The following is a 56,737-nucleotide window of genomic DNA, read 5'->3' as shown; positions in this document are numbered from 1 at the left end:
TTGTCTGGTTCTGCATGAAGTATGTATGGCCGCCTTTAATGGCTGCCATCGAAAAACGTCAGAAAGAAATTGCTGACGGTCTGGCTTCTGCAGAACGCGCTAAGAAAGATTTGGACCTTGCACAGGCCAACGCGACAGACCAGCTGAAAAAAGCGAAAGCTGAAGCTCAGGTTATCATCGAACAGGCTAACAAACGCCGTTCGCAGATCCTGGACGAAGCCAAAGCTGAAGCAGAACAGGAACGTACTAAGATCGTGACACAAGCTCAGGCTGAAATTGATGCCGAGCGTAAACGTGCTCGCGAAGAACTGCGTAAGCAGGTTGCGATTCTGGCTGTTGCTGGCGCCGAGAAGATCATCGAACGTTCCGTGGATGAAGCTGCTAACAGCGACATCGTGGACAAACTTGTCGCTGAACTGTAAGGAGGGAGGGGCTGATGTCTGAATTTGTTACGGTAGCTCGCCCCTACGCCAAAGCAGCTTTTGACTTTGCTGTCGAACACCAAAATGTCGATCGCTGGCAGGATATGCTGGCGTTTGCCGCTGAGGTGACGAAAAACGAACAAATGGCCGAGTTGCTGTCTGGTGCTTTAGCGCCTGATACCCTCGCCGCGTCGTTTATCGCCGTGTGCGGAGAGCAACTGGATGCCAATGGCCAGAACCTGATTAAGGTGATGGCAGAAAATGGTCGTCTCCGTGTGCTCCCGGATGTTCTCGAGCAGTTTGAGCACTTACGTGCGCTGAGTGAAGCTACTGCCGAAGTCGAAGTGACTTCTGCGACTGAACTGAGTAATGAACAGCTTGCGAAAATCACCGCCGCGATGGAAAAACGTCTGTCACGCAAAGTTAAGCTGAATTGCAAAATCGATAAGTCTGTAATGGCAGGCGTAATCATCCGTTCGGGTGATATGGTCATTGATGGTAGCGTACGCGGCCGTCTTGAACGCCTTGCAGACGTCTTGCAGTCTTAAGGGGACTGGAGCATGCAACTGAATTCCACCGAAATCAGCGAACTGATCAAGCAGCGCATTGCTCAGTTCAATGTTGTGAGTGAAGCTCACAATGAAGGTACTATTGTTTCTGTAAGTGACGGTGTTATCCGCATCCACGGCCTGGCCGATTGTATGCAGGGTGAGATGATTTCCCTGCCGGGTAACCGTTACGCTATCGCACTGAACCTGGAGCGCGACTCCGTAGGTGCAGTTGTGATGGGTCCATACGCTGACCTCGCCGAAGGCATGAAGGTTAAGTGTACTGGCCGTATTCTGGAAGTGCCGGTTGGCCGTGGCCTGCTGGGTCGCGTTGTTAACACCCTGGGTGCGCCAATCGACGGCAAAGGTCCGGTTGAGCACGATGGCTTCTCCCCAATCGAAGTTATCGCACCAGGCGTTATCGACCGTCAGTCCGTAGATCAGCCTGTTCAGACAGGTTATAAGTCCGTTGATGCCATGATCCCAATCGGTCGTGGTCAGCGTGAACTGATCATCGGTGACCGTCAGACCGGTAAAACCGCAATGGCTATCGACGCCATCATCAACCAGCGTGACTCCGGTATTAAATGCGTGTACGTGGCCATCGGCCAGAAAGCGTCCACCATTTCTAACGTGGTTCGTAAACTGGAAGAGCACGGTGCACTGTCTAACACCATCGTTGTGGTAGCTACTGCTTCTGAATCTGCTGCACTGCAATACCTGGCGCCATACGCGGGTTGCGCAATGGGCGAATACTTCCGTGACCGCGGTGAAGATGCGCTGATCGTATACGATGACCTGTCTAAACAGGCTGTTGCTTATCGTCAGGTTTCCCTGCTGCTCCGTCGTCCACCTGGACGTGAAGCGTTCCCTGGCGACGTATTCTACCTCCACTCTCGTCTGCTGGAGCGTGCTTCCCGCGTTAACGCGGAATACGTCGAGAACTTCACCAAAGGTGAAGTGAAGGGTAAAACGGGCTCTCTGACCGCTCTGCCGATCATTGAAACCCAGGCGGGTGACGTTTCTGCGTTCGTTCCGACCAACGTAATCTCCATTACCGATGGTCAGATCTTCCTGGAAACCAACCTGTTTAACTCCGGTATTCGTCCGGCAGTTAACCCGGGTATCTCCGTATCCCGTGTTGGTGGTGCTGCTCAGACCAAGATCATCAAGAAACTGTCCGGTGGTATCCGTACCGCGCTGGCACAGTATCGTGAACTGGCTGCGTTCTCTCAGTTCGCATCCGATCTGGATGAAGCAACCCGTAAACAGCTGAGCCACGGTCAGAAAGTGACCGAGCTGCTGAAGCAGAAACAGTACGCTCCAATGTCTGTTGCTCAGCAGGGCCTGGTACTGTTCGCGGCTGAACGCGGTTACCTCGAAGATGTGGAACTGGCGAAAATCGGTAGCTTCGAAGCCGCTCTGCTGGCTTACGTCGACCGTGATCACGCTCCGCTGATGCAAGAGATCAACCAGACCGGTGGCTATAACGACGAAATCGAAGGCAAGCTGAAAGCTATCCTCGATTCCTTCAAAGCAACCCAATCCTGGTAATCGTCCGGCGGCTTGTCTCAGGACAAGCCGCCTGGCATTGAGGAGAAGCTCATGGCCGGCGCAAAAGAGATACGTAGTAAGATCGCAAGCGTCCAGAACACGCAAAAGATCACTAAAGCGATGGAGATGGTCGCCGCTTCCAAAATGCGTAAATCGCAGGATCGCATGGCGGCCAGCCGTCCTTATGCAGAAACCATGCGCAAAGTGATTGGTCACCTTGCAAACGGTAATCTGGAATATAAGCACCCTTACCTGGAAGAACGCGACGTTAAGCGCGTGGGCTACCTGGTGGTGTCGACTGACCGTGGTCTGTGTGGCGGCTTGAACATTAACCTGTTCAAAAAACTGCTGGCGGATATGAAAGCATGGTCCGAGAAAGGCGTTCAGTGCGATATCGCAATGATCGGCTCTAAGGGCGTGTCTTTCTTTAACTCCGTGGGTGGCAATATTGTCGCTCAGGTGACCGGTATGGGTGATAACCCGTCCCTGTCCGAACTGATCGGCCCGGTTAAAGTGATGTTGCAGGCCTATGATGAAGGCCGTCTGGACAGACTGTACGTTGTCAGCAACAAATTCATTAACACCATGTCTCAGGTTCCTACGCTCACTCAGATGCTGCCGTTACCGGCATCAGAAGATGACGAGCTGAAACAAAAAGCCTGGGATTACCTGTATGAACCCGATCCGAAACCGCTGCTGGATACCCTGCTGCGTCGTTACGTTGAATCTCAGGTTTATCAGGGCGTTGTAGAAAACCTGGCCAGCGAGCAGGCCGCACGAATGGTGGCGATGAAAGCCGCGACCGATAATGGCGGCAGCCTGATTAAAGAGCTGCAGTTGGTTTACAACAAAGCTCGTCAGGCCAGCATTACTCAGGAACTCACCGAGATCGTCTCGGGGGCCGCCGCGGTTTAACCAGGTTTACGAATTACGTAGAGGATTCAAGATGGCTACTGGAAAGATTGTCCAGGTAATCGGCGCCGTGGTGGACGTCGAGTTCCCTCAGGACGCCGTACCACGCGTGTACGACGCGCTTGAGGTACAGAATGGTAACGAGAGCCTGGTGCTGGAAGTTCAGCAGCAGCTCGGCGGCGGTATCGTGCGTACCATCGCGATGGGTTCTTCCGACGGTCTGCGTCGTGGTCTGGAAGTAAAAGACCTTGAGCACCCGATCGAAGTCCCGGTAGGTAAAGCAACACTGGGTCGTATCATGAACGTATTGGGTCAACCAATCGACATGAAAGGCGACATTGGTGAAGAAGAGCGTTGGGCTATCCACCGCGCAGCACCTTCCTACGAAGAGCTGTCCAGCTCTCAGGAACTGCTGGAAACCGGTATCAAAGTTATCGACCTGATGTGTCCGTTTGCGAAGGGCGGTAAAGTTGGTCTGTTCGGTGGTGCGGGTGTAGGTAAAACCGTAAACATGATGGAGCTGATCCGTAACATCGCGATCGAGCACTCCGGTTACTCCGTGTTTGCGGGCGTAGGTGAACGTACTCGTGAGGGTAACGACTTCTACCACGAAATGACTGACTCCAACGTTCTGGACAAAGTATCCCTGGTTTACGGTCAGATGAACGAGCCACCAGGAAACCGTCTGCGCGTTGCGCTGACCGGCCTGACTATGGCTGAGAAGTTCCGTGATGAAGGCCGTGACGTTCTGCTGTTCGTCGATAACATCTATCGTTACACCCTGGCCGGTACGGAAGTATCAGCACTGCTGGGTCGTATGCCTTCAGCGGTAGGTTATCAGCCTACGCTGGCGGAAGAGATGGGTGTTCTTCAGGAACGTATCACCTCTACCAAAACCGGTTCTATCACCTCCGTTCAGGCGGTATACGTACCTGCGGATGACTTGACTGACCCATCACCAGCCACCACCTTTGCGCACTTAGATGCGACCGTGGTACTGAGCCGTCAGATCGCGTCTCTGGGTATCTACCCGGCCGTTGACCCGCTGGACTCCACCAGCCGTCAGCTGGATCCACTGGTTGTTGGTCAGGAACACTACGACACCGCGCGTGGCGTACAGTCCCTGCTGCAGCGTTACCAGGAACTGAAAGACATCATCGCCATCCTGGGTATGGATGAACTGTCTGAAGAAGATAAACTGGTGGTAGCACGTGCGCGTAAGATCCAGCGCTTCCTGTCCCAGCCGTTCTTCGTTGCGGAAGTATTCACCGGTTCTCCGGGTAAATACGTTTCCCTGAAAGACACCATCCGTGGCTTTAAAGGCATCATGGAAGGCGAATACGATCACCTGCCAGAGCAGGCGTTCTACATGGTTGGTTCCATCGACGAAGCCGTGGAAAAAGCCAAAAAACTTTAACGCCTTAATCGGAGGGTGATATGGCAATGACTTACCACCTGGACGTCGTCAGCGCAGAGCAACAAATGTTCTCTGGTCTGGTCGAGAAAATCCAGGTAACGGGTAGTGAAGGTGAACTGGGTATTTTCCCGGGTCACGCACCGCTGCTCACCGCCATTAAGCCTGGTATGATCCGCATCGTTAAACAGTTCGGTCACGAAGAGTTTATCTATCTGTCCGGCGGCATTCTTGAAGTGCAGCCTGGCAGTGTGACCGTTCTGGCCGATACCGCTATTCGTGGCCAGGATCTCGACGAAGCGCGAGCCCTGGAATCGAAGCGTAAGGCTGAAGAGCACATTAGCAGCTCTCATGGTGACGTGGATTACGCTCAGGCGTCTGCGGAGCTGGCCAAAGCGATCGCGAAACTGCGCGTTATCGAGTTGACCAAAAAAGCGATGTAACACCGGCTTGAAAAGCACAAAAGCCAGTCTGGATCCCAGGCTGGCTTTTTTTTTGGCGCTTAATTCATGATGAAAAAGATGTAGAATTTTAGGCATCAAACGTTTTTACTTCTCACTCAAATTACAGTCAGGACGCGTATGTTGAACAATACGATGAGCGTGGTCATCCTTGCCGCTGGTAAAGGCACCCGCATGTATTCCGATCTTCCTAAGGTGCTGCACACCCTGGCAGGAAAGCCGATGGTGCAGCATGTCATTGATGCCGCTAATGAGCTGGGCGCCCGTCAGGTACATTTGGTTTACGGCCACGGCGGCGATCTGCTTAAAAAGACGCTGAGTGATGACAACCTCAACTGGGTGCTTCAGGCTGAACAGCTGGGCACCGGGCATGCGATGCAGCAGGCTGCCCCGTTCTTTGCCGATGACGAAGATATCCTGATGCTCTACGGCGACGTCCCGCTGATTTCCGTGGAAACGCTGACCCGCCTGCGTGAAGCCAAACCGCAGGGCGGCATCGGTTTGTTAACCGTCGTGCTGGACGATCCCAGTGGGTATGGCCGCATTACGCGTGAAAACGGCAAGGTAACCGGGATTGTTGAGCATAAAGATGCCAGCGATGAACAGCGTCAGATTCCGGAGATCAACACCGGTATCCTGATTGCTAACGGCGCAGACATGAAGCGCTGGCTGTCGAAGCTCAACAACAACAACGCGCAGGGTGAATACTACATCACCGATATCATTGCGATGGCGCATCACGAAGGTCGTGAAATTGTCGCCGTTCATCCGGCACGCATCAGCGAAACGGATGGCGTCAATAACCGTCTGCAGCTCTCCCGTCTCGAGCGCATTTACCAGTCCGAGCAGGCAGAAAAACTGCTGCTGGCGGGCGTGATGCTGCGCGATCCGGCGCGATTCGACCTGCGTGGCTCGTTATCTCACGGGCGTGACGTTGAAATTGATACTAACGTTATCGTTGAAGGGAACGTGACGTTAGGGAACCGCGTCAAAATTGGTACCGGCTGCGTGATTAAAAACAGCATCATCGGTGACGATTGCGAAATCAGCCCGTACAGCGTGGTCGAAGATGCCCGCCTGGACGCGGCTTGTACCATCGGCCCGTTTGCGCGTCTGCGTCCTGGCGCTGAGCTGCTGGAAGGCGCTCACGTGGGCAACTTCGTTGAGATGAAAAAAGCGCGTCTGGGTAAAGGTTCCAAAGCGGGCCATTTAACCTATCTGGGCGATGCGGAAATTGGCGACAACGTGAACATTGGTGCAGGAACCATCACCTGTAACTATGACGGCGCAAATAAGTTTAAAACCATCATCGGTGATGATGTGTTCGTCGGTTCCGACACTCAGCTGGTGGCGCCTGTTACCGTGGGTAACGGCGTTACGATTGCTGCCGGGACGACGGTGACGCGTGACGTAGCGGATAACGAGCTGGTGTTAAGCCGCGTGCCGCAGGTGCACAAACAGGGCTGGAAACGCCCGGTGAAGAAAAAGTAACGGATTTACCCCTCACCCTAACCCTCTCCCCAAAGGGAGAGGGGATCGTTCGGTGCGGTGTTTTTCTCCCTCGCCCCTTTGGGGAGAGGGCCGGGGTGAGGGGATAATATAATCCTCCCCCCAAAAGCAGTACCCATAACAATAACCCCACTCTCTACAAGGCTCGGGGTGCCCGGAAAGGGCAAATACAGGTCAGCGACAACGCAGGCATCATGCCTAAATTCGGAATCTAAAACTATGTGTGGAATTGTTGGCGCAGTTGCGCAGCGTGATATTGCTGAAATCCTTCTCGAAGGTTTACGTCGTCTGGAATACCGTGGTTACGACTCTGCCGGTCTGGCCGTCGTCGATGCAGAAGGTCATATGACCCGCCTGCGCCGTCTCGGTAAAGTGCAGATGCTGGCCCAGGCCGCGGAAGAACATCCGCTGCATGGTGGTACCGGTATTGCGCACACCCGCTGGGCGACGCACGGCGAACCGTCTGAAGGCAACGCGCACCCGCATGTGTCTGAACACATCGTGGTGGTGCATAACGGCATTATCGAAAACCACGAACCGCTGCGCGAAGAACTGAAAGCGCGCGGCTACACCTTCGTCTCTGAAACTGACACCGAAGTGATTGCTCACTTGGTGCACTGGGAGCTGGAGCAGGGCGGCACGCTGCGTGACGCCGTGCTGCGCGCTATCCCTCAGCTGCGCGGTGCGTACGGTACGGTGATCATGGACTCACGCGATCCGTCCACGCTGCTGGCCGCGCGTTCCGGTAGCCCAATGGTTATCGGTCTGGGCATGGGTGAAAACTTTATCGCTTCTGACCAGCTGGCGCTCCTGCCGGTGACCCGTCGCTTTATCTTCCTGGAAGAGGGAGATATCGCGGAAGTGACTCGCCGCAGCGTGACCGTATTCGATACCAAAGGCGAGCAGGTGAAGCGCCAGGAGATCGAATCTAACCTGCAGTACGACGCGGGCGACAAAGGCGCTTACCGTCACTACATGCAGAAAGAGATTTACGAGCAGCCAAACGCCATCAAAAACACCCTTACCGGGCGCATTAGCCACGGTGAAGTGGATCTGAGTGAGCTGGGCGCAAACGCCAACGAACTGCTCGGCAAGGTTGAGCATATTCAGATCGTGGCCTGCGGCACCTCCTACAACTCCGGTATGGTCTCTCGCTACTGGTTTGAATCCCTGGCGGGCGTGCCGTGCGACGTTGAAATCGCGTCTGAATTCCGCTATCGCAAATCCGCGGTACGTCGTAACAGCCTGATGATCACCCTTTCCCAGTCTGGTGAAACGGCGGATACCCTGGCCGCGCTGCGCCTCTCAAAAGAGCTGGGTTACCTGGGCTCTCTGGCCATCTGTAACGTCCCGGGCTCCTCGCTGGTGCGTGAATCCGATCTGGCGCTGATGACCAAAGCGGGTACCGAAATCGGCGTGGCCTCCACGAAAGCCTTTACCACTCAGCTGACCGTTCTGCTGATGCTGGTGGCGAAACTGGCGCGTCTGAAAGGTGAAGACGCCTCTGTTGAGCATGACATCGTTCATGGTCTGCAGGCGCTGCCGAGCCGTATTGAGCAGATGCTGTCTCAGGACAAACGCATTGAAGCGCTGGCGGAAGATTTCTCCGACAAGCATCACGCCCTGTTCCTGGGTCGTGGCGATCAGTATCCAATTGCGCTGGAAGGCGCGCTGAAGCTGAAAGAGATCTCCTACATTCACGCAGAAGCCTACGCGGCAGGTGAGCTGAAGCACGGCCCGCTGGCGCTGATCGATGCAGATATGCCGGTCATCGTTGTGGCTCCTAACAACGAACTGCTGGAAAAACTGAAATCTAACATCGAAGAAGTGCGCGCCCGCGGCGGTGTCCTGTATGTCTTCGCCGATAAAGATGCCGGTTTTGTCAGCAACGACAACATGCACATCATCGAGATGCCGCATGTGGAAGAGGTGATTGCGCCAATCTTCTACACCGTTCCGCTGCAGCTGCTGGCCTATCACGTGGCGCTGATTAAAGGCACCGACGTTGACCAGCCGCGTAACCTGGCGAAGTCTGTCACCGTAGAATAATCCCTTCAGGCTCCACCTTCGGGTGGAGCTTTTTTACCCCGCCCGGTTTGTTTTTAATCAATCCCTTCACGTTTTTATTGATGACAATTTGTCATCTTCAGCTATTTTTTCAGTGTCACATAAAGAAAATATTTCTGAAAACGCCCTGTCATAAAACTGGCTAACTCGATGAAAATTAAACATTGTTTTGCGAGTTTTTAAGTTAAATTTCAGTTGTCATAAAACTGTCATAATTCGTACATTTATCTGTCACCTGTTTGTCCTATTTTGCTCATCGTAGCCACTAAACAACGATTTACGAAAATCTTGCAGGAGACATTATGAAAGTTATGCGTACCACTGTCGCAACTGTTGTCGCCGCGACCTTATCTCTGAGCGCGTTCTCTGTTTTTGCAGAAGCAAGCCTGACTGGCGCTGGTGCAACCTTCCCTGCGCCGGTGTATGCCAAATGGGCGGATACCTACCAGAAAGAAACCGGCAACAAGGTTAACTATCAGGGTATCGGCTCCTCCGGTGGCGTTAAACAAATTACCGCGAACACGGTTGATTTCGGCGCGTCAGATGCCCCTCTGTCTGATGAAAAACTGAATCAGGAAGGCCTGTTCCAGTTCCCGACCGTGATCGGCGGCGTTGTGCTGGCCGTTAACATCCCTGGCCTGAAGTCAGGTGAGCTGGTGCTGGACGGCAAAACGCTGGGCGACATCTACCTGGGTAAAATCAAAAAATGGGATGACGAAGCGATCGCTAAACTCAACCCAGGCCTGAAGCTGCCTTCTCAGAACATCGCTGTGGTTCGCCGCGCGGATGGTTCCGGTACCTCTTTCGTGTTCACCAGCTACCTGGCGAAAGTGAACGAAGAGTGGAAATCTAAAGTGGGTTCCGGCTCTACCGTTAACTGGCCAACCGGTCTGGGCGGTAAAGGTAACGACGGTATCGCTGCGTTCGTACAGCGTCTGCCGGGCTCAATTGGCTACGTAGAGTATGCGTACGCTAAGCAGAACAACCTGTCCTACACCAAACTGGTTTCTGCCGATGGCAAACCGGTTAGCCCGACCGAAGAGAACTTTGCTAACGCCGCGAAAGGCGCTGACTGGAGCAAATCCTTCGCGCAGGACCTGACTAACCAGAAGGGCGAAGGTGCATGGCCAATCACCTCTACCACCTTCATCCTGGTTCACAAAGAGCAGAAAAAACCTGAGCAGGGCGCTGAAGTGCTGAAGTTCTTCGACTGGGCGTATAAAAACGGCGGCAAACAGGCTAACGCCCTGGATTACGCCACCCTGCCGGACAACGTGGTTGAGCAGATTCGTGCTGCATGGAAAACCAACGTGAAAGACAGCAGCGGTAAAGCGCTGTACTAACAGGATATTTTTGACGAAGATGGCGGGTGGCGCTGATGCTTACCCGCCCTACGGTTCATCCTGTAGGCCCGGTAAGCGCCAGCGCCACCGGGCATATTCGTAAGACGTCTCATAAAGAAGAGTAATTTATGGCTGCAACCAAGCCTGCATTTAACCCTCCGGGTAAAAAAGGTGACATGATTTTCAGCGCGCTGGTAAAACTGGCTGCGCTGATTGTGCTATTGCTGCTGGGCGGCATTATCGTGTCTCTGATTTTCTCCTCCTGGCCGAGCATTCAGAAATTCGGTTTCTCTTTCCTGTGGACCAAAGAGTGGGATGCGCCGAACGATATCTACGGTGCGCTGGTGCCGATTTACGGCACGCTGGTGACCTCGTTTATCGCCCTGCTGATTGCGGTTCCGGTAAGCTTTGGTATTGCCCTGTTCCTGACGGAGCTGGCGCCGGGCTGGCTTCGTCGTCCGCTGGGGATCGCCATCGAACTGCTGGCGGCCATTCCGAGTATCGTATACGGCATGTGGGGCCTGTTTATCTTTGCACCGCTGTTCGCAACGTACTTCCAGGAGCCGGTGGGTAATGTCCTCTCCGCCATTCCGTTTGTGGGGGCCCTGTTTTCTGGCCCGGCGTTCGGTATCGGTATTCTGGCGGCTGGTGTGATCCTCGCCATCATGATTATTCCGTACATTGCGGCGGTCATGCGCGATGTCTTCGAACAGACCCCGGTGATGATGAAAGAGTCAGCCTACGGCATCGGCTGCACCACCTGGGAAGTTATCTGGCGCATTGTCCTTCCGTTCACCAAAAATGGGGTGATCGGAGGCGTGATGCTGGGATTAGGCCGTGCGCTGGGTGAAACCATGGCGGTGACCTTTATTATCGGCAACACCTATCAGCTCGACAGCGCATCGCTCTACATGCCGGGTAACAGTATTACCTCTGCGCTGGCGAATGAATTTGCGGAAGCAGAATCGGGCCTGCACGTCGCGGCACTGATGGAGCTGGGACTGATTCTGTTCGTTATCACCTTCATCGTTCTGGCGATCTCCAAGCTAATGATTATGCGCCTTGCTAAAAATGAGGGGGCACGCTAATGGCAACTCTCGAAATGCAAGCTACCGCTGAGCTGGCGGAATCCCGCCGCAAAATGCAGGCCAGACGCCGCATGAAAAACCGCATTGCGCTGACGCTCTCAATGGCGACGATGGCGTTCGGTCTGTTCTGGCTGGTCTGGATCCTGTTCTCAACCGTCGTGCGCGGGATTGACGGGATGTCGCTGGCGCTCTTCACCGAAATGACGCCGCCGCCGAACACGGCGGGTGGTGGCCTGGCGAATGCCCTGGCGGGCAGCGGGTTGCTGATCCTGTGGGCGACGGTCTTCGGTACGCCGCTGGGCATCATGGCGGGTATCTACCTGGCGGAATACGGTCGTAAATCCTGGCTGGCGGAAGTTATACGTTTCATCAACGACATTCTGCTCTCGGCCCCGTCTATCGTGGTGGGTCTGTTTGTTTACACCGTGGTGGTGGCGCAAATGGAACACTTCTCCGGCTGGGCGGGTGTGATTGCACTTGCGCTGCTGCAGGTGCCGATTGTTATTCGTACCACCGAGAACATGCTGAAACTGGTGCCGGACAGCCTGCGTGAAGCGGCTTACGCGCTGGGTACGCCGAAGTGGAAGATGATCTCTGCGATTACGCTCAAAGCGTCCATCTCCGGGATCATGACCGGTATCCTGCTGGCGGTTGCCCGTATCGCAGGTGAAACGGCGCCGCTGCTGTTTACGTCCCTCTCCAACCAGTTCTGGAGCACGGACATGATGCAGCCGATCGCTAACCTGCCGGTGACGATCTTTAAGTTTGCGATGAGCCCCTTCGCGGAATGGCAGCAGCTGGCCTGGGCCGGGGTGCTGATCATTACCCTTTGCGTACTGTTGCTGAACATTCTGGCGCGCGTCATTTTCGCGAAGAAGAAACACGGTTAATTTTTTACGGCGCGGCAGCTCGCGGCGCCGAATGAGGAAATGAGTCAATGAGTATGGTTGATACTGCCCCGGGTAAGATTCAGGTTCGTGATTTGAACTTCTACTACGGCAAATTCCATGCCCTGAAGAACATCAACCTGGATATCGCTAAGAACCAGGTCACGGCATTTATCGGTCCGTCCGGCTGTGGTAAATCCACGCTGCTGCGTACCTTTAACAAAATGTATTCGCTCTATCCGGAGCAGCGTGCTGAAGGTGAAATCATCCTGGACGGCGAAAATATTCTGACCCAGGCTCAGGATATCGCCCTGCTGCGCGCCAAAGTGGGGATGGTGTTCCAGAAACCGACGCCGTTCCCGATGTCCATTTATGACAACATTGCGTTTGGCGTGCGCCTGTTTGAAAAGCTCTCCCGTGCCGATATGGACGAGCGCGTGCAGTGGGCTTTGACCAAGGCCGCATTATGGAACGAAACCAAAGATAAGTTACACCAGAGCGGTTACTCTCTCTCCGGTGGTCAGCAGCAGCGTCTGTGCATTGCGCGCGGTATCGCCATTCGCCCGGAAGTGTTGCTGCTGGATGAGCCGTGTTCAGCGCTGGACCCGATTTCAACCGGTCGTATTGAAGAACTGATCACCGAGCTGAAGCAGGATTACACCGTCGTTATCGTGACCCATAACATGCAGCAGGCTGCGCGTTGTTCCGATCACACGGCGTTTATGTACCTGGGTGAATTGATTGAGTTCAGCAACACGGACGATCTGTTCACTAAGCCCGCGAAGAAACAAACCGAAGATTATATTACTGGCCGCTACGGTTGATTTGCCTTAGTGCATGTGGAGAAACCATGGACAACCTCAATCTTAATAAACACATTTCCGGCCAGTTCAACGCAGAGCTGGAAAGCATTCGCACCCAGGTGATGACCATGGGCGGCATGGTCGAGCAGCAGCTTTCTGATGCGATTACGGCAATGCACAACCAGGACAGCGAGCTGGCGAAGCGCGTCATTGAAGGCGACAAAAACGTCAACATGATGGAAGTGGCTATTGACGAAGCCTGCGTGCGCATTATCGCGAAACGTCAGCCGACGGCGAGCGACCTGCGTCTGGTGATGGCAATCATCAAAACCATCGCCGAGCTGGAACGTATTGGTGACGTTGCGGATAAAATCTGCCGCACCGCGCTGGAGAAGTTTTCTCAGCAGCACCAGCCGCTGCTGGTGAGCCTCGAGTCGTTGGGCCGTCACACCGTGCAGATGCTGCACGACGTGCTGGATGCCTTTGCGCGTATGGATCTTGACGAAGCGGTGCGTATCTACCGTGAAGACAAGAAGGTCGACCAGGAGTATGAAGGCATCGTGCGCCAGCTGATGACCTACATGATGGAAGATTCACGTACGATCCCAAGCGTGCTGACGGCCCTGTTCTGCGCGCGCTCTATCGAGCGTATCGGTGACCGCTGCCAGAACATTTGCGAATACATTTTCTACTTCGTGAAAGGTCAGGACTTCCGTCACGTGGGCGGCGACGAGCTGGACAAGCTGCTGGCGGGTAAAGATCCGAAAGAGTAATCCTGTCATCTGATAATAATGCCGGTACTCACCGGCGTTATTATTTCTATCGAAATCACACTCTTCTCCTCCATCCGTTGCCTGACGTCCGAAACGCGCTAACGTGAGACGAAAACAGCAAAGGATGGTATATGAAAAAATCATTAGCGTGCCTGGCAGTGGCCATCAGCATTGGGATCGCAACTGGGGCAAACGTTATTGCCGCACCGTTGCCGGTGACACCTGACTCGACTATTCCGGTCAGCCACTATGTGACAGAGGTCAATGCGGATAAAAGCATTACTTTTCGCCTGTTTGCATCCGGCGCAAAGCGGGTTTCCGTGGTGACGGGTTCGATGCCCGAAAGCCAGATTTCCCATGATATGACGAAAGATAACCACGGCGTCTGGTCATGGAAAAGCGAGCCGATGGCCCCGAATCTCTACGAATATTATTACGACATTGATGGTTTTCGCTCGGTCAACACGGGCAGCCGCTATCAAAAACCTCAGCGACAGGTGAACACCAGCCTGATTCTGGTCCCCGGCAGTATTCTTGACGATCGTCCGGTACCGCACGGCGATCTGACGACGTTGACCTGGCACTCGCCATCGCTTAATTCAGAGCGCCGCGTCTATGTCTGGTCACCTCCAGGCTATAACGGCACGGGAGAACCCTTACCGGTGCTCTACTTCTACCATGGTTTTGGTGATACCGGACTCTCGGCAATCGACCAGGGCCGTCTGCCGCAAATTATGGATAACCTGATGGCTGAGGGAAAAATCAAACCGATGCTGGTGGTCGTACCCGACACGGAGACGGAGAGCGCTGAGGCCATTCCAGAGAGCTTCCCGCCCGCAGAACGACGGAAATCCTTCTATCCACTCAATGCGAAAGCCGCAGACCGTGAGCTGACGAGCGAAATTATTCCGCTGGTGGATACGCGCTTCAACGTGCGTAAAGATGCTGACGGTAGGGCGCTGGCGGGATTGTCACAGGGCGGCTATCAGGCGCTGGTGTCCGGTATGAACCATCCGGAAAGCTTCGGCTGGCTGGGAACGTTCAGCGGCGTCACCACGACAACCGTGCCTGACGCTGGCGTGGCTGCACGATTCACGCAGCCGGAGACGATTAACCGCCAGCTGCATAACTTTACCGTTGTCGTGGGAGAGCGAGATTCGGTGACCGGCAAAGATATCGCCGGCCTGAAGGCGGAGCTGGAAAAACAGGGCATCAAATTTGACTATAAAATGTACCCTGGCCTGAATCACGAAATGGACGTCTGGCGTCCGGCCTATGCTGAGTTTGTGCAAAAACTTTTCAGGTAAGCTTTCACCCTCCCCGCCCGGGGAGGGATCGGTTTAACGCGTAATATCCCAGCCCCGCGCTTTCCACAACGCTGGCAATTGCGCCAGATCGGTGAAGGTCGTCACTTTAGGATGATCGATCGGCTTGTTGTGCGGGTCGGCACAAAAGTAAAACACCTCCATCCCCGCATCAATCCCCGACTGCGCGCCCGCAGAGGAGTCGTCCACCAGAATGCAGTTTTCTACATTAACGTTCATCGCTTTTGCCGCATGGAACATCAGCGCCGGATCGGGCTTCCAGCGCTGGATATCGTAGCCGCTGAACAGCTTTTCCGGGAAATGGTGCAACATCTCGAGCTTGCCCAGCGAGTGCTGCATTTTGCTGACCGGACCGTTGGAGACCACGCAGACAGGCACCGCCATCGCATCCAGCAGCGCATTTGCGCCCGGAATGACCTCCAGCTCCGAATCGAACAGGCGTGCGACCTCGGCGCGGTACACCGGCTCCAGATCCGCTTTCGCCAGACTGACACCGTGTTCTTCGTTAATGATGTCTATGATCTCGTAGAGCTTTACGCCCTTAAAGCGTTTAAACACCTCTTCGAGTTCCAGCGTAATGCCAAATTCCTGGAACATGGTGACATACGCGCGGGAACAAATGACCTCACTGTCGACAAGCGTACCGTCGCAGTCGAAAAATACCGCTTCAATTTCGGACATGCCTTTCCCTTTTAACAAGTTTAACGTTTACGTACGGCTGTTTACCGGTACGCAATCGTTGCCGTATAAGCAAAATCAATGAAAAAAGTATCACGTAACCGCCACTATTGTCGCATTTTGGTATAGGATAGCGACGAATTTTCCCTCCTTGTTCGGAAATTGATGATGAGTCAACAACACACTACCCAGACATCTGGTCAGGGTTTGCTTGAGCGCGTGTTTAAACTGCGCGAGCACGGCACAACGGCACGCACCGAAGTGATCGCCGGTTTCACCACCTTCCTGACGATGGTCTATATCGTTTTTGTTAACCCACAAATTCTGGGCGTTGCTGGCATGGATACCAGCGCCGTCTTCGTGACCACCTGTCTGATTGCTGCGCTGGGCAGCATCCTGATGGGCGTGTTCGCTAACCTGCCGGTCGCCCTGGCCCCGGCAATGGGTCTGAACGCGTTCTTTGCGTTCGTGGTTGTTCAGGCGATGGGCCTGCCGTGGCAGGTTGGCATGGGCGCGATCTTCTGGGGCGCGGTTGGTCTGCTGCTGCTGACCATTTTCCGCGTGCGTTACTGGATGATTGCTAACATTCCTGTCAGCCTGCGCGTGGGCATCACCAGCGGTATTGGTCTGTTCATCGGTATGATGGGGCTGAAAAACGCCGGCGTCATCGTGGCGAACCCGGATACGCTGGTGAGCATCGGTCACCTGACCTCTCATAACGTGCTGCTGGGCGTGCTGGGCTTCTTTATTATCGCGATCCTGGCTTCCCGCAATATTCACGCGGCGGTGCTGGTGTCTATCGTGGTCACCACGCTGCTGGGCTGGATGTTGGGCGACGTTCACTATAACGGTATCGTCTCTGCGCCACCGAGCGTCTCTACCGTGATTGGTCACGTCGATCTGGCGGGTTCCCTGAACCTGGGCCTGGCGGGCGTGATTTTCTCCTTCATGCTGGTCAACCTGTTTGACTCCTCCGGTACGCTGATTGGCGTGACCGACAAAGCGGGTCTGGCAGATGAGAAAGGGAAATTCCCGCGCATGAAGCAGGCGCTGTTTGTGGACAGTATTTCTTCGGTTACCGGGGCTTTTATCGGGACCTCGTCTGTTACCGCTTACATTGAATCCTCTTCCGGCGTGTCCGTAGGTGGCCGCACCGGTCTGACGGCGGTGGTGGTGGGGATTCTTTTCCTGCTGGTCATTTTCCTCTCTCCGCTGGCGGGCATGGTGCCACCGTATGCGGCTGCGGGCGCGCTGATCTACGTGGGGGTGCTGATGACCTCCAGCCTGTCGCGCGTGAAGTGGGATGACTTAACCGAAGCGGTGCCGGCATTTATTACCGCCGTGATGATGCCATTCAGCTTCTCGATTACCGAAGGTATCGCGCTGGGCTTTATTTCCTACTGCGTAATGAAGATTGGCACCGGTCGCTTCCGTGACCTCAGCCCGTGCGTCATCATTGTGGCGCTGCTGTTTGTGCTGAAGATTGTGTTCATCGACGCGAAATAAACAGCAAGCCCTTTTCGAAGAAAAGGGCTTTAGTGTTTGTACCCTCTCCCCGTGGGAGAGGGCCAGGGTGAGGGCATCAGCCCGCACTTCACCTTACGCCTTCACCCGCTTGATATAATCCCCAAACGCCGTCAGCTGGCCAGAGAGATGGTCGCGTGTGCTCTGATCCACCACTTCACCCGTCTGCGGGTCGACCTTGTTCTGAATCACTCCGCCCATAAATTCCGGCTTGTTCATCACCATCGCATCCAGGAAGACCAGGATTTGACGCAGGTGATACTGGCAGCGCGCGCCGCCAATGGCGCCCATAGAACTGGTCTGGATCAGCACCGGTTTACCCGCGAGCGGTTGCTCCGGGATACGGGACAGCCAGTCAATGGCGTTTTTCAGGCCACCCGGAACCGAGTAGTTGTACTCCGGCGTGACGATGACCACGCCGTCGGCCTGGCGAATCTGCTCTGCCAGCGTCTCGACGCTCTGCGGGAAACCCTCTTCCTGCTGCACGTCTGCATCGTAGAGCGGAATATCGCCAATAGACGGCAGGGCGCTAATTTCCATACCTGCCGGTGCCAGCTGCGGCAGCGTGCGGGCAACCATCCCGTTAAACGAACCTTTGCGCAGGCTTCCCAGTAACGTAACTACTTTCAACGTATCAGACATGATTACTCCTGTTTCATCATGATGACCCTGATTGGATCAGCTAAGGGTATATGCTTTTTCTGCCGGTAAACTGGTTAAACGCATCAGGCGTGCGGCGGGCTCGTTGGCGCGCTCGGGCACATCAGGAAGGCTACGCCATCCCTGTTGACTGTCAAATTCCCAGATTTTCATGCGTTCGATGGCGGGGGTAACCGCAATGGACCAAATGAGCACATCCTCTGCGTCACTGAGCGCCTCTACCAGCGTAGCTTTGGCGGCACGCAGGCGTCCGGAGCCTGGCAGCAGCTGCAGCAGACTGGCGTCGTCTGACGCGCAGCCGCAGAGCTTGCGAATGCTCTGGCGCAGGGTGATGAGCTGGGCTCTGGCCTCGATGGGATCGTTCTGGTTGCGCACCCACAGTTTTTCGTTGCTTGAGAGCGGGTAGTCATCGTGCGGGTTTGCGCCGTGGAAGCCTCGCGTCGCGCGCTGAAGTTCCATATCCAGCCCGCAATCCCCTTCGGTGGCCAGCGCGACGCCAATGATATTGCCCGTGTAGGCAATGGAAAATCGCGGGAGCTCCGGGTCGGCAAAGACCGGGCGGCCTTCTGGTTGGGTAATGATGTCCGGCAGTTCGGTGGTGCCGTACAGCATAAACAGCAGTTCCGCGAGCAGCGCCCGGGACGCTAAAAAGCGCGTCCTGCGGTGTTCCGGGAGAGTGAGTGCTTCACTGTGGCAGGATGAAGATAGTCTGGCCGATACGAGACGTCCTTCCGTAAGTATCCCTCTTGCAAAGTGCGTAGCCATTGTTCGCTCCTTGATAATGGTCGTAATCGGTTAAACGGTTACATGATTATCGCTTAACTTGACTCCTGTTTTAATCAGTAAATCGGAGTAAGAGAAGCCTTAGGACCGAACTTTACATTTTCTTAGGCAAAAATTGGATCGCTCGCACCGTACAGCGCCTTGATGGTCTCCCGCAACCAGAGGATTTTCGGGTTATGGCTGTTCCGTTTATGCCAGATTAGCGTGAAGGGAACGGTGAGCTTTTCAGCCTGCGCTTCGTCAATGGGAATGGGCAGCGCGATCAGCTTCCGCTGGTGGAGCTGATTGTAGTGGTGGCAGTAGTGCGGAGCCGTGGCGATATAGTTATGCCCGGGCTGGGCTGCCATAAACATCGACTGCTCAAAGCCCGGCACGCACATAGCAATATTTCTCTCTCGACCCATCTCCTTTAGCACTTCGTCCAGCGCCCAGGTGTCGCTGCGTTCCCAGAAGATACTGATATGCGGATAGCGCAGGAAGGTTTCGAGGTTCCATTCATCCTGAAGCGCGGGGTGATCCTCACGCAGATACACGCACGGACGGTCGCTGAACAGGATCTCGTAGTCGATAAACCACGGCAACAGCTTCAGCAGCTCGCGGGAACGCGGATGCGTTTCGCGTCCGGTGAAGCCCAGATCCACCTCTCCACGCGTAATGGCGTCCAGCGAGTCGTAATCCCAGTGGCGCATCTTCACCGTAGCCTGTGGATAGCGCTGATTCACCTGCTCCAGCAGGGCATTAAAGCGGATCAGCATCAGCGGCGTTTCGGCGGCGAGCACGAACGTCAGCCCGCCAGGGGAGTCATGGTGGAATTTATCGAGGATCTGGTTGCCGATTTGCATCCAGTCGGCCAGATCCTGCTCCAGGCTTACCGTCAGCGGCGTCGGCAGCAGCCCTAACGGCGTTTTGACAAACAGCGGGTCGTCGAACCAGTCACGCAGTTTAGCCAGTGATTTACTCACTGCCGACGGCGTCACGTTCATCCGCTTCGCCGCTTTGGTGACGCTGCGCTCCTGCAGCAAAAGCTGCAGGCAAAGCAACAGGTTAAGATCGAGACTGCTGATGGGCTTCTTCATAATGCGCCGCGGGCTGGATGGCCATGAGTAAGATGATGCAGAGTATGCTACAGCCAATCAGAATCCCGATCAGCATATTGAGGGCGTTAAGTCCGATAACTGCCGCCAGCCATATCCACAGGGACGAGCCGCAGACCTGCGCGATACCCAGCGCCGAGCTTGCCACGCCTGCCCGCAGTGAAAACGGACCGAGCGCCTGACTCATCGCCACGCCAAAGCCAACCGAGAACCCGGCACAAATGAGGGTAATCCCCACCAGCATTACCGCATGTGAGCTGGTGGTCGCCAGGATAACGCCTGCGGTGAGGAATAAAACCTGTGAGGTCAGCATCAGCGTGCGCTGGCGAAAGACGTTCAGCGCAAAAGGCGTAGAAAACGAGACTGCCATACTCACCATTGCGGTTAACGCCATCACGGTAGAATACTCGCCGCGGTCGAAGCCCATAGTCTCCATCAGTAAAACCGGGGAAACGTTTACATAGGTCAGGATCACCGCCACGCTTAACGTCGTCACGGCCAGACGGCTGAGGAAGAAGCGGTTAAGCAGCTTCTCGGCGGGGTGGATTGTTGGGGTATGACCGGTATTCTGCGATCCGGGATGGGTCTCTTTCAGCACGGCGATCGACAGGACAAACACCAGCGCGCCCATGGCCGTCATGGTCCAAAACAGGCTCTGCCACGGGAATTTCAGCATGATCAGATAACCCACGACCGGAGCCAGCACCGGGATGATGCAGGTAATGCCGTTCAGCATCGATAGCACCTTAGCGCGACGCTGGGCGCTTAAGGTATCGCGCAAAATCGCAAAGGCGACGACGTAGCAACCGCCCGCGCCAGTCCCCTGGATAAATCGTCCTGTCAGGAACAGGGTGCTGTTCTCTGCCTGCGAGCAGAGAAGCGATGCCAGGGCAAAAATGATGGCGCCCGCTATGGCGACAGGCTGACGGCCTGCCTTGTCCGCTATCTTTCCGGCAAAAACCATCGACGACGCCATCCCCGCGAGGTAGGCCGAAAACGCGATGTGCAGCTGCGCTTCGCTGGCACCCAGATCGCGGGCGATGTGCGGTAATCCCACCAGATACATATCAATGCCAGATGGATAAAGCAGAACCAGCGCAAAACTACAAAACAGAAAACGAGCCATAAACCCCCCATAGATGCAGGCAAGCAGGATAGGGGGTGACAGGGAATTAGGCGAGTTGCCATTTGGACAATGGTGATTTCCCAGGAGGAAATCACCATTAATCAGCGGTAGTTATTTACCAATGCAGAAGCTTGAGAAGATCCTTCCCAGCAGATCGTCCGACGTAAACTCCCCGGTAATCTCGCTCAGATTCTGCTGCGCCAGACGCAGCTCTTCCGCCAGCAGTTCACCCGCCCACGCGCCAATCAGCTGCGCTTTACCCTGAACAAGGTGGTTTGCCGCCTCTTCCAGCGCCTGCAGGTGACGACGACGCGCCAGGAAGCCGCCTTCCATGCTGGTGTCAAAACCCATGCTCTGTTTGAGGTGGTTACGCAGGTCGTCCACGCCCTCACCGGTACGCGCCGACAGGCGAATAAGTGAATGACCATTCACATCGCTGATGCCCAGCTTTTCGCCCGTCACGTCTGCCTTGTTACGCACCACGGTGATTGGCAGCTTAGCCGGCAGTCGGGCGATAAAGTCCGGCCAGATCTCCGCCGGGTCAACGGCGTCGGTGGTGGTGCCGTCCACCATAAACAGCACGCGGTCGGCCTGCTCTATCTCCTGCCAGGCGCGCTCGATACCGATGCGCTCAACCTCGTCGCTGGCATCGCGCAGACCGGCGGTATCAATGATGTGCAGCGGCATCCCGTCGATATGGATATGCTCGCGCAGCACGTCGCGGGTGGTTCCGGCAATGTCTGTTACGATCGCCGCTTCACGGCCCGCCAGGGCGTTCAGCAGGCTTGATTTACCGGCGTTAGGGCGACCGGCAATCACTACCTTCATCCCTTCACGCAGCAGACTGCCCTGACGTGCTTCGGCACGCACGGCGTCGAGATCGTTCATCACCTGGTTGAGCTGGGCTTCGATTTTACCGTCAGAGAGGAAGTCGATCTCCTCATCCGGGAAGTCGATAGCCGCTTCGACGTAGATTCGAAGGTGAGTAAGTGCTTCCACAAGATGATTCACGCGCGCGGAGAATGCCCCCTGCAGCGAGTTCAGGGCGGAGCGGGCCGCCTGTTCAGAGCTGGCGTCGATCAGGTCAGCAATCGCCTCGGCCTGCGCCAGGTCGAGCTTGTCGTTGAGGAAGGCACGCTCGGAGAACTCGCCAGGCTTCGCAATACGCAGGCCTGGCAGGGTCAGAATACGTTTTAACAGCAGGTCGAGGATGACCGGGCCGCCGTGGCCCTGCAGCTCGAGCACGTCTTCGCCGGTAAAGGAGTTCGGGCCGGGGAACCACAGCGCAATGCCCTGGTCCAGCGGCGTGCCGTCGGTATCTTTAAACGGCAGGTAATCAGCGTAGCGCGGCTTTGGCAGCTTACCCAGTACCGCTTCAGCGACCTCGCGCGCCTTCAGGCCGGAGATACGCAGAATGCCTACACCACCGCGTCCCGGTGGGGTTGCCTGGGCGACGATAGTGTCGTTATGGCTCATGGTTGGTCTCGTTCAATACAAATAAAAAAGGCGGTCAATCGACCGCCCTTATTTTAGCGTTAACTTAACGGATCAGGACTTTTTCTTTTCGCGGCTATGCAGGCCACGTTTTTCCAGACCACGGTAAATCAGCTGCTGCTGGATGATGGTCACCAGGTTGCTGACGATATAGTACAGCACCAGACCTGACGGGAACCACAGGAAGAACACGGTGAAGATGACCGGCATAAAGGTCATGATCTTCTGCTGCATCGGGTCGGTCACGGTAGTCGGCGACATCTTCTGGATGAAGAACATCGTCACGCCCATCAGGATCGGCAGGATGTAGTACGGGTCCTGTGCAGACAGGTCATGGATCCACAGTGCGAACGGCGCGTGGCGCAGCTCAACGGAGCCCATCAGCATGTAGTACAGCGCAAGGAAGATTGGCATCTGAATCAGCAGCGGGAAGCAGCCACCCAGTGGGTTCACTTTCTCTGCCTTATACAGGGCCATCATTTCCTGGCTCTGACGCTGTTTGTCATCGCCCAGACGCTCACGCATAGCCTGAATCTTCGGCTGCAGCATACGCATCTTCGCCATGGAGGTGTACTGCGCTTTAGTCAGCGGGTACATGATGCCACGAACGATGAAGGTGATAACGATAATGGAGAAGCCCCAGTTACCCAGGAAGCTGTGGATGAACTTCAGCAGCTTAAACAGCGGCTGAGAGATGAACCACAACCAGCCGTAATCGACGGTCAGATCCAGGTGCGGCGCAACAGCAGCCATTTTGTCCTGAATTTCCGGGCCGACCCACAGGGTGCTTGCCATCTTACCGGTTTGACCCGGCTGAACCAGAACTGGCTGAGACTTGTAGCCGATGGCGGCAATACCGTTGCCCAGGTTCGCGGTGTAGAAGTTATTCGTACCGTCGTTATTCGGGATCCACGCGGTCGCGAAATACTGCTGCAGCATGGCCACCCAACCGCCTTTGGAGCTGACGTTCAGGTTTTCGTTATCGGCAATGGTGTCGAATTTGTATTTCTCGTACTTCGCATCAGGCGTGGAGTACGCCGCACCGCGGAAGGTATGCAGCGCAAAGTTGCTGCTTCCGGTATCACGGTGGGACGGCAGATTGATGGACTGCTTCAGCTGACCAAAGGTCGAGATTTCCAGCGGTTTCTCACCGGCGTTCTGTACGCTGTAGCCCACGTTCACCGCATATTCACCGCGTTTCAGGGTGAAGGTTTTGGTGAAGGTGTTGCCTGCGGCGTCGGTGTAAGTCATCGGAATAACGAGTTCGTTCTGACCATCAGCCAGCACAAACGTGTCGTTCTCGACGTTATACAGCGGACGCGCACCGTTAGCCGGGTTATCCGGGCCATCACGACCGGTCAGGCCGCTTTGCGCCTGGTAGATAAACTCTGGCGTGGTTTCCAGTAACTGGAACGGTTCGGAAGACTTCAGCTCTTTCGGGTAGGTCAACAGCAGCGCCTGCTCAACATCACCACCACGGGTGTTGATTGTCAGCTCAAGCACATCGGTCTTAACCGTAATCTGTTTCCCCTGGCCACTGGCCGGTACGCCCTGGTCGGCGGCGCTACCCGCTGCGGTGGTCGTAGTCTGCGTGGTCTGCTGCTGGGGTTGAGGATTTTTATCCTGCTCCCATGCCTGCCAGATCATGAAAGACACGAACAACAAAGCGATGATAAGAAGATTGCGTTGCGAATCCATCGTTAGTGTTCTCTGGTATCAAAGGGTCCTGGGGGGACGGGGTCGTCTCCACCGGGGTGTAAAGGGTGGCATTTTAATACGCGTTTCACCGTCAACCAACTGCCTTTTATCACTCCAAACCTGCGCAATGCCTCAATTCCGTAGCTTGAGCATGTTGGTGTGAAACGGCAGTGCGGCCCGAGTAGCGGACTAATCAGGCGTTGATAGACCCGAATGAGGGCTATCAGGACCCGTGAGCCAGGCGACAGTGGCGGCGCCATAATTTTTCCAACGCTTCCGAGAGAGCACGGTTATCGAGGTCGGCAACCCCTTTTTTAGCCACCACCACGAAATCCATAGAAGGCAGTTCGTGCTGACGTAAACGGAAGCTTTCACGCGTCAGACGTTTAATCCGATTGCGTTCATGCGCACGCTTAACATTTTTCTTGGCGACTGTGAGACCGATGCGGGGATGCCCCAGCGAATTTTGGCGGCCGAGGATGGTGATTTGCGGCGTGCCAGCCCGTAATGGCTGCTGGAAGACGAAAGTGAAATGAGCGGGAGTTAACAAACGTAACTCCCTGGGAAATGCTAGCTTAACCACTCAGGGGTTAGCTTTATTACTTGGAAACGGTCAGACGAGCGCGGCCTTTAGCACGACGACGTGCCAGAACCTGACGACCATTTTTAGTAGCCATACGAGCACGGAAGCCGTGAGAACGGTTGCGCTTCAGTACAGACGGTTGAAAAGTGCGTTTCATGGCGATTTCTACCTAAACTTGAATAAATTCACTGACTTTTGCGTATACCCGAACGAGTTTCGAACGACTAACGCCTCAGCGTGGGTGATTAAAGAGGCCGGATTGTAATAATTGTACACTCCGGAGTCAATTCTCTTTCCTTATTTCCCGCGTATTTCCGCACGTTTTCGCGTGGAAAATGAGCAACGGACGACGCAGGAAGATGAGCATCACGCGCCGGGTCGAGGATTATACGGCCTCGCCAACAAAGCGCAAGGATCGTCCTGGATCTTCGTTAGATCATTTAAGCAATAAATTGTCTGTGCTCATTAATTTTTCCAATATGCGGACTAAATCGCGGGGCACTCGCGCCAGGATCGTTTACACTTACCCGGTTCCGGATCTTCCTGTGGATAAATCGGGAAGAATCTGTGAGAAACAGAAGATCTCTGGCTCAGTTTAGGCTATGATCCGCGGTCCCGATCGGGATCCAGCGATCCAGGCCGGGCATAAACACAACATCGTTCAGATTGTATCAACGATGGCGTGTATAACCGCAGATAGCGGTTCGCACATCCCCCTCTTTGGGTCATGTCGATGTGCGCCAACAATCATGAATATTCAATAGTTTTCTTTTATTGTTCGAGTGGAGTCCGCCGTGTCACTTTCGCTTTGGCAGCAGTGTCTTGCCCGATTGCAGGATGAGTTACCAGCCACAGAATTCAGTATGTGGATCCGCCCGTTGCAGGCGGAACTGAGCGATAACACGCTGGCTTTGTATGCGCCAAACCGTTTTGTGCTCGATTGGGTAAGGGACAAGTACCTTAATAACATCAATGGACTGCTGAACGATTTCTGCGGGTCAGACGCCCCGCAGCTGCGCTTTGAAGTGGGCACAAAGCCGGTCACCCAAACCGTACGTGAAACCGTGAACGTGGCTGCGCCTGCTCAGGCCGCACCCGCGCCGGCCCCTCGCGTCGCACCCGCTCGTCAGGGCTGGGATAATGTCCCTGCACCGGCTGAGCCAACCTACCGCTCTAACGTTAACGTGAAACACACGTTCGATAACTTCGTTGAAGGTAAGTCGAACCAGCTGGCGCGCGCGGCGGCTCGCCAGGTTGCTGATAACCCCGGTGGGGCCTATAACCCGCTGTTCCTCTATGGCGGCACGGGTCTGGGTAAAACGCACCTGCTGCATGCGGTGGGCAACGGCATTATGGCGCGCAAGCCCAATGCCAAAGTGGTGTATATGCACTCCGAGCGCTTCGTTCAGGACATGGTAAAAGCCCTGCAAAACAATGCGATCGAAGAGTTTAAACGCTACTATCGTTCCGTTGACGCCCTGCTGATCGATGACATTCAGTTCTTTGCCAATAAAGAACGATCGCAGGAAGAGTTTTTCCACACCTTCAATGCCCTGCTGGAAGGCAATCAGCAGATCATTTTGACCTCGGATCGTTATCCAAAAGAGATCAACGGCGTTGAAGATCGTCTAAAATCCCGCTTCGGCTGGGGCCTGACCGTGGCGATCGAGCCACCGGAGCTGGAAACCCGCGTCGCGATCCTGATGAAGAAAGCCGATGAAAACGACATTCGCCTGCCGGGTGAAGTGGCGTTCTTCATTGCCAAGCGTCTGCGCTCCAACGTGCGTGAGCTCGAAGGGGCACTGAACCGCGTTATCGCCAATGCCAACTTTACCGGTCGTGCGATCACCATCGATTTTGTGCGTGAAGCGCTGCGTGATTTGCTGGCATTGCAGGAAAAACTGGTCACTATCGACAATATTCAAAAGACGGTGGCTGAGTACTACAAGATCAAAGTGGCAGATTTACTGTCTAAACGTCGTTCCCGCTCGGTGGCGCGCCCGCGTCAGATGGCGATGGCGCTGGCAAAGGAGTTAACCAACCACAGTCTGCCGGAAATCGGGGATGCGTTTGGTGGCCGTGACCATACGACCGTGCTGCACGCCTGTCGCAAGATTGAGCAGTTACGCGAAGAAAGCCACGACATAAAAGAAGATTTTTCCAATCTAATCAGAACATTATCATCGTGACGCTATGAAATTTACCGTTGAACGTGAACATTTATTAAAACCGCTGCAACAGGTGAGTGGCCCATTAGGTGGCCGCCCAACGCTGCCTATTCTCGGAAACCTGCTGCTTCAGGTCGCGGACGGTACGCTGTCGCTGACCGGTACAGATCTGGAAATGGAAATGATCGCGCGCGTTACGCTGACTCAGCCGCACGACGCGGGCGCGACCACGGTTCCGGCACGTAAATTCTTTGATATCTGCCGTGGGCTGCCGGAAGGCGCTGAAATCGCCGTGCAGCTGGAAGGCGACCGTATGCTGGTGCGCTCTGGCCGCAGCCGTTTCTCGCTCTCCACGCTGCCCGCTGCCGACTTCCCGAACCTGGACGACTGGCAGAGCGAAGTTGAATTCACCCTGCCGCAGGCGACGATGAAGCGTCTGATTGAAGCCACGCAGTTCTCCATGGCGCATCAGGACGTTCGTTACTACTTAAACGGCATGTTGTTCGAAACCGAAGGTGAAGAGCTGCGTACCGTGGCGACCGACGGCCACCGTCTGGCGGTCTGTTCAATGCCGATTGGCGACTCGCTGCCAAACCATTCGGTGATCGTGCCGCGTAAAGGGGTGATTGAGCTGATGCGTATGCTCGACGGTGGCGACACGCCGCTGCGCGTGCAGATCGGCAGCAACAATATTCGCGCACACGTGGGTGATTTTGTCTTCACATCGAAGCTGGTTGACGGTCGTTTCCCGGATTATCGCCGCGTATTGCCGAAGAACCCGGACAAAACGCTGGAAGCAGGCTGCGATAGCCTCAAGCAGGCCTTTGCCCGTGCCGCGATCCTCTCCAACGAGAAATTCCGCGGCGTGCGCCTGTACGTGAGTGAAAACCAGATCAAAATCACCGCCAATAACCCGGAGCAGGAAGAGGCAGAAGAAATTCTGGACGTCACCTACGCCGGAACCGAGATGGAAATCGGCTTTAACGTCAGCTACGTGCTGGATGTGCTGAATGCGCTGAAATGCGAGAACGTGCGCATCCTGCTGACCGACTCCGTTTCAAGCGTACAGATTGAAGATGCCGCATCACAGTCGGCTGCCTATGTTGTCATGCCAATGAGACTGTAATGTCGCTCACCCGTCTGTTGATCCGTGACTTTCGCAATATCGAAAGCGCGGATCTCGCTTTATCCCCTGGCTTTAACTTCCTGGTTGGCGCAAACGGCAGCGGCAAAACCAGCGTGCTTGAGGCCATCTACACGCTCGGCCACGGTCGGGCGTTTCGCAGTTTGCAGATTGGTCGCGTCATCCGCCACGAACAGGAATCTTTTGTTCTGCACGGGCGTTTACAGGGGACGGAGCGGGAAACCGCCATCGGCCTGACCAAAGACAAGCAGGGCGACAGCAAGGTGCGCATCGACGGTACCGACGGTCACAAAGTGGCCGAGCTGGCACTATTGATGCCGATGCAGCTGATTACGCCAGAGGGGTTTACTTTACTCAACGGCGGCCCCAAATACAGAAGAGCGTTCCTCGACTGGGGATGCTTTCACAACGAAGCCGGTTTCTTTAACGCCTGGAGCAACCTGAAGCGCCTGCTTAAGCAGCGTAACGCCGCGTTGCGCCAGGTGACGCGTTACGCCCAGCTGCGTCCGTGGGATATGGAACTCATTCCTCTTGCGGAACAAATCAGCAACTGGCGTGCCGAATACAGCGCGGGTATCGCCGAAGACATGGCCGACACCTGCAAACAGTTTTTACCCGAATTCTCTCTCACCTTCTCCTTCCAGCGCGGCTGGGAGAAAGAGACGGATTATGCCGAGGTGTTGGAGAGAAACTTCGAGCGCGACCGCATGTTGACCTACACCGCGCATGGCCCGCACAAGGCGGATTTCCGCATTCGTGCCGACGGTGCGCCGGTGGAAGATACGCTGTCGCGCGGGCAGCTCAAGCTCCTGATGTGCGCGCTGCGCCTGGCACAGGGGGAGTTTCTCACCCGCGAAAGCGGAAGACGCTGCCTGTACCTGATAGATGATTTTGCCTCGGAACTCGACGACGCGCGGCGCGGGCTGCTTGCCAGCCGCTTAAAAGCCACGCAGTCGCAGGTTTTCGTCAGCGCCATTAGCGCTGAACACGTTATAGACATGTCGGACGAAAATTCGAAGATGTTTACCGTGGAAAAGGGTAAAATAACGGATTAACCCAAGTTGAAATGAGCGAGAAACGTTGATGTCGAATTCTTATGACTCCTCCAGTATCAAAGTCCTGAAAGGACTGGATGCGGTGCGTAAGCGCCCGGGTATGTATATCGGCGACACGGATGACGGCACCGGTCTGCACCACATGGTATTCGAGGTGGTAGATAACGCTATCGACGAAGCGCTCGCGGGTCACTGTAAAGACATCGTGGTCACCATTCATGCGGACAACTCCGTCTCCGTCACCGATGATGGTCGTGGCATCCCAACCGGTATTCACCCGGAAGAGGGCGTATCTGCGGCCGAAGTGATTATGACCGTCCTGCACGCAGGCGGTAAGTTCGACGATAACTCCTATAAAGTTTCCGGCGGCCTGCACGGCGTAGGCGTTTCCGTGGTTAACGCCCTGTCACAGAAGCTGGAACTGGTTATCCAGCGCGAAGGCAAAATTCACCGTCAGCTGTATACCCACGGCGTGCCGCAGGCTCCGCTGGCCGTCACCGGCGATACCGACAAAACCGGTACCATGGTGCGTTTCTGGCCAAGCCTCGAAACCTTCACCAACGTCACCGAATTCGAGTACGACATTCTGGCGAAACGCCTGCGTGAACTGTCGTTCCTGAACTCCGGCGTATCTATTCGCCTGCGCGACAAACGCGACAACAAAGAAGACCACTTCCACTACGAAGGCGGGATCAAGGCGTTTGTTGAGTATCTGAACAAGAACAAAACGCCTATTCACCCGAATATCTTCTACTTCTCCACCGAAAAAGACGGTATCGGCGTAGAAGTGGCGCTGCAGTGGAACGACGGTTTCCAGGAAAACATCTACTGCTTTACCAACAACATTCCACAGCGCGACGGCGGTACGCACCTGGCGGGCTTCCGTGCGGCGATGACCCGTACCCTGAACGCCTACATGGACAAAGAAGGCTACAGCAAAAAAGCGAAGGTCAGCGCCACCGGCGACGATGCCCGTGAAGGCCTGATTGCCGTTGTCTCCGTGAAGGTACCGGATCCGAAGTTCTCCTCGCAGACCAAAGACAAGCTGGTCTCCTCCGAGGTGAAATCGGCGGTTGAGCAGCAGATGAACGAACTGCTGAGCGAATACCTGCTGGAAAACCCGTCCGACGCGAAAATCGTTGTGGGCAAGATTATTGATGCGGCGCGTGCCCGTGAAGCGGCGCGTAAAGCCCGCGAAATGACCCGTCGTAAAGGCGCGCTGGATCTCGCAGGCCTGCCGGGCAAACTGGCTGACTGTCAGGAACGCGACCCTGCGCTGTCCGAACTGTACCTTGTGGAAGGGGACTCCGCGGGCGGTTCTGCGAAGCAGGGCCGTAACCGTAAGAACCAGGCGATTCTGCCGCTGAAGGGTAAAATCCTCAACGTTGAGAAGGCGCGCTTCGACAAGATGCTCTCTTCTCAGGAAGTGGCGACGCTCATCACCGCGCTGGGCTGCGGCATTGGCCGCGACGAGTACAACCCTGACAAACTGCGCTATCACAGCATCATCATCATGACCGATGCGGACGTCGACGGCTCGCACATCCGTACGCTGCTGTTGACCTTCTTCTATCGTCAGATGCCTGAAATCGTTGAGCGTGGTCACGTCTACATTGCCCAGCCGCCGCTGTACAAAGTGAAGAAAGGCAAGCAGGAGCAGTACATCAAAGACGACGAAGCGATGGATCAGTACCAAATCGCGATTGCGCTTGATGGCGCTACCCTGCACGCGAACTCTCACGCCCCTGCGCTGGCAGGCGAGCCGCTGGAGCGTCTGGTGTCCGAGTTCAACGCTACGCAGAAAATGATCACCCGTATGGAACGCCGCTATCCGAAAACGCTGCTGAAGGAGCTGGTTTATCAGCCAACCCTGTCCGAAGCCGATCTGAGCGACGAACAGACCGTAACCCGCTGGGTGAACGCCCTGGTGACCGATCTGAACGAGAAAGAGCAGCACGGCAGCATGTGGAAGTGCGATATTCAGCAGAATGCTGACGGGCAGTTCGAGCCGATCGTTCGCGTGCGTACCCACGGCGTCGATACCGACTATCCGCTGGAGCACGAGTTTGTGACCGGTCCGGAATACCGTCGTATCTGCGCGCTCGGCGAGACGCTGCGCGGCCTGATCGAAGACGATGCGTTTATCGAACGTGGCGAACGTCGTCAGCCGGTAGCCAGCTTTGAGCAGGCGCTCGAATGGCTGGTGAAAGAGTCCCGCCGTGGCCTCGCGATCCAGCGTTATAAAGGTCTGGGTGAAATGAACCCGGACCAGCTGTGGGAAACCACCATGGATCCAGAGAGCCGCCGCATGCTGCGCGTCACCGTTAAAGACGCGATTGCTGCCGACCAGCTGTTCACTACCCTGATGGGCGATGCGGTTGAACCACGTCGTGCCTTCATCGAAGAGAACGCGCTGAAAGCGGCGAACATTGATATTTAATGCCGTTACACGGCAAAAAACAGGCCGCGCTTTTAGCGCGGCTTTTTTATGGGCGCAGGCATATCCAGCGACAGCATTGACGGTAAACGGCTGGCGAGCGTATCGACGGCAATTCTGACTCTCAGCGGCAGATGCGGCGTCTGCCGCCAGACCGCATGAACGTCGAAGCGCACATCGGGCGCCTGCTTTAGCAGCGGGACAAGTTTTCCCTGATGAATTTCTCTGCTGGCCATCCAGCAGGGCAACCATGCAATGCCGTGTCCGGCCAGCGCCGCGTCGCAGATCGCCTGCAAATCATCCATATTGAGCGATGAGCGGGGGGTAAAGGTGTGCGACGCCCCTTCGGAATCCATCAGCTGCCAGGGTAATACTCTGCCTGCCCGCAGATAGTTAATGGCCGCATGGTGGGGTAAATCAGCCACGGTTTCTGGCTGACCTCTTTTCTGCAGATAATCCGGCGCGGCGCACAGCACCATGCGGTGTTCCCCCAGCCTTCTGGCGACCAGCACGCTGCTGTCCTGCAGCGTGCCGTTACGCACCGCCATATCAAACCCTTCCTCGACGAGATCCACCACGCGGTCGCTGAACGACATTTCCAGTTCAAGGCCGGGGTGTTCCTGCGCCAGTTCTATCAGCAGCGGGGCGACACACTGGCGACCAAACAGCACCGGCATGGCAACGCGCAGGCGGCCGCTGACCTGCTGTTTTCCTGTTTCAAACAGCGACTCAGCGCCCCGAATCTCCTCCAGCGCGCGCAGGCAGCGTTCATAAAAAAGCGCGCCGTTATCCGTCAGGCTCTGGCTGCGGGTGGTGCGTTGAAACAGGCGCACTCCCAGCCGCTGCTCAAGGCGAGCGATACTTTTTCCTACCGCCGAGCGTGACAAATGCAGACGAATGGCGGCCTGAGCAAAACTTCCTGCCTCAACGGCAGCCACAAATACGGGAATATCCTTTAGCGTATCGGTCATAGATTGTATCTGTTCTGGCATCAATTAAGAGAAAACTTATCGCCACTGGTGACCAGACGTCAACGGTAGACTGTCAGTACTAAAGCTTAATTGATGGCAGGAGAGAAAAAATGACAGAGACAATGCAGCGCTGGTCCATGAGCGCCCTCGGGCGCGAGAGCCTCAAACTCATTCAGGAACCTGTTCCACAGCCTGGCCCGGGCGAAGTGCGCGTACGGGTAAATGCCGTTGCGCTCAACTATCGCGATAAAATGGTGATTGAAGGCACGATGCCGATTCCGCTTTCCTTCCCGTTTACACCGGCGTCTGACATGGCGGGCGTGGTGGACAGCATCGGCGAAGGCGTTACGCGTTTCAAACCCGGTGCGCGCGTCATCTCAACCTTCTTCCCTGAGTGGATCGACGGTAAGCCGCAGGCGGACGCGCGCAATCTGCCCTATAAAACGTCCGGCGGATACTTCCAGGGCATGCTGGCCGAGTATGTGATTGTGAAGGAAGACGCGCTGGTGGCCTCTCCGAAGACCCTGGATGATGCAGAGGCCAGCACATTACCCTGCGCAGGGCTAACCGCCTGGTTCGCGCTGGTGGAGCGCGGACATTTACGCGCCGGGCAATCGGTGCTGGTGCAGGGGACCGGCGGCGTGGCGATTTTCGCTTTGCAAATTGCCAAAGCGCACGGCGCAGAGGTGTTTGTCACCTCGGGGAGCGATGAAAAACTGGCGCTGGCTAAAAAGCTGGGGGCCAACCATGGCATCAACCGTCTGAAAGGCGACTGGGCTGAAAATACGCTGGCGCTCACGCAGGATCGCGGCATCGACCATATTATCGAAACCGTAGGTGGGGAGAACCTGAAGCATTCCCTGCGCGCCGTTGCCGTTCATGGACGTATCTCGGTCATTGGCGTGCTGGCCGGGACGGACATTTCGCTGTCCGCTGGCGAGCTGTTGCTGAAATCCCCGTCTATTCAGGGGATTGGCGTTGGTCATCGCCGGGCGCTGGAAGATTTCGTCCGTGCCGTTGACGTCACGGGTCTGAAACCGGTGATTGAGCATCGCTACCGCTTTGATGAACTCGAACAGGCGCTCGAACATCTGGATCGCGGCGCGTTCGGTAAAATTGTTCTCACCCGCGAGTGAGTCGTCGTTCCCCGGGATGGGCGTAAAAGGGGTGTTTTGTTGCGCAAGGTAGCTCTATTTTTGTGGGCTTAATCGCGTTAGCATGAGGCAGCACTCATTTATCCCGGGGAACTCATGGCTATCAAACTCATTGCAATCGATATGGACGGCACGCTGCTGCTGCCAGACCACACTATCTCTCCAGCCGTTAAAAACGCGATCGCCGCGGCGCGCGCAAAGGGCGTGAATGTGGTCCTGACCACGGGGCGTCCGTATGCCGGCGTGCACAGCTATCTGAAAGAGCTGCACATGAATCAGCCTGGCGACTACTGCATCACCTATAACGGCGCGCTGGTGCAGAAAGCCGCGGACGGCAGTACCGTTGCGCAAACCGCGCTGAGCTACGACGACTACCTGTTCCTGGAAAAACTGTCCCGCGAAGTGGGTTCCCACTTCCACGCGCTCGATCGCAATACGCTCTACACCGCCAACCGTGATATCAGCTACTACACGGTACATGAATCCTACGTGGCGACCATTCCGCTGGTGTTCTGCGAAGCCGAGAAGATGGATCCGGCCACCCAGTTCCTGAAAGTGATGATGATCGACGAACCCGAGATCCTGGATAAAGCGATTGCGCGCATTCCGGCAGAGGTAAAAGAGAAGTACACCGTGCTGAAAAGCGCGCCGTACTTCCTCGAAATCCTCGATAAACGCGTTAATAAGGGCACGGGCGTAAAATCGCTGGCCGATGCTTTAGGCATTAAGCCTGAAGAGATCATGGCGCTGGGCGATCAGGAAAACGACATCGCGATGATTGAATTTGCGGGCATGGGCGTGGCGATGGATAACGCCATTCCGTCGGTGAAAGAAGTGGCTAATTTCGTGACCAAATCTAACCTGGAAGACGGCGTGGCATACGCGATTGAGAAGTTTGTTCTGCAGTAATACTTAATTTTCAGTCATCAGCCTCGGTTATCAACCGGGGCTTTTTTTTGCGCTGAATTTATCGAATTGTTCTTTTTGTGATCCATATTGTAGTACAACATTATTTGATTGTACTACATTAGCACCACGACAAAGACGAACGCCCTCACGTTTGTACTGCAAAAGTGAGGCGAAATTCAGCGGTCGCGGTAAAGTAGTGATGGACATACAGAGCACAAGGACTCTCCATGACTCTCAATAAAACCGATCGCATCGTCATCACGCTGGGCACCCAGATTGTGGGGGGCAAATACGTTCCCGGATCACCGCTACCGGCAGAGGCCGAACTGTGCGAGGAGTTTGAAACCTCGCGCAACATCATCCGGGAAGTGTTCCGCTCGCTGATGGCGAAACGGCTGATTGAAATGAAACGGTACCGCGGCGCGTTTGTTGCCCCGCGCAACCAGTGGAACTACCTCGATACCGACGTTCTGCAGTGGGTGCTGGAAAACGACTACGACCCACGGCTCATTGGCGCGATGAGCGAGGTACGAAACCTGGTTGAACCGGCCATCGCCCGCTGGGCGGCGGAACGCGCAACGTCAGGCGACCTGGCGCAGATTGAGTCGGCCCTGAACGACATGATCGCCAATAACCAGAACCGGGAGGCGTTCAACGAGGCGGACATTCGCTATCACGAGGCGGTGCTGCAGTCGGTGCATAACCCGGTGTTACAGCAACTTAGCGTGGCGATTAGCTCGCTACAGCGGGCGGTATTTGAACGTACCTGGATGGGCGATGAGGCCAACATGCCGAAAACGCTCCAGGAACATAAAGCGCTGTTCGATGCGATACGGCATCAGGACGGCGATGCGGCAGAGCAGGCGGCGCTCACCATGATCGCCAGCTCGACACGAAGGCTGAAGGAAATCACATGACATCTCGCTACATCGCAATTGACTGGGGATCGACCAATCTGCGCGCCTGGCTTTATCAGGGCGAGCAGTGCCTGGAGAGCAGGCAATCAGAAGCAGGCGTGACGCGCCTGAACGGTAAATCCCCCGAGGCGGTGTTAGCAGAGGTCACACAAAACTGGCGCGATAGCGCCACGCCGGTGGTCATGGCGGGCATGGTCGGCAGCAACGTAGGCTGGAAAGTTGCGCCTTATCTGCCTGTTCCTGCCCATTTCTCCACTATAGGCGAGCAGTTAACGTCCGTTGGCGACAATATCTGGATTATTCCCGGCTTGTGCGTCTCTCGCGACGATAACCACAACGTGATGCGCGGCGAAGAGACGCAGCTGCTTGGCGCGCGCACGCTTTCTCCTTCTTCTGTCTACGTCATGCCCGGCACGCACTGCAAGTGGGTCCAGGCTGACGCTGAGCAAATCCACGATTTTCGCACTGTGATGACCGGCGAATTACACCATTTGCTGCTCAATCACTCGCTGGTGGGCGCGGGGTTGCCCGAGCAGAAAACGTCCCCTGAGGCCTTTACCGCCGGTCTTGAGCGTGGCCTCACCTCGCCTGATGTTCTGCCGTCTCTATTTGAGGTTCGCGCCTCGCACGTGCTGGGAAGCCTTCCGCGCGAGCAGGTTAGCGAGTTTCTTTCTGGCCTGCTGATTGGCGCAGAGGTCGCCAGCATGCGTGATTTTGTCGCGCAGGGGCAGGCTATCACGATTGTCGCAGGGGCATCGCTGACCTCGCGCTACGAGCAGGCGTTCCGCGCCAGTGGGGGCGATGTTTCAACGTTATCCGGCGACACGGCATTTCAGGCAGGAATAAGGAGCATCGCTCATGCAGTGGCAAACTGATCTTCCCCTTATCGCGATTTTGCGCGGCATTACGCCCGATGAGGCGTTAGCCCACGTCGGTGCGGTTATCGACGCCGGATTCGACGCGGTAGAAATCCCGCTCAACTCGCCGGAGTGGGAAAAAAGCATTCCGACCGTGGTGGAGGCATTCGGTGAGAAGGCGCTGATTGGCGCAGGCACCGTGCTGCACCCGGAGCAGGTGGATGAACTGGCGAAAATGGGCTGCAAGCTTATCGTCACGCCCAACATTCAGCCTGAGGTGATCCGCCGCGCGGTGGGTTACGGCATGACCGTCTGCCCGGGATGCGCCACCGCCACGGAAGCCTTTACTGCCCTGGATGCGGGCGCACAGTCGCTCAAAATATTCCCGTCATCGGCTTTTGGACCGGACTACATCAAAGCGTTGAAAGCGGTATTGCCTGCCAGCGTGCCGGTCTTTGCCGTGGGCGGCGTAACGCCAGAAAACCTGGGCCAGTGGATGAGCGCGGGCTGTGTGGGCGCGGGGCTGGGCAGCGATCTGTATCGCGCCGGACAACCCGTGGAACGTACCGCGCAGCAGGCGAGAGCATTTGTGAAAGCGTATCGAGAGGCAGTGAAATGAAAATAACCAAACTCACCACGTACCGTTTACCCCCGCGCTGGATGTTCCTGAAAATCGAAACCGATGAAGGGGTTGTGGGCTGGGGCGAACCGGTGATTGAAGGGCGCGCGCGCACCGTAGAAGCGGCGGTGCACGAGCTGGGTGAATACCTGATTGGTCAGGATCCGGCGCGCATTAACGACCTTTGGCAGGTGATGTACCGCGCGGGTTTCTACCGCGGTGGCCCGATCCTGATGAGCGCCATCGCAGGCATCGATCAGGCGCTGTGGGATATCAAAGGCAAAGTGCTGAATGCGCCGGTCTGGCAGCTAATGGGCGGCCTGGTGCGCGACAAAATCAAAGCCTACAGCTGGGTGGGCGGCGACCGTCCTGCGGAGGTGATCGACGGCATCACGCAGCTGCGCAACATCGGCTTTGACACCTTCAAGCTCAACGGTTGTGAAGAGATGGGCGTTATCGACAACTCGCGTGCGGTCGATCGTGCCGTGAATACCGTGGCGCAAATCCGTGAAGCCTTCGGCAACGAGATTGAGTTTGGTCTGGATTTCCACGGCCGCATCAGCGCACCGATGGCCAAAGTGCTGATTAAAGAGCTGGAGCCATATCGCCCGCTGTTTATTGAAGAGCCGGTGCTGGCCGAGCAGGCGGAGTACTATCCGAAGCTGGCAGAACAGACCCATATCCCTATCGCGGCGGGTGAACGTATGTTCTCTCGCTTCGAGTTCAAGCGCGTGCTGGAAGCGGGCGGCATTGCGATTTTGCAGCCGGATCTCTCCCACGCGGGCGGCATCACCGAATGCTACAAAATTGCCGGGATGGCTGAAGCCTATGATGTGGCGCTGGCCCCGCACTGCCCGCTCGGACCGATCGCGCTGGCTGCCTGTCTGCACGTTGACTTTGTTTCCCGCAACGCCGTGTTCCAGGAACAGAGCATGGGCATTCACTATAACAAGGGCGCGGAACTGCTCGATTTTGTGAAAAACAAAGAAGACTTCAGCATGGAAGGCGGTTTCTTTAAACCGTTAACGAAGCCGGGCCTTGGCGTGGAAATTGACGAAGCCAAAGTCATTGAGCTCAGTAAAAACGCGCCGGACTGGCGTAATCCCCTATGGCGTCATGAGGACGGCAGCGTAGCGGAGTGGTGATCGCCCTCCCGTAGGCCCGGTAAGCGAAGCGCCACCGGGCAAAAAACATACATACAAAATTATAACCCTCTGTAAATTACAGGGCATGGTGAGCGGCTTCGCTATGCCCAAAATCTGGAGACAGATTGCGATGGATATTCCAGTTACTGCTGCAAAAACCGGGCGTCGCCGCTACCTGACGCTCATCATGATCTTTATTACCGTGGTCATTTGCTATGTCGACCGCGCCAACCTTGCCGTGGCATCGGCTCATATTCAGGAAGAGTTTGGCATCACCAAAGCGGAAATGGGCTACGTCTTCTCGGCGTTTGCCTGGCTGTATACGCTCTGCCAGATCCCCGGCGGCTGGTTCCTTGACCGCGTGGGGTCACGTCTGACTTACTTCATCGCCATTTTCGGCTGGTCCGTGGCGACCCTGTTCCAGGGCTTCGCCACCGGGCTGATGTCGCTGATTGGCCTGCGTGCCATCACCGGTATTTTCGAAGCGCCGGCATTTCCCACCAACAACCGCATGGTGACCAGCTGGTTCCCGGAACACGAGCGCGCGTCTGCCGTTGGCTTTTATACCTCCGGTCAGTTTGTCGGTCTGGCGTTCCTGACGCCGCTGCTGATCTGGATCCAGGAGCTGCTGAGCTGGCACTGGGTGTTCATCGTCACCGGTGGGATTGGCATTATCTGGTCGCTGATCTGGTTCAAGGTTTACCAGCCGCCGCGTCTGACCAAAAGCATCACCAAAGCCGAGCTGGACTACATCCGCGACGGCGGTGGCCTGGTGGATGGCGATGCGCCGGTCAAAAAAGAGGCGCGCCAGCCGCTGACCAAAGCGGACTGGAAGCTGGTCTTCCACCGTAAGCTGGTAGGCGTGTATCTGGGCCAGTTTGCGGTCACCTCAACGCTGTGGTTTTTCCTGACCTGGTTCCCGAACTACCTGACCCAAGAGAAGGGGATTACCGCGCTGAAGGCGGGCTTTATGACGACCGTACCGTTCCTGGCGGCTTTCTTCGGCGTACTGCTTTCCGGCTGGATGGCCGATAAGCTGGTGAAAAAAGGCTATTCGCTGGGCGTGGCGCGTAAAACGCCGATTATCTGCGGGCTGCTGATCTCCACCTGCATCATGGGCGCCAACTACACTAACGATCCGGTGTGGATTATGGCCCTGATGGCGCTGGCGTTCTTCGGGAATGGTTTCGCCTCGATCACCTGGTCGCTGGTGTCGTCTCTGGCACCGATGCGGCTGATTGGCCTGACCGGCGGCGTATTTAACTTCGTTGGCGGGCTGGGCGGCATCACCGTGCCGCTGGTTATCGGCTACCTGGCGCAGGACTACGGCTTTGGTCCGGCGCTGGTCTATATCTCGGCGGTTGCGCTGATCGGTGCGCTCTCCTACATTCTGCTGGTGGGCGACGTTAAACGAGTAGGCTAAATTCCGCTGATGTTTTACCCTGATGCGAAAACCGCGCATCAGGGTATCCTCATGAAACAAATCACCTTCGCTTCCCGTAACCACCAGCTCACCAATATCAATACCTGGACGCCGGACAGCCAGTGGCTGGTCTACGACGTGCGACCGTCGGGGGCGTCGTTCACCGGTGAAACCATTGAGCGGGTTAACGTCCATTCGGGCGAGGTGGAGGTGGTTTATCGCGCCACTGACGGCGCGCACGTCGGCGTGGTGACCGTTCATCCTGTCCAGGAGAAATACGTCTTTATCCACGGCCCGAAAAACCCGGATGCAGACTGGCACTATGATTTTCATCATCGTCAGGGAGTCATTGCCTGTAACGGTCAGGTGAGCAATCTGGATGCGATGGATATCACCGCGCCTTACACCGCAGGCGCGCTGCGCGGCGGCAGCCACGTCCACGTCTACAGCCCGAACGGGCAGCTCGTCAGCTTTACCTATAACGACCATGTCCTGCACGCGCGCGACCCTAAGCTTGATTTACGCAACGTCGGCGTGGCTGCGCCTTACGGCCCGGTGAACCCGCAGGGTAACCATCCACGGGAATATTCTGGCTCGTTCTGGAGCGTGCTGGTCAGCTGCACGACGCCCGACCCGCAGCCGGGCAGCGATGAGATCAACCGCGCCTATGAAGAGGGCTGGGTGGGTAACGACAGGCTGGCGTTTATCGGCGATACCCTTTCTGCGCAGGGTGAGAAAGTGCCTGAACTGTTTATCGTCGACCTGCCGGAAGACGAGCAGGGCTGGAAGCGTGCGGGCGATGCGCCGCTGCAGGGCACAGCAGAAACCCTGCCTGCGCCGCCCGCGGGGGTAATGCAGCGCCGGTTGACCTTTACCCATCAGAACCGCTATCCGGGTCTGGTGAACGTGCCGCGCCACTGGGTTCGCAGCAACCCGCAGGGGACGCAGATCGCGTTTCTGATGCGTGATGAAAACGGTACGGTTCAGCTGTGGTTAATCTCACCCGAGGGCGGCGAGCCGCGCCAGTTAACCCATACTGAGAGCGGCATCCAGTCTGCATTTAACTGGCATCCTTCCGGTAATCATCTGGGGTTTGTGCTTGAAGATCGGATCGCCTGCTGCGACGCACGGACCGGGAAGGTGACGTTTTTGACGTCCAGTCACGGCAATCCGCCGTCTGCTGATGCGGTGGTGTTTTCCCCGGACGGGCGCTTTATTGCGTGGATGGAGGAGACAGGCGGTTTCCGTCAGCTGTGGTTAACGGAAACCGCACAGAACTAGCGTGGAGGCATTTCAGCGGGCGGGATGATGGCGTTTGTCGCCAGATTCTCCTGCTCGCTTTTTTCTACCCGTGAGCGCACGGAGTTGTCCTTACGAAATATATCCCACGGCAGCAGAAGCGTATCCGCCACAGCCGTAAACGGCATATCCAGGATAACCAGGGATTTGGTGCCCCAGTTTGTATCGTCATCGGAGATCATTTCCGCGCTGGCACGGGTCCCCGGATATGTTCCTTCTTTACCGCCGGTGTGAGACATCACGCTCGAACACCCGCAAAGTAAAACTACCCCGCTGAACGTCGTCAGCTTTATCAGAACATTTTTCATCATCACTCAGTCATCGTTAATGGCACTGCATAGACCTGCAACTCAGGGTTATAGCGAGCCTTATCCAAAATGGATAGCCCGACAACCCCGCACTGTGGCAGCCATCGCAATTTAACCCTTTGTGCTGTTGTCCCAGTCTATGCGAGATGCACAAAAGTGCAAAAAAAAGTGCAGCCCTGGCGCTTGAAAAGCCCGGTTGCAGACCCATTTTAAGAATGTGGCCCGATAACGAACTCGCCTGATGGGTGTTCGGGGGCACAAAGGCCTGTCCATGGTGGAAGGCTACATTTTCTCGCTGATTTCAGGAGTTTTATTTATGCGTAACTTCGATCTTTCTCCGCTATACCGTTCTGCAATTGGTTTTGACCGCCTGTTTAACCATTTAGAAAATAACCAAAGCCAGAGCAACGGCTACCCTCCATACAATGTTGAGCTGGTTGACGAAAACCACTACCGCATCGCTATTGCCGTCGCCGGTTTTGCAGAAAACGAACTGGAGATCACCGCGCAGGACAACCTGCTGGTGGTGAAAGGTTCCCATGCGGCCGAGCAGAAAGAACGTACCTACCTTTACCAGGGCATCGCCGAGCGCAACTTTGAACGCAAGTTCCAGTTAGCCGAGAACATTCACGTTAAAGGCGCGAACCTGGTTAACGGCCTGCTGTTTATCGAACTGGAACGTGTGATTCCGGAAGAGAAAAAACCGCGCCGTATCGAAATTAACTAATTACGCGGGTCGCGTGAGCGGCCCACCCAGAATTGCTTGCCGTAACGGGAGCATATGCGAATCCATCAGGATTCGCAGGAACAACTGCGCACAAAATTAAACTGTGCCGAACTCGCTTCTCAGAAGGAGATTTAGTATGCGTAACTACGATTTATCCCCCTTACTGCGTCAGTGGATTGGTTTTGACAAACTGGCTAACGCCTTGCAAAGCAGCAATGAACAACAGACGTTTCCGCCGTACAACATCGAAAAAAGTGACGATAACCACTATCGCATCACCCTTGCGCTGGCCGGTTTCCGCCAGGATGACCTGGATATCCAGCTTGAAGGCACCCGTCTGACCGTGAAAGGGACGCCGGAAAAACAAGAGACCGAAACCAAATGGCTGCATCAGGGGCTGGTTAATCAGCCGTTTAGCCTGAGCTTTACCCTGGCAGACCATATGGAAGTGTCCGGCGCAACGTTTACCAACGGGCTGCTGCATATCGACCTGCTCCGCAACGTGCCGGAAGCCATCGCGCCGCAGCGTATCGCCATTAGCGAGCGTCCGGCGTTGAATAGTTAATCCGCTTTTTTGCCGGGTGGCGGCTGCGCCTTACCCGGCCTACCAAACCGGCCGATCCTGTAGGTCGGGTAAGGCGCAGCCGCCACCCGACAATACTCACAGACCGCACAAAGCCCTGCCCCGGCAGGGCTTTTTTGTGCGCCATCGCCCATACAACCGCCTGCGGCTCTGAGAGAATCCTTAACATAACTAAGGTTATGCAAGGAAGTGGATCATGAGTGATATCGCGTTAACCGTCAGCGTGTTGGCCCTGGTCGCTGTTGTTGGATTATGGATCGGTAATATCAAAATCCGCGGCGTCGGGTTTGGGATTGGCGGGGTGCTGTTTGGCGGCATTTTTGTCGGGCACTTCGCCGACAAGCTCGGGCTGGTCCTCAGCGCCGACATGCTCCACTTTACTCAGGAGTTTGGCCTGATCCTGTTCGTCTATACCATTGGCATTCAGGTGGGGCCGGGCTTTTTCGCCTCACTTCGGGTCTCCGGACTTCGGCTCAACCTGTTTGCCCTCGGTATTGTGGTGATGGGCGGGCTGGTCACCGCGATTCTGCACAAAATCTTTGCTATCCCGCTGCCCGTGGTGCTGGGCATTTTCTCCGGGGCGGTCACCAACACGCCTGCGCTCGGTGCGGGGCAGCAAATCCTGCGTGACCTGGGTATTGAACCCGGCATTGTCGACCAGATGGGGATGAGCTACGCCATGGCCTATCCGTTTGGGATTTGCGGCATCCTGCTCACCATGTGGCTGGTACGCGTCCTGTTTCGCATCAACGTTGATAAAGAGGCGAAGGACCACGAAACGACGCTCACCAACGGCCACATGCCGATCAAAACCATCAACGTTCGCGTCGATAACCCCAACCTGAACAATATGGCGATTCAGGACGTACCGATCCTCAACAGCGCCAATATTATCTGCTCGCGCCTCAAGCGCGACGAGATGCTGATGGTGCCCGCGCCCGGCACCGTCATTCAGCAAGGCGATCTGCTGCACCTGGTCGGCCAGCCCGGCGATTTAAACAACGCCCGTCTGGTGATTGGGCAGGAAGTGGATACCTCGCTCTCCACCCGCGGCACCGATATGCGCGTCGAGCGCGTTGTGGTCACTAACGAGCTCGTTCTGGGCAAGAAAATCCGCGATCTGCAGGTAAAAGAGCGCTATGACGTGGTCATCTCCCGCCTTAACCGCGCGGGTGTCGAGCTGGTTGCCAGCCCGGAGGCCAGCCTGCAGTTCGGCGATATTCTCAACCTGGTCGGGCGTCCGTCTTCCATTGACGCCGTCGCGGATATGGTGGGCAACGCCCAGCAAAAACTGCAGCAGGTGCAAATGCTGCCGGTGTTTATCGGTATCGGGCTTGGCGTGCTGCTGGGCTCCATTCCGGTGTACGTGCCGGGTTTCCCGGTCGCCCTCAAGCTGGGCCTGGCGGGCGGGCCGCTGATTATGGCGCTGATCCTCGGGCGTATCGGCTGTATCGGTAAGCTTTACTGGTTTATGCCGCCGAGCGCTAACCTCGCGCTGCGCGAGCTGGGCATTGTGCTGTTCCTGGCGGTGGTCGGGCTGAAGTCCGGCGGGGATTTTGTCGATACTCTGGTCAGAGGGGAGGGGATGAGCTGGGTCGGCTACGGCATATTCATCACGGCGATCCCGCTGCTGACGATAGGCATACTGGCGCGTATGTTCGCTAAAATGAACTACCTGACGCTGTGCGGCATGCTCGCGGGCTCGATGACGGACCCGCCCGCGCTGGCCTTTGCCAACAACCTGCACGCCACCAGCGGCGCGGCCGCGCTCTCCTATGCAACCGTCTATCCGCTGGTGATGTTCCTGCGCATCATCACCCCGCAGCTACTGGCGGTGCTGTTCTGGGGGATGGGCTAGCAGGTCGTCCGGGTGGATGCGCCGCAGATGGTAGTCCACCTGGTAATCGCTGGTATTGCGGAACATGACGGAATAGTTGAGGAACTCGCCGCTGTCGCTGTAGGAGAGAGAGGTAATGCGCAGCAGCGGCGTCTGTTCCGGTAGATTCATATAGCCAGCCAGCTGTTTATCCGCCAGCACCGGCGTCAGGCTCTCGTAGTTGCCGCTGATGGTGATCCCGCACTCCTTCTCGATGTAATCAAACTTAGACCCCTCAAGATGCGCCAGTGAGAGGTTGCGGAACAGCTTCACCGGCATAAAGCTGTCCTCCAGCATCAGCGGCTTCCCGTCCACGTAGCGCACCCGCCGGGAAAAATAGATCCGTTCATCCACCTGAATCCGCAGCTGGCTGGCGATGGCGGGTGGGGCGGGCATCACTTCGAACTGCAGCACCTTGCTCTGCACCTCTTTCCCCTGCTGGCGCAGCACCTCCACCAGCCCGGTCAGGTTGGTGGTTTCGTGGTGAACGTCTTTGCGTGAGACAAAAGTTCCGCTGCCGTGCCGCCGCTCAACCAGACCCCAGCTCACCAGCAGATCCAGCGCCTTGCGGATGGTCATTCGCGCCACGCCAAACTCCTGCGCCAGCGCTTTTTCGCCGGGTAGCGGACTGCCGATGTTGTAGTCCGACGAATTCAGCCGCAGCCGCAACCTGTCGGCGATTGATTTGTAGATCACCAGTAGACCTCTCTGCCCTTATCAGGGCGTGGATGGCGTCCTGACATGTCCATATTTAAAGCAAAAAGTAGACCTGATTGGTCAAAATAAAACCATGAATGCGATCACGAATCGCAGCGGCACGCCATGTTCGCGCATCAGTAAGTTCTTATGCTCATCTCAGGCCAGTAAAAAACCATAAAGGCCTCTACCCCCTACAGGTTGTTACGTGAGGATTTAAAAATGCTCAGTCAAATACAACGTTTTGGCGGTGCCATGTTTACCCCGGTGTTGCTGTTTCCGTTTGCCGGGATCGTGGTGGGAATCGCCATTATGCTTCGCAACCCGCTGTTTGTCGGCGAAGCCTTAACCGCCCCCGATCATCTTTTCGCGCAGATCGTTCACATCATTGAAGAGGGCGGCTGGGCGGTGTTTCGCAATATGCCGCTGATTTTTGCGGTTGGCCTGCCGATTGGCCTGGCGAAGCAGGCGCAGGGCCGCGCCTGTCTGGCGGTGCTGATTAGCTTCCTGACCTGGAACTACTTCATCAACGTGATGGGGATGACCTGGGGCCACTTCTTTGGCGTCGACTTCTCCGCCGAACCGACGGCGGGCAGCGGGCTGGCGATGATTGCCGGGATCAAAACGCTCGATACCAGCATCATCGGCGCCATCGTGATTTCAGGCATCGTCACCGCCATCCACAACCGCTACTTCGACAAGCCGCTGCCGGTCTTTCTGGGGATTTTCCAGGGCAGCTCCTTCGTTGTTATCCTCGCGTTCTTCGTCATGATCCCCTGCGCCTGGCTGACGCTGCTGGGCTGGCCAAAAGTGCAGATGGGCATTGAGTCCCTGCAGGCTTTCCTGCGTTCTGCCGGTGCGCTGGGCGTGTGGGTGTATACCTTCCTGGAACGCATTCTGATCCCAACCGGATTGCACCACTTCGTCTACGGTCCGTTTATCTTCGGCCCGGCGGCAGTGGAAGGCGGTATCCAGGTCTACTGGGCGCAGCACCTGCAGGAGTTCAGCCAGAGCACGCTGCCGCTGAAAACCCTCTTCCCGGAAGGCGGGTTCGCGCTGCACGGCAACTCAAAGGTGTTTGGCTCGGTGGGGATTGCCTTCGCTATCTGGTACACCGCGTCGGCGGAAAACCGGGTCAAGGTGGCGGGCCTGCTGATCCCGGCCACGCTCACCGCCGTGCTGGTGGGCATTACTGAGCCGCTGGAATTCACCTTCCTGTTTATCTCGCCGCTGCTGTTTGCCGTCCACGCCGTGCTGGCGGCCACCATGGCGACGGTGATGTACATCTTCGGGGTTGTCGGGAACATGGGCGGCGGCCTGCTGGACCAGTTCCTGCCGCAAAACTGGATCCCGATGTTCCATAACCACGCCTCGACGGTATTCACCCAGATCGGCATCGGCGCCTGCTTCACCGGGATCTACTTCGTGGTCTTCAAAACGCTGATTGAGCGTCTGAACCTGAAAACGCCTGGCCGCGAAGAGAGCGAAATCAAACTCTACAGCAAGGCCGACTATAAGGCGGCGCGCGGGCACACCACCGCCCCGGCTGCGGCCAGCCAGCAGGTTGGGCAGGCTGCCGGGTTCCTTCAGGCGCTCGGCGGCGCGGCCAACATCGAAAGCATCAACAACTGCGCCACTCGCCTGCGCATTGCGCTGGTCGATATGGCGAAAACGCAAAGCGATGACGTCTTCAAAGCCCTCGGCGCCCACGGCGTGGTGCGACGCGGCAACGGCATTCAGGTGATTGTCGGCCTGCACGTTCCTCAGGTGCGCGACCAGCTGGAATCGCTGATGAAAACTCCTTTAACGAATGAACAAACCACCCTGACAGAGGCTATATCATGAAAAAATTCTCAGTTGTTATTGCAGGCGGCGGCAGCACCTTTACGCCTGGTATCGTCCTGATGCTGTTAGCCAACCGTGACCGCTTCCCGCTGCGCGCCCTGAAGTTTTATGACAACGACGGCGCGCGTCAGGAAACCATCGCCGAAGCATGCAAAATCATCCTCAGGGAGCAGGCGCCGGAGATTGAGTTCAGCTACACCACCGATCCGAAAGCGGCGTTTAGCGATGTGGATTTCGTGATGGCGCATATCCGCGTGGGCAAATACCCGATGCGTGAAAAAGATGAAAAAATCCCGCTGCGCCACGGCGTGCTGGGCCAGGAAACCTGCGGCCCGGGCGGGATCGCCTACGGCATGCGCTCTATCGGCGGCGTGCTGGAGCTGGTGGATTACATGGAGCAGTACTCCCCGAACGCGTGGATGCTGAACTACTCCAACCCGGCGGCGATTGTCGCGGAAGCCACGCGCCGCCTGCGTCCGAACGCCAAAATCCTCAACATCTGCGATATGCCGATCGGCATTGAAGGGCGGATGGCGCAGATTGTCGGCCTGAAGGACCGCAAAGAGATGCGCGTGCGCTACTATGGCCTGAACCATTTCGGCTGGTGGACGTCGATTGAAGATCTTAACGGCAACGATTTGATGCCGAAACTGCGCGAATACGTGGCGAAAAATGGCTATGTTCCACCTTCTGACGATGCCCACACCGAAGCGAGCTGGAACGATACCTTTGCCAAAGCAAAAGACGTGCAGGCGCTGGATCCGCACACCATGCCGAACACCTACCTGAAGTACTACCTGTTCCCGGACTACGTGGTCGCGCATTCCAACCCGGAACGTACCCGCGCCAATGAGGTCATGGATCACCGCGAGAAGCACGTGTTCAGTTCCTGCCGGGCGATTATCGAGGCGGGAAAATCCTCCGCCGGTGAGCTGGAAATCGATGAACATGCCTCGTACATCGTCGATCTGGCAACCGCGATTGCCTTCAACACCCAGGAGCGGATGCTGCTGATTGTGCCAAACAACGGGGCCATCCATAACTTCGATGCCGACGCGATGGTGGAGATCCCGTGCCTGGTCGGCCATAACGGACCGGAGCCGCTCACGGTGGGCGATATTCCGCACTTCCAGAAAGGGTTGATGAGCCAGCAGGTGGCGGTGGAAAAACTGGTGGTGGATGCCTGGGAACAGCGCTCGTACCAGAAACTCTGGCAGGCGATTACCCTGTCGAAAACCGTGCCGAGCGCGTCCGTTGCGAAAGCGATTCTGGATGACCTGCTCGAAGCCAATAAAGCGTACTGGCCAGCGCTGCATTAATCGTCCTGACCGGCATCACCCGATGCCGGTCTCCTTGTCCTGGTCGATTTACGCTATGCTGAAGCCTGCCTGTAGCACGACAAGGAACCTTCATGAAAATTTCCCGCCTCGGTGAGGCGCCGGACTACCGCTTCTCTCTGGCTAATGAACGCACGTTTTTAGCGTGGATCCGCACCGCGCTGGGCTTTCTGGCCGCCGGTGTCGGCCTCGACCAGCTCGCACCTGATTTCGCCACGCCGCTGATCCGTGAAGTGCTGGCGCTGCTGCTGTGCCTGTTCGCGGGCGCGCTGGCGATTTACGGCTACCTGCGCTGGCTGCGCAATGAGAAGGCGATGCGTCTGAAGCAGGATCTGCCCTATACGCGCGGGTTACTCATCATCAGCGCAATCCTGCTGGCGGTGGCGGGCGTGGTGATGGTGCTGGTGTTTTATGGCGGATAGTCGCAAAGCGCGACGCGAAGCGGACCCCGGCCTGCAGCCGGAGCGGACGTCGCTCGCGTGGCTGCGCACGCTGCTGGGGTATGGCGCGCTGATTGCCCTGGCGATTAAGCACAACTGGCACCGCACCGGGGTGCCGTTCTGGATCTCCGTCGTTGTGCTGGCGCTGGTGGCTGTCATTTTATGGCGTTATACCCGCAGCCGTAACCTGATGGACGTAGCGCAGGACGATTTTGTGCAGCCGAAGGCGGTGCGGGATAAATTCCTCATCGCCCTGGCCGTGCTGTCGCTGTCACTGCTGTTTGCGGTAACCCACATTCAGCAAATTTTGCACCTGTAGGCCGGGTAAGGCGCAACCGCCACCCGGCATAATTACTTCCCTTTCGCCAGATACTTCGCCATCTCGTCTTCCGGCACCATGCCGCCGCCGGTCGCCCACACCAGGTGGGTAACGTTCTCATCGGCTTCGACGCGCAGCGGCCCGGCCATGCCCGCCAGCGCGGACGGTTCCAGCCGAATGCCTTCCTCCTGCGCCAGCCAGCCGAGCATGTCGTACATGCTCTGATCGGAAAGCGTATAGAACCCGTCAAGCAGGCGCTCCATCGCGCGGCCCACGAAGCCGGATGCGCGTCCTACCGCCAGCCCGTCCGCTGCCGTGACGTTATCAATGCCCAGATCCTGCACGGCGATCTCATCGTGCAGGCCGGTGTAAACGCCCAGCAGCATGCACGGAGAGTGCGTGGGCTCCGCGAAGAAGCAGTGGACGTTGTCGCCAAAGGCCAGCTTCAGGCCAAACGCCACGCCACCAGGGCCGCCGCCGACGCCGCACGGCAGGTAGACGTACAGCGGATGCTCCGCATCCACCACCCGGCCCTGTTCGGCAAACTGCGCCTTCAGGCGCTCGCCCGCCACCGCATAGCCCAGGAATAAGGTGCGCGAGTTTTCATCGTCGATGAAAAAGCAGTTGGGATCGCTTTCCGCCGCCTTTCGTCCCTGCTCAACCGCCACGCCGTAATCCTGCTCATATTCCACGACGATGACGCCATGGCTGCGCAGTTTGGCTTTCTTCCACTCGCGGGCGTCGGCAGACATATGCACCGTCACCTTAAAGCCAATGCGGGCGCTCATGATGCCGATGGACATCCCCAGGTTGCCGGTTGAGCCCACTGCGATGCTGTACTGGCTGAAGAAGTCCTTAAAGCGCGGCTCCAGCAGAACGCTGTAGTCGTCTTCGACGCTCAGCAACCCGGCGTCCAGCGCCAGTTTTTCCGCGTGGGTCAGCACCTCATAGATGCCGCCGCGCGCTTTGATCGAGCCGGAGATCGGCAGATGGCTGTCTTTTTTCAGCAGCAGCGTGCCGGGAATGGATTTGCCAGACTCTTTCTCCAGCCGCGCCTGCATTGCCGGAATGGCGACCAGGTCGGATTCGATAATACCGCCCGTTGCCGCCGTTTCCGGGAAGGCTTTCGCCAGGTACGGCGCGAAGCGGTTGAGGCGAGCATGCGCGTCTTCCACGTCGGCTTTGGTCAGCCCGACATACGGCAACCCTTCGGCAAGCGTCGTGGTGCGCGGGTTTAGCCAGGTGGTTTCTTTCAGGGCAATCAGATCCTCAACCAGAGGAAACCGTGCGGTTAAAGTAGTGATAGTTGCGTTTTCCATAGTACGTCTCTTCGCGCTCAGATAATGAAGGAAAGCAGGAATGTGCCGCCAAGTGCAAGCACCGAGGCGATAAAGGTCGCCGTCGTATAATATTTGAAGGTCTCATTCAGGGTCGCGCCGCAGTATTGCTTCACCAGCCAGAAAAGAGAATCGGTCACGATCGTGCAGCCAATAGCGCCGGAACCGATGGCAATGGTGATGATCTCCGGGCTTACGTTCGGGTAAAGCGGCAGCATCGGCGCGACGATCGCCGTCGCCCCCATCATCGCCACCGTGGCGGAGCCGACGGCGGCATGCAGCACCAGCGCCACCAGCCAGGCGAGCAGGATAGGGTGCATGTGCAGGTTCGAGAGAATATGCGCCAGCGAGTCCGCCAGCCCGCTGGTTTTGAGGATGGCGTTAAACGCGCCGCCCGCGCCGATAATCAGCAAAATGTTAGCGATAGAGCCAAACCCGTGCTCCGTATGGGTGAGCATTGCGCCCATGCCCATGTGCTGGCGGATCCCCAGCAGGTAGTAGGCGACAAACACGGCGATAAACATCGCGGTGATCGGGTTGCCGATAAACTCCAGCAGGGTATATAGCGTGCCCTCTTTTGCCATATTCAGCTCGGCGATGGTCTTCACCAGCATCAGGGCAATCGGCAGCAGCACGGTGAACAGCGTGGCGCCCAGCGACGGCAGGGTATGCTCATCCCGCACCTTCAGGTCTGAAAATTCCGCCGGAACCGGCTTATACGGCAGACGGTTGCCGAGCAGTTTCAGGAACAGCGGGCCACCGACCAGAGACGCCATCAGGCCCACCATCAGACCGTAGACAATCACCGTTCCGACGTCCGCACCGAGTTTGTTGGTGACGAACAGCGCAGCCGGATGCGGAGGCACCACGCAGTGCACCGCCATCAGTGCGGTACAGAGCGGAATGGCCAGCTTAAGCAGCGACGTATTGGTTTTTTTTGCGATGGAGAACGCCAGCGGGATCAGCAGTACCACACCCACCTCCACGAACAGCGTAATGCCGCAGATAAGGCCTACCAGCACCATAATCACGTCTGCTGACAGCCAGCGGCAGCGCTGCAGCGTAATCCCGATGCGCTCTGCCGCGCCGGAGACTTCCATCATTTTGCCGAGAATGGTGCCCAGACCAATCACCGCCGCCAGGAAGCCCAGCGTACCGCCAATTCCGCTCTCGATGGCGTTCACCATATCCAGCGGGCTCATCCCCATCATCGCGCCGACGAAAAAGCTCGCCAGCAGCAGCGCGAGGAACGGGTGAAACTTCAGTTTTACGATGGTTAAAACAATCAACACGATGCTGACCAGCAGCGTTGCCACAACCCAGACCTGAGATCCCATATCTCACCTCACCCTTATGTCATCTGGGGGTATTGGACGAAAAAACGGCGTGACCTGACAAACGATATAAATTGGCGTTCAGGTGAGCCAGATTGGATCAACTGAGTGACTGAACTCTAAAAAGCGCACTTATTTTGCCGTTGGTTCACATAAATTCATGCTTGAACGGTATGCTGAGTGCGGAAATAGCGTGTGAGAATTGTGATGACCGATGCGAATGAAGCCAGAAACCGGCTGTTAAACGGCTGGCAGCTGTCGAAAATGTATACCTTTGAAGTGGCGGCGCGGCATGAGTCCTTCGCGCTGGCGGCGGAGGAGCTGTCGCTCAGCCCCAGCGCGGTGAGCCACCGCATCAACCTGCTGGAAGAGGAGCTGGGCATTCAGCTGTTTGTCCGCTCGCACCGTAAAGTTGAGCTGACGCAGGAGGGAAAGCGCGTTTACTGGACGCTGAAATCGTCCCTCGACACCCTGAATCAGGAGATCCTGGATATTAAAAACCAGGCGCTGTCCGGTACGCTAACGGTGTACTCCCGGCCGTCGATCGCCCAGTGCTGGCTGGTGCCGATGCTGGGGGACTTTACCCGTCGCTACCCGTCGATTTCACTCACCATTCTGACCGGCAATGATTACGTCAACATGCAGCGAACCGGCGTCGATCTGGCACTCTATTTCGACGATACGCCGCCAAACCACCTTTCTCATCACTTTTTGATGGACGAAGAGATTTTGCCCGTCTGCTCTCCGGCGTATGCCCGGCAGCATGAGCTGCTGAAAAACCCCCATAACCTCAGCCACTGCACGCTGCTGCACGACCGTCAGGCCTGGAGCAATGATTCCGGCACGGACGAGTGGCTGAGCTGGGCGCAGCATTTTACGGTGAATATGCCGCCATCCTCGGGCATTGGCTTCGATCGTTCGGACCTAGCCATTATCGCGGCCATCAACGGTGTGGGTGTCGCGATGGGGCGTAAGCGGCTGGTGCAAAAACGTCTCGAGCGGGGCGAGCTGATCGCACCGTTTGGCGACAAAACCCTCAAGTGCCATCAGCATTATTACATCTCAACGCTTCCCGGCCGTCAGTGGCCGAAAATTGATGCCTTTATCGGCTGGCTGAGAGAACTGGCAAGGTGAAGAATTATTACGCTTTGACGCTACACCAAATGTGAAAAAGCGTGCTAAATACAGGTAATGCTTTTGATTTATCCAGGGTAAACCGTGTTAAAGCCTTTTATTGCCTCTGCGTTACTGATCTCTTCCGGCTGGGCGATTGCCGCTGAGCCGCCGCTGACGGCTGCCCATTATGCGCAGCAGCTGGGCGTCGGAATGGATGTGGACTGGGCGCGCACCGAGCACGGTATTCGCGAATTCGACCCGCTGGTGGTTAGGGATTTTCGTGCAAAAGGCATTACCCACGTGCGCATCCGCGTGGCCGATGAACCGACGGAAGCGCGGCTGATTCACCTGCGCAAGCTGGTGGAAGCCTGCGAGCAGTATGGCGTGATCCCGATAGTCGCTTATCAGGCTGATGAATATAAAAACGACCCGAAAGCCGATAACGAGAAAGAGACGATCAACTGGTGGATTGCCGTGGCGCACTATTTCGGCCAGAGCTACCCGCTGCTGGGTTTTGACCTCATCTATGAGCCAACCGACAAGCTCAATCACAACCTGGCGTCGTTAAACCGCGTCTATGAAAAAAGCATTAAAGCGATCCACGACATCAGCCCGCAGCGCATGATCTTCATCGCACCGCGCCTGCGCGCCGCGCCGGAGGATTTAGCCAGCCTGAAGCTGCCTGCCCATAGCCAGAACTACCTGCTGGCGGAGTGGCATATTTTCCCGTGGGGTCCGTTGAAAAATAACGGTAAATACCCGTGGACGTCAGGCACGGCGGCGGAGAAAACGGCTATCCATAACCGCATCAATACCGCGCTGCGCTGGCAGCAAAAAACCGGTCACGTTAGCTGGGTTGGGGGCTGGGGCGTGGGGGAATCAAGCCGCTTAACGCCGACCGCCTCACAGCTGGCGTTTGCCACGTTTATGGCCTGCGAGCTGCAAAAGGCGAAAATTCCGTATGCGCTTAACGCGGACTTCCAGTTTTACGACGGGGAAGAGGGCGCCTGGCGGCCTGCGCCAGAGCCGTTATTACAGGCGATGATTGCGCCCGTCTGTGAAAAGCCCGGCGAGAAGCCGGGCCATCATGCGGTTAAACCGGCTGCTCGTGATGCGGGACACGCGACGCAAGCGGCAGCCAGCACAGTAAAATCAGCAGCCCCATCAGCGTCATCAGCAACCCCAGACTAGCCTGCCCGGTCTGCGGCATCATCGCGGAGAGCCAGGCCAGCGCGCCGGAACCGATGTTCTGCAAACCGCCCACCAGCGCACCCGCCGTGCCTGCAAGGAACGGGAACGGCTCCATCGCGCCGCTGGTGGCGAGCGGGAACAGCATGCCCGCGCCGAAGAAGAACAGCGCCGCCGGGATCAGCAGCGTCCAGACGGTCATCACGCCGAACAGCCCCGGGAGCCACATCATTACGCCAGCCAGCAGGCAGCTGATCACCGACTGCCACATCAGGGTTGAGAAACGCTTGTTCTGACGTCCGGCAAACCAGGCGCCAAAGAACGCCGCCGGGATCGGCAGAATAAACAGAATACTCACCACCATGCTGCTCAGGCCCAGCCCCGCGCCCAGCAGCACGCCGGAGCAGGCTTCGAACACCGCAATGCCCGCCAGCCCGCCGATCAGCATCAGCAGGTAGCAGGTAAACGACCCGTTACCGAACAGCGTTTTATAGCTGGCGATGAGCTTCGTGCGCGGCGCGTCCTGCGGACGGGTTTCCGGCATCCAGCGCGCCATGCTGAAGGTAACAATCACGCAGAGCACCAGCAGAAAGGCGTAGCAGGCGCGCCAGGACCACATCGTGTCCAGCAGGCCGCCAATCAGCGGGGCGAGAAGTGGGCTCACCAGAATCCCCATATTCAACAGGCTGTTGGCGTGACGCAGCTGGGTGCCCTGATACATATCGCGCGGTAAGGTTCGCGCCATCACCCCGCCGACGCCGGTCCCGACGCCCTGCAGGGCGCTGGCGGCAATCAGTACGGTCAGGCTGTGCGTGGTAATGGCAATCACCGTCGCCACCATGAAAATGCTCATGCCCACCAGGATCACCGGGCGGCGCCCGACGCGGTCAGACAGCGGGCCGTAAAAGAGCTGCGAAACGCCATAGGTCAGCAGGTAGGCCGCCATCACGCTCTGCACTGCGCCCTCGCGGACGTTAAGTTCCTTTGCCATGTCGGCAATCGCCGGAATGTAAATGGTTTGCGCCATCTGACCGACGGCCACCAGTAACACCAGCATCAACAATAAGTTAACGTTCCTTTGTTTTTTCATGTCGCTGAATACTTTTGCCAAAAGAGAAAAATGAAGAATAAGTGACTACGCATTCCCATAAATGCGCGAGGAATCTACCACAGTGAGATGACAAATTAAGCATTGCTGTGATGAATGAAGAAACAGGACAAGGCAGGATTTATAAACAAGATCGGCAACTAATGTTGCCAGTGATTTACGCCAGGCGCAGCAGAATCGCGCCGCCTGCAATACCCAGCGCTGCGGCAATACGCAGGCCCGCAACCCGCTCTTTTAAAAGCACAAATGCGATAAGCGCTCCAAAGAGAATGGAGGTTTCGCGCAGCGCCGCGACCACCGCCAGCGGTGCCTGGGTCATAGCCCATAGCGCCAGGCCATAAGAGCCCATGGTTCCCACGCCGCCGAGCAGCCCCTTTTTCCAGTGAAGACGGAGGTAGCTGGACGCTTCGCGCCGACGCGCAACCATCGCCCAGCCCAGCAGGCAGAAGCCGTTCATAAAGAAGGTCCACAGCGTGTAGCCCAGCGCGGTGTCCGAGAGCCGCACGCCGGTGCCGTCCACCAGCGTATAGCCCGCGATAAAACAGGCATTCAGCAGCGCCAGCCACATCCCTTTTCGCGACTGCATGCGTCCGTTCATCGCCATGGCCAGTATCGACAGGCAAATCACCCCGATGCCGGACCAGGCGAGCCACGAGAGGCTATCGCCGAGCGCCAGCACGCTTACCAGCGCCACCAGCAGCGGCGCGGTGCCGCGCATCAGCGGGTAGGTCTGGCTCATGTCAGAGACCTGATAGGTCTTCGCTACCAGCACGGTGTACACCACCTGTAAGGCACAGGAGACAATCAAAAACGGCCAGCTTGCAGCAGACGGCTGTGGGGAGAAAGGCAGTAAAACCAGGGCAATCAGCGTGGCGGAGCCGCTGACGCTGATTGCAGAATAGAGCTTATCCGTTCCGGCTTTGACGATGGCGTTCCAGCTGGCATGCAGCAGCGCGGCGAAGAGTAAAATGCAGAAAACGGTGATGGTCATGGCGCGTCGGGTGGTGAGTTGTCACTTAACTGTAACATTCACAACCCGATGCTGCCAGCCGCTCAGATTGCGCAAAACAGACGGTGCGTCACCCGCGGTTCGTCAGACACCAGCATAAAACCCGCCTGGCGATAGAAGCCGTACGCGGCGTCCGGCGCATGGGTATTGAGAAAATCAAACCAGATGCTGGCATCGGCCATCACCACGGTCAAAAGCTGTTTGCCAATGCCCAACCCGCGGCACTTCTCGCTGACGTAGAGATGGCGAATGCGCCCGGCGCGCGGCTGCTGGCTGAACGGATTGCGGTTGAGGCCGCACACGCCCACCAGCCTGCCGTTGAGAAATGCACCCAGCAGCTTTTCGCCCGGCGCGTTAAAGCGGTTTTCGCCGCGCTGCCAGTTCTCTTCCAGCCTGCGCAGCATGTTGAAATTCGATGCGATACTCTCAGCCTTCAGGGCGATGTACCCCGGCTCTTCTGGCGTGACAGGCTCAATTAACAGACGCGACATAGCATTCCCTCGTTATTAAAGAGGGGCGGTTGCCCGCCCCTCTCAGGTGCGACTTGAACCTGAATCAGCGAATGAATTTCAGGACAGCATCAAGCAGTTGCAGTACAGCAACAATGAGTTTGAGGATAAGTATCACCATATCCACTACGCTCATACGCGTCTCCTTTTGGTTAAAAGGA

General features: G+C 56.6%; 55 protein-coding genes and 1 other annotated feature (1 of these 56 only partly in view). Of the genes, 36 read left to right on the top strand and 19 right to left on the bottom strand.

Features of this window, described 5'->3' with window-relative positions; genetic code table 11:
- From atpF to M2433_RS16520, 14 genes are all read left to right on the top strand, one after another.
- Positions 1–422: the 3' portion of a F0F1 ATP synthase subunit B gene (gene atpF, locus M2433_RS16585; RefSeq protein WP_014072436.1), read on the top strand. 49 nt of this gene lie to the left of the window's left edge; only the last 422 of its 471 coding nucleotides appear in the window; its start codon lies off the left edge, out of view; it ends in the stop codon at positions 420–422.
- Positions 423–436: 14 nt separating this feature from the next.
- Entirely contained in the window at positions 437–970 is a 534-nt protein-coding gene (atpH, locus tag M2433_RS16580; protein WP_047347410.1) for a F0F1 ATP synthase subunit delta, read from the top strand.
- A 12-nt stretch (positions 971–982) separates the two neighbouring features.
- On the top strand, positions 983–2,524 hold the full coding sequence (gene atpA, locus M2433_RS16575; RefSeq protein ID WP_003862367.1) for a F0F1 ATP synthase subunit alpha: 1,542 nt from the start codon (positions 983–985) through the stop codon (positions 2,522–2,524).
- A 51-nt stretch (positions 2,525–2,575) separates the two neighbouring features.
- Positions 2,576–3,439, top strand: coding sequence for a F0F1 ATP synthase subunit gamma (gene atpG / locus M2433_RS16570; RefSeq protein ID WP_008500191.1), 864 nt, complete (start codon positions 2,576–2,578; stop codon positions 3,437–3,439).
- A 31-nt stretch (positions 3,440–3,470) separates the two neighbouring features.
- Positions 3,471–4,853, top strand: a complete 1,383-nt coding sequence (gene atpD / locus M2433_RS16565; RefSeq protein WP_006177559.1) for a F0F1 ATP synthase subunit beta — start codon at positions 3,471–3,473, stop codon at positions 4,851–4,853.
- A gap of 20 nt (positions 4,854–4,873) precedes the next feature.
- On the top strand, positions 4,874–5,293 hold the full coding sequence (locus M2433_RS16560) for a F0F1 ATP synthase subunit epsilon (protein ID WP_006177560.1): 420 nt from the start codon (positions 4,874–4,876) through the stop codon (positions 5,291–5,293).
- A gap of 138 nt (positions 5,294–5,431) precedes the next feature.
- Positions 5,432–6,802, top strand: a complete 1,371-nt coding sequence (glmU, locus tag M2433_RS16555) for a bifunctional UDP-N-acetylglucosamine diphosphorylase/glucosamine-1-phosphate N-acetyltransferase GlmU (protein WP_429055112.1) — start codon at positions 5,432–5,434, stop codon at positions 6,800–6,802.
- A 237-nt stretch (positions 6,803–7,039) separates the two neighbouring features.
- Positions 7,040–8,869 carry a glutamine--fructose-6-phosphate transaminase (isomerizing) gene (gene glmS / locus M2433_RS16550; RefSeq protein WP_023309792.1) on the top strand — a complete coding sequence of 610 codons (1,830 nt, stop codon included), beginning with the start codon at positions 7,040–7,042 and terminating at the stop codon, positions 8,867–8,869.
- 320 nt (positions 8,870–9,189) lie between these two features.
- Entirely contained in the window at positions 9,190–10,230 is a 1,041-nt protein-coding gene (gene pstS / locus M2433_RS16545; RefSeq protein WP_429055113.1) for a phosphate ABC transporter substrate-binding protein PstS, read from the top strand.
- A gap of 128 nt (positions 10,231–10,358) precedes the next feature.
- The gene (gene pstC, locus M2433_RS16540; protein WP_023309793.1) at positions 10,359–11,318 is read left to right on the top strand and encodes a phosphate ABC transporter permease PstC; all 960 of its coding nucleotides are present in this window, start codon (positions 10,359–10,361) and stop codon (positions 11,316–11,318) included.
- Positions 11,318–12,208 (top strand): phosphate ABC transporter permease PstA, encoded by an 891-nt coding sequence (pstA, locus tag M2433_RS16535; RefSeq protein WP_429055115.1) that lies wholly within the window; start codon positions 11,318–11,320, stop codon positions 12,206–12,208. Before pstC ends, pstA begins: the two co-directional genes overlap by 1 nt.
- A 47-nt stretch (positions 12,209–12,255) precedes the next feature.
- Positions 12,256–13,029, top strand: a complete 774-nt coding sequence (pstB, locus tag M2433_RS16530; protein WP_008500183.1) for a phosphate ABC transporter ATP-binding protein PstB — start codon at positions 12,256–12,258, stop codon at positions 13,027–13,029.
- Between the two features lie 26 nt (positions 13,030–13,055).
- A complete protein-coding gene (gene phoU, locus M2433_RS16525; protein ID WP_008500182.1) occupies positions 13,056–13,781 on the top strand; it encodes a phosphate signaling complex protein PhoU in 726 nt (241 codons plus the stop codon).
- A 131-nt stretch (positions 13,782–13,912) separates the two neighbouring features.
- Entirely contained in the window at positions 13,913–15,088 is a 1,176-nt protein-coding gene (locus tag M2433_RS16520) for an esterase (RefSeq protein ID WP_429055116.1), read from the top strand.
- Between the two features lie 33 nt (positions 15,089–15,121).
- Here M2433_RS16520 and yieH read toward each other — a convergent pair whose 3' ends face one another.
- The gene (gene yieH / locus M2433_RS16515; RefSeq protein ID WP_429055118.1) at positions 15,122–15,787 is read right to left on the bottom strand and encodes a 6-phosphogluconate phosphatase; all 666 of its coding nucleotides are present in this window, start codon (positions 15,785–15,787) and stop codon (positions 15,122–15,124) included.
- A gap of 165 nt (positions 15,788–15,952) precedes the next feature.
- On the opposite strand from yieH, the gene adeP reads away from it, so the two are divergent.
- Positions 15,953–17,290: an adenine permease AdeP gene (gene adeP, locus M2433_RS16510; RefSeq protein ID WP_165587288.1), complete on the top strand. Its 1,338-nt coding sequence runs from the start codon at positions 15,953–15,955 to the stop codon at positions 17,288–17,290.
- Between the two features lie 93 nt (positions 17,291–17,383).
- On the opposite strand, the gene M2433_RS16505 is transcribed toward adeP, so the two are convergent.
- The 9 genes from M2433_RS16505 to rpmH form a co-directional block, all read right to left on the bottom strand.
- Entirely contained in the window at positions 17,384–17,950 is a 567-nt protein-coding gene (locus tag M2433_RS16505; RefSeq protein ID WP_429055120.1) for an NADPH-dependent FMN reductase, read from the bottom strand.
- A gap of 36 nt (positions 17,951–17,986) precedes the next feature.
- On the bottom strand, positions 17,987–18,733 hold the full coding sequence (locus M2433_RS16500; protein WP_429055122.1) for a 4'-phosphopantetheinyl transferase family protein: 747 nt from the start codon (positions 18,731–18,733) through the stop codon (positions 17,987–17,989).
- Positions 18,734–18,855: 122 nt separating this feature from the next.
- The gene (gene yidZ / locus M2433_RS16495) at positions 18,856–19,827 is read right to left on the bottom strand and encodes an HTH-type transcriptional regulator YidZ (protein WP_193941585.1); all 972 of its coding nucleotides are present in this window, start codon (positions 19,825–19,827) and stop codon (positions 18,856–18,858) included.
- Positions 19,796–20,971: an MFS transporter gene (locus M2433_RS16490; protein ID WP_429055124.1), complete on the bottom strand. Its 1,176-nt coding sequence runs from the start codon at positions 20,969–20,971 to the stop codon at positions 19,796–19,798. Before M2433_RS16490 ends, yidZ begins: the two co-directional genes overlap by 32 nt.
- A 111-nt stretch (positions 20,972–21,082) precedes the next feature.
- Positions 21,083–22,447 carry a tRNA uridine-5-carboxymethylaminomethyl(34) synthesis GTPase MnmE gene (gene mnmE / locus M2433_RS16485; protein WP_429055126.1) on the bottom strand — a complete coding sequence of 455 codons (1,365 nt, stop codon included), beginning with the start codon at positions 22,445–22,447 and terminating at the stop codon, positions 21,083–21,085.
- A 72-nt stretch (positions 22,448–22,519) separates the two neighbouring features.
- The gene (gene yidC, locus M2433_RS16480) at positions 22,520–24,163 is read right to left on the bottom strand and encodes a membrane protein insertase YidC (RefSeq protein ID WP_429055127.1); all 1,644 of its coding nucleotides are present in this window, start codon (positions 24,161–24,163) and stop codon (positions 22,520–22,522) included.
- Between the two features lie 2 nt (positions 24,164–24,165).
- Positions 24,166–24,423, bottom strand: coding sequence for a membrane protein insertion efficiency factor YidD (yidD, locus tag M2433_RS16475; RefSeq protein WP_001307474.1), 258 nt, complete (start codon positions 24,421–24,423; stop codon positions 24,166–24,168).
- A complete protein-coding gene (rnpA, locus tag M2433_RS16470; protein ID WP_032640303.1) occupies positions 24,387–24,746 on the bottom strand; it encodes a ribonuclease P protein component in 360 nt (119 codons plus the stop codon). Before rnpA ends, yidD begins: the two co-directional genes overlap by 37 nt.
- 16 nt (positions 24,747–24,762) lie before the next feature.
- Positions 24,763–24,903 carry a 50S ribosomal protein L34 gene (gene rpmH, locus M2433_RS16465; RefSeq protein ID WP_000831330.1) on the bottom strand — a complete coding sequence of 47 codons (141 nt, stop codon included), beginning with the start codon at positions 24,901–24,903 and terminating at the stop codon, positions 24,763–24,765.
- A 637-nt stretch (positions 24,904–25,540) separates the two neighbouring features.
- Between rpmH and dnaA the strand changes: the two genes are divergently transcribed.
- From dnaA to gyrB, 4 genes are read left to right on the top strand one after another with little or no spacing between them, the layout of a single operon-like run.
- Entirely contained in the window at positions 25,541–26,935 is a 1,395-nt protein-coding gene (gene dnaA / locus M2433_RS16460; RefSeq protein WP_010426558.1) for a chromosomal replication initiator protein DnaA, read from the top strand.
- 4 nt (positions 26,936–26,939) lie between these two features.
- Positions 26,940–28,040, top strand: a complete 1,101-nt coding sequence (gene dnaN, locus M2433_RS16455; protein ID WP_010426557.1) for a DNA polymerase III subunit beta — start codon at positions 26,940–26,942, stop codon at positions 28,038–28,040.
- Positions 28,040–29,113: a DNA replication/repair protein RecF gene (recF, locus tag M2433_RS16450; RefSeq protein ID WP_429055153.1), complete on the top strand. Its 1,074-nt coding sequence runs from the start codon at positions 28,040–28,042 to the stop codon at positions 29,111–29,113. The genes dnaN and recF overlap by 1 nt, the downstream gene beginning before the upstream one ends.
- 28 nt (positions 29,114–29,141) lie before the next feature.
- Positions 29,142–31,553 carry a DNA topoisomerase (ATP-hydrolyzing) subunit B gene (gyrB, locus tag M2433_RS16445; RefSeq protein WP_429055156.1) on the top strand — a complete coding sequence of 804 codons (2,412 nt, stop codon included), beginning with the start codon at positions 29,142–29,144 and terminating at the stop codon, positions 31,551–31,553.
- 32 nt (positions 31,554–31,585) lie between these two features.
- On the opposite strand, the gene M2433_RS16440 is transcribed toward gyrB, so the two are convergent.
- Complete coding sequence (locus M2433_RS16440; RefSeq protein ID WP_429055159.1) at positions 31,586–32,521, bottom strand: LysR substrate-binding domain-containing protein; 936 nt, start codon at positions 32,519–32,521, stop codon at positions 31,586–31,588.
- A 110-nt stretch (positions 32,522–32,631) separates the two neighbouring features.
- Between M2433_RS16440 and M2433_RS16435 the strand changes: the two genes are divergently transcribed.
- The 8 genes from M2433_RS16435 (at position 32,632) to M2433_RS16400 (ending at position 40,826) form a co-directional block, all read left to right on the top strand.
- The gene (locus tag M2433_RS16435; RefSeq protein WP_429055161.1) at positions 32,632–33,657 is read left to right on the top strand and encodes a zinc-dependent alcohol dehydrogenase family protein; all 1,026 of its coding nucleotides are present in this window, start codon (positions 32,632–32,634) and stop codon (positions 33,655–33,657) included.
- A 114-nt stretch (positions 33,658–33,771) separates the two neighbouring features.
- Complete coding sequence (gene yidA / locus M2433_RS16430; RefSeq protein WP_047347427.1) at positions 33,772–34,584, top strand: sugar-phosphatase; 813 nt, start codon at positions 33,772–33,774, stop codon at positions 34,582–34,584.
- A gap of 227 nt (positions 34,585–34,811) precedes the next feature.
- Positions 34,812–35,501 (top strand): D-galactonate utilization transcriptional regulator DgoR, encoded by a 690-nt coding sequence (dgoR, locus tag M2433_RS16425; protein WP_003861109.1) that lies wholly within the window; start codon positions 34,812–34,814, stop codon positions 35,499–35,501.
- Positions 35,498–36,376, top strand: coding sequence for a 2-dehydro-3-deoxygalactonokinase (locus M2433_RS16420; RefSeq protein WP_429055165.1), 879 nt, complete (start codon positions 35,498–35,500; stop codon positions 36,374–36,376). The genes dgoR and M2433_RS16420 overlap by 4 nt, the downstream gene beginning before the upstream one ends.
- Positions 36,360–36,977: a 2-dehydro-3-deoxy-6-phosphogalactonate aldolase gene (locus tag M2433_RS16415; RefSeq protein WP_429055167.1), complete on the top strand. Its 618-nt coding sequence runs from the start codon at positions 36,360–36,362 to the stop codon at positions 36,975–36,977. Before M2433_RS16420 ends, M2433_RS16415 begins: the two co-directional genes overlap by 17 nt.
- Positions 36,974–38,122 (top strand): galactonate dehydratase, encoded by a 1,149-nt coding sequence (gene dgoD, locus M2433_RS16410; RefSeq protein WP_429055169.1) that lies wholly within the window; start codon positions 36,974–36,976, stop codon positions 38,120–38,122. The genes M2433_RS16415 and dgoD overlap by 4 nt, the downstream gene beginning before the upstream one ends.
- A gap of 85 nt (positions 38,123–38,207) precedes the next feature.
- Positions 38,208–39,545 (top strand): MFS transporter, encoded by a 1,338-nt coding sequence (locus tag M2433_RS16405; RefSeq protein WP_429055170.1) that lies wholly within the window; start codon positions 38,208–38,210, stop codon positions 39,543–39,545.
- A 51-nt stretch (positions 39,546–39,596) separates the two neighbouring features.
- Complete coding sequence (locus M2433_RS16400) at positions 39,597–40,826, top strand: DUF3748 domain-containing protein (RefSeq protein ID WP_429055172.1); 1,230 nt, start codon at positions 39,597–39,599, stop codon at positions 40,824–40,826.
- On the opposite strand, the gene M2433_RS16395 is transcribed toward M2433_RS16400, so the two are convergent.
- Positions 40,823–41,155: a YceK/YidQ family lipoprotein gene (locus tag M2433_RS16395; protein ID WP_429055175.1), complete on the bottom strand. Its 333-nt coding sequence runs from the start codon at positions 41,153–41,155 to the stop codon at positions 40,823–40,825. The genes M2433_RS16400 and M2433_RS16395 overlap by 4 nt on opposite strands.
- A 248-nt stretch (positions 41,156–41,403) precedes the next feature.
- Positions 41,404–41,475 (top strand) — a sequence feature (ROSE (Repression Of Heat Shock gene Expression) occurs in the 5'-region of heat shock genes and acts as an RNA thermometer to modulate expression.).
- On the opposite strand from M2433_RS16395, the gene ibpA reads away from it, so the two are divergent.
- The 3 genes from ibpA to M2433_RS16380 all read left to right on the top strand — a co-directional run bounded on the left by ibpA (position 41,469) and on the right by M2433_RS16380 (position 44,320).
- Positions 41,469–41,879 (top strand): small heat shock chaperone IbpA, encoded by a 411-nt coding sequence (gene ibpA, locus M2433_RS16390; protein ID WP_010426546.1) that lies wholly within the window; start codon positions 41,469–41,471, stop codon positions 41,877–41,879. Its footprint overlaps the feature before it by 7 nt.
- Positions 41,880–42,015: 136 nt before the next feature.
- On the top strand, positions 42,016–42,444 hold the full coding sequence (ibpB, locus tag M2433_RS16385) for a small heat shock chaperone IbpB (RefSeq protein ID WP_059311582.1): 429 nt from the start codon (positions 42,016–42,018) through the stop codon (positions 42,442–42,444).
- Between the two features lie 214 nt (positions 42,445–42,658).
- Entirely contained in the window at positions 42,659–44,320 is a 1,662-nt protein-coding gene (locus tag M2433_RS16380) for a putative transporter (RefSeq protein WP_429055178.1), read from the top strand.
- Here M2433_RS16380 and M2433_RS16375 read toward each other — a convergent pair.
- Positions 44,288–45,034 (bottom strand): GntR family transcriptional regulator, encoded by a 747-nt coding sequence (locus M2433_RS16375; RefSeq protein ID WP_023618235.1) that lies wholly within the window; start codon positions 45,032–45,034, stop codon positions 44,288–44,290. The two genes, M2433_RS16380 and M2433_RS16375, sit on opposite strands and share 33 nt — an antisense overlap.
- Before the next feature lie 222 nt (positions 45,035–45,256).
- On the opposite strand from M2433_RS16375, the gene M2433_RS16370 reads away from it, so the two are divergent.
- The 4 genes from M2433_RS16370 to M2433_RS16355 all read left to right on the top strand — a co-directional run bounded on the left by M2433_RS16370 (position 45,257) and on the right by M2433_RS16355 (position 48,975).
- Positions 45,257–46,879 (top strand): alpha-glucoside-specific PTS transporter subunit IIBC, encoded by a 1,623-nt coding sequence (locus M2433_RS16370; RefSeq protein WP_429055181.1) that lies wholly within the window; start codon positions 45,257–45,259, stop codon positions 46,877–46,879.
- On the top strand, positions 46,876–48,198 hold the full coding sequence (locus M2433_RS16365; RefSeq protein ID WP_429055183.1) for a 6-phospho-alpha-glucosidase: 1,323 nt from the start codon (positions 46,876–46,878) through the stop codon (positions 48,196–48,198). Before M2433_RS16370 ends, M2433_RS16365 begins: the two co-directional genes overlap by 4 nt.
- 92 nt (positions 48,199–48,290) lie before the next feature.
- The gene (locus tag M2433_RS16360; protein WP_429055186.1) at positions 48,291–48,638 is read left to right on the top strand and encodes a YidH family protein; all 348 of its coding nucleotides are present in this window, start codon (positions 48,291–48,293) and stop codon (positions 48,636–48,638) included.
- The gene (locus tag M2433_RS16355) at positions 48,628–48,975 is read left to right on the top strand and encodes a DUF202 domain-containing protein (protein ID WP_025756986.1); all 348 of its coding nucleotides are present in this window, start codon (positions 48,628–48,630) and stop codon (positions 48,973–48,975) included. The genes M2433_RS16360 and M2433_RS16355 overlap by 11 nt, the downstream gene beginning before the upstream one ends.
- A 32-nt stretch (positions 48,976–49,007) precedes the next feature.
- Here M2433_RS16355 and dsdA read toward each other — a convergent pair whose 3' ends face one another.
- Positions 49,008–50,294 carry a D-serine ammonia-lyase gene (gene dsdA, locus M2433_RS16350; protein WP_429055189.1) on the bottom strand — a complete coding sequence of 429 codons (1,287 nt, stop codon included), beginning with the start codon at positions 50,292–50,294 and terminating at the stop codon, positions 49,008–49,010.
- Between the two features lie 17 nt (positions 50,295–50,311).
- The gene (dsdX, locus tag M2433_RS16345; protein WP_278107755.1) at positions 50,312–51,649 is read right to left on the bottom strand and encodes a D-serine transporter DsdX; all 1,338 of its coding nucleotides are present in this window, start codon (positions 51,647–51,649) and stop codon (positions 50,312–50,314) included.
- A 204-nt stretch (positions 51,650–51,853) separates the two neighbouring features.
- Here dsdX and dsdC point away from each other — a divergent pair, with 204 nt between their 5' ends.
- Together dsdC and M2433_RS16335 are read left to right on the top strand one after the other, a co-directional pair.
- Entirely contained in the window at positions 51,854–52,780 is a 927-nt protein-coding gene (dsdC, locus tag M2433_RS16340; RefSeq protein ID WP_429055191.1) for a DNA-binding transcriptional regulator DsdC, read from the top strand.
- 84 nt (positions 52,781–52,864) lie between these two features.
- Positions 52,865–53,953, top strand: a complete 1,089-nt coding sequence (locus M2433_RS16335; RefSeq protein WP_429055193.1) for a cellulase family glycosylhydrolase — start codon at positions 52,865–52,867, stop codon at positions 53,951–53,953.
- Here M2433_RS16335 and emrD read toward each other — a convergent pair.
- The 4 genes from emrD to tisB form a co-directional block, all read right to left on the bottom strand.
- Positions 53,856–55,040 (bottom strand): multidrug efflux MFS transporter EmrD, encoded by a 1,185-nt coding sequence (gene emrD / locus M2433_RS16330; protein ID WP_429055194.1) that lies wholly within the window; start codon positions 55,038–55,040, stop codon positions 53,856–53,858. The genes M2433_RS16335 and emrD overlap by 98 nt on opposite strands.
- A gap of 175 nt (positions 55,041–55,215) precedes the next feature.
- Positions 55,216–56,049, bottom strand: coding sequence for an EamA family transporter (locus tag M2433_RS16325; RefSeq protein WP_429055197.1), 834 nt, complete (start codon positions 56,047–56,049; stop codon positions 55,216–55,218).
- 62 nt (positions 56,050–56,111) lie between these two features.
- A complete protein-coding gene (locus M2433_RS16320) occupies positions 56,112–56,558 on the bottom strand; it encodes a GNAT family N-acetyltransferase (RefSeq protein WP_429055199.1) in 447 nt (148 codons plus the stop codon).
- 64 nt (positions 56,559–56,622) lie between these two features.
- On the bottom strand, positions 56,623–56,712 hold the full coding sequence (gene tisB, locus M2433_RS16315) for a type I toxin-antitoxin system toxin TisB (protein WP_047347446.1): 90 nt from the start codon (positions 56,710–56,712) through the stop codon (positions 56,623–56,625).
- Positions 56,713–56,737 lie beyond the last annotated feature (25 nt).

Source organism: Enterobacter sp. AC1 (genome assembly GCF_050434705.1).
GTDB lineage: Bacteria > Pseudomonadota > Gammaproteobacteria > Enterobacterales > Enterobacteriaceae > Enterobacter > Enterobacter cloacae_L.
The sequence above is the reverse complement of the archived record's forward strand: the minus strand, read 5'-3'. Positions and strand labels throughout refer to the sequence as shown.

Excerpts from the sequence above, each read along its gene's own strand:
- pstC (WP_023309793.1), top strand. The coding sequence starts at position 10,359 with ATGGCTGCAACCAAGCCTGCATTTAACCCTCCGGGTAAAAAAGGTGAC.
- M2433_RS16365 (WP_429055183.1), top strand. The coding sequence starts at position 46,876 with ATGAAAAAATTCTCAGTTGTTATTGCAGGCGGCGGCAGCACCTTTACG.
- pstA (WP_429055115.1), top strand. The coding sequence starts at position 11,318 with ATGGCAACTCTCGAAATGCAAGCTACCGCTGAGCTGGCGGAATCCCGC.
- ibpB (WP_059311582.1), top strand. The coding sequence starts at position 42,016 with ATGCGTAACTACGATTTATCCCCCTTACTGCGTCAGTGGATTGGTTTT.
- gyrB (WP_429055156.1), top strand. The coding sequence starts at position 29,142 with ATGTCGAATTCTTATGACTCCTCCAGTATCAAAGTCCTGAAAGGACTG.
- dsdC (WP_429055191.1), top strand. The coding sequence starts at position 51,854 with ATGACCGATGCGAATGAAGCCAGAAACCGGCTGTTAAACGGCTGGCAG.
- M2433_RS16420 (WP_429055165.1), top strand. The coding sequence starts at position 35,498 with ATGACATCTCGCTACATCGCAATTGACTGGGGATCGACCAATCTGCGC.
- M2433_RS16395 (WP_429055175.1), bottom strand. The coding sequence starts at position 41,155 with ATGATGAAAAATGTTCTGATAAAGCTGACGACGTTCAGCGGGGTAGTT.
- dgoD (WP_429055169.1), top strand. The coding sequence starts at position 36,974 with ATGAAAATAACCAAACTCACCACGTACCGTTTACCCCCGCGCTGGATG.
- M2433_RS16440 (WP_429055159.1), bottom strand. The coding sequence starts at position 32,521 with ATGACCGATACGCTAAAGGATATTCCCGTATTTGTGGCTGCCGTTGAG.
- M2433_RS16520 (WP_429055116.1), top strand. The coding sequence starts at position 13,913 with ATGAAAAAATCATTAGCGTGCCTGGCAGTGGCCATCAGCATTGGGATC.
- M2433_RS16400 (WP_429055172.1), top strand. The coding sequence starts at position 39,597 with ATGAAACAAATCACCTTCGCTTCCCGTAACCACCAGCTCACCAATATC.
- M2433_RS16415 (WP_429055167.1), top strand. The coding sequence starts at position 36,360 with ATGCAGTGGCAAACTGATCTTCCCCTTATCGCGATTTTGCGCGGCATT.
- dsdX (WP_278107755.1), bottom strand. The coding sequence starts at position 51,649 with ATGGGATCTCAGGTCTGGGTTGTGGCAACGCTGCTGGTCAGCATCGTG.
- adeP (WP_165587288.1), top strand. The coding sequence starts at position 15,953 with ATGAGTCAACAACACACTACCCAGACATCTGGTCAGGGTTTGCTTGAG.
- M2433_RS16360 (WP_429055186.1), top strand. The coding sequence starts at position 48,291 with ATGAAAATTTCCCGCCTCGGTGAGGCGCCGGACTACCGCTTCTCTCTG.
- glmU (WP_429055112.1), top strand. The coding sequence starts at position 5,432 with ATGTTGAACAATACGATGAGCGTGGTCATCCTTGCCGCTGGTAAAGGC.
- M2433_RS16500 (WP_429055122.1), bottom strand. The coding sequence starts at position 18,733 with ATGGCTACGCACTTTGCAAGAGGGATACTTACGGAAGGACGTCTCGTA.
- mnmE (WP_429055126.1), bottom strand. The coding sequence starts at position 22,447 with ATGAGCCATAACGACACTATCGTCGCCCAGGCAACCCCACCGGGACGC.
- M2433_RS16380 (WP_429055178.1), top strand. The coding sequence starts at position 42,659 with ATGAGTGATATCGCGTTAACCGTCAGCGTGTTGGCCCTGGTCGCTGTT.
- M2433_RS16405 (WP_429055170.1), top strand. The coding sequence starts at position 38,208 with ATGGTGAGCGGCTTCGCTATGCCCAAAATCTGGAGACAGATTGCGATG.
- yidC (WP_429055127.1), bottom strand. The coding sequence starts at position 24,163 with ATGGATTCGCAACGCAATCTTCTTATCATCGCTTTGTTGTTCGTGTCT.
- recF (WP_429055153.1), top strand. The coding sequence starts at position 28,040 with ATGTCGCTCACCCGTCTGTTGATCCGTGACTTTCGCAATATCGAAAGC.
- M2433_RS16325 (WP_429055197.1), bottom strand. The coding sequence starts at position 56,049 with ATGACCATCACCGTTTTCTGCATTTTACTCTTCGCCGCGCTGCTGCAT.
- atpD (WP_006177559.1), top strand. The coding sequence starts at position 3,471 with ATGGCTACTGGAAAGATTGTCCAGGTAATCGGCGCCGTGGTGGACGTC.
- glmS (WP_023309792.1), top strand. The coding sequence starts at position 7,040 with ATGTGTGGAATTGTTGGCGCAGTTGCGCAGCGTGATATTGCTGAAATC.
- M2433_RS16560 (WP_006177560.1), top strand. The coding sequence starts at position 4,874 with ATGGCAATGACTTACCACCTGGACGTCGTCAGCGCAGAGCAACAAATG.
- atpH (WP_047347410.1), top strand. The coding sequence starts at position 437 with ATGTCTGAATTTGTTACGGTAGCTCGCCCCTACGCCAAAGCAGCTTTT.
- M2433_RS16320 (WP_429055199.1), bottom strand. The coding sequence starts at position 56,558 with ATGTCGCGTCTGTTAATTGAGCCTGTCACGCCAGAAGAGCCGGGGTAC.
- atpG (WP_008500191.1), top strand. The coding sequence starts at position 2,576 with ATGGCCGGCGCAAAAGAGATACGTAGTAAGATCGCAAGCGTCCAGAAC.
- yidZ (WP_193941585.1), bottom strand. The coding sequence starts at position 19,827 with ATGAAGAAGCCCATCAGCAGTCTCGATCTTAACCTGTTGCTTTGCCTG.
- dnaN (WP_010426557.1), top strand. The coding sequence starts at position 26,940 with ATGAAATTTACCGTTGAACGTGAACATTTATTAAAACCGCTGCAACAG.
- ibpA (WP_010426546.1), top strand. The coding sequence starts at position 41,469 with ATGCGTAACTTCGATCTTTCTCCGCTATACCGTTCTGCAATTGGTTTT.
- yidA (WP_047347427.1), top strand. The coding sequence starts at position 33,772 with ATGGCTATCAAACTCATTGCAATCGATATGGACGGCACGCTGCTGCTG.
- pstS (WP_429055113.1), top strand. The coding sequence starts at position 9,190 with ATGAAAGTTATGCGTACCACTGTCGCAACTGTTGTCGCCGCGACCTTA.
- yieH (WP_429055118.1), bottom strand. The coding sequence starts at position 15,787 with ATGTCCGAAATTGAAGCGGTATTTTTCGACTGCGACGGTACGCTTGTC.
- M2433_RS16490 (WP_429055124.1), bottom strand. The coding sequence starts at position 20,971 with ATGGCTCGTTTTCTGTTTTGTAGTTTTGCGCTGGTTCTGCTTTATCCA.
- M2433_RS16355 (WP_025756986.1), top strand. The coding sequence starts at position 48,628 with ATGGCGGATAGTCGCAAAGCGCGACGCGAAGCGGACCCCGGCCTGCAG.
- pstB (WP_008500183.1), top strand. The coding sequence starts at position 12,256 with ATGAGTATGGTTGATACTGCCCCGGGTAAGATTCAGGTTCGTGATTTG.
- dgoR (WP_003861109.1), top strand. The coding sequence starts at position 34,812 with ATGACTCTCAATAAAACCGATCGCATCGTCATCACGCTGGGCACCCAG.
- yidD (WP_001307474.1), bottom strand. The coding sequence starts at position 24,423 with ATGGCGCCGCCACTGTCGCCTGGCTCACGGGTCCTGATAGCCCTCATT.
- atpA (WP_003862367.1), top strand. The coding sequence starts at position 983 with ATGCAACTGAATTCCACCGAAATCAGCGAACTGATCAAGCAGCGCATT.
- dsdA (WP_429055189.1), bottom strand. The coding sequence starts at position 50,294 with ATGGAAAACGCAACTATCACTACTTTAACCGCACGGTTTCCTCTGGTT.
- M2433_RS16370 (WP_429055181.1), top strand. The coding sequence starts at position 45,257 with ATGCTCAGTCAAATACAACGTTTTGGCGGTGCCATGTTTACCCCGGTG.
- phoU (WP_008500182.1), top strand. The coding sequence starts at position 13,056 with ATGGACAACCTCAATCTTAATAAACACATTTCCGGCCAGTTCAACGCA.
- tisB (WP_047347446.1), bottom strand. The coding sequence starts at position 56,712 with ATGAGCGTAGTGGATATGGTGATACTTATCCTCAAACTCATTGTTGCT.
- emrD (WP_429055194.1), bottom strand. The coding sequence starts at position 55,040 with ATGAAAAAACAAAGGAACGTTAACTTATTGTTGATGCTGGTGTTACTG.
- rpmH (WP_000831330.1), bottom strand. The coding sequence starts at position 24,903 with ATGAAACGCACTTTTCAACCGTCTGTACTGAAGCGCAACCGTTCTCAC.
- M2433_RS16435 (WP_429055161.1), top strand. The coding sequence starts at position 32,632 with ATGACAGAGACAATGCAGCGCTGGTCCATGAGCGCCCTCGGGCGCGAG.
- M2433_RS16505 (WP_429055120.1), bottom strand. The coding sequence starts at position 17,950 with ATGTCTGATACGTTGAAAGTAGTTACGTTACTGGGAAGCCTGCGCAAA.